At 58.7% G+C, this 47174-nt stretch carries 40 protein-coding genes and 5 tRNA genes (1 of these 45 only partly in view); 31 read left to right on the forward strand and 14 right to left on the reverse strand.

Going from position 1 to position 47174, the window contains the following annotated elements; genetic code table 11:
• The 22 genes from disA to leuB all read left to right on the forward strand — a co-directional run.
• On the forward strand, positions 1-822 hold the 3' portion of the coding sequence (gene disA, locus ACQRCA_RS02805) for a DNA integrity scanning diadenylate cyclase DisA (RefSeq protein WP_370450554.1). The gene continues 219 nt to the left of window position 1, outside the view; 822 of the gene's 1041 nt are visible here — the last part of the coding sequence; the start codon falls outside the window, past its left edge; its stop codon occupies positions 820-822.
• Positions 822-1550 carry a 2-C-methyl-D-erythritol 4-phosphate cytidylyltransferase gene (gene ispD, locus ACQRCA_RS02810; protein WP_427718350.1) on the forward strand — a complete coding sequence of 243 codons (729 nt, stop codon included), beginning with the start codon at positions 822-824 and terminating at the stop codon, positions 1548-1550. The genes disA and ispD overlap by 1 nt, the downstream gene beginning before the upstream one ends.
• Entirely contained in the window at positions 1540-2034 is a 495-nt protein-coding gene (gene ispF, locus ACQRCA_RS02815) for a 2-C-methyl-D-erythritol 2,4-cyclodiphosphate synthase (RefSeq protein ID WP_006234975.1), read from the forward strand. Before ispD ends, ispF begins: the two co-directional genes overlap by 11 nt.
• A 3-nt stretch (positions 2035-2037) precedes the next feature.
• Positions 2038-3504 carry a cysteine--tRNA ligase gene (gene cysS, locus ACQRCA_RS02820; RefSeq protein ID WP_427718353.1) on the forward strand — a complete coding sequence of 489 codons (1467 nt, stop codon included), beginning with the start codon at positions 2038-2040 and terminating at the stop codon, positions 3502-3504.
• 167 nt (positions 3505-3671) lie between these two features.
• Positions 3672-4586 carry a 23S rRNA (guanosine(2251)-2'-O)-methyltransferase RlmB gene (rlmB, locus tag ACQRCA_RS02825; protein WP_427718356.1) on the forward strand — a complete coding sequence of 305 codons (915 nt, stop codon included), beginning with the start codon at positions 3672-3674 and terminating at the stop codon, positions 4584-4586.
• Positions 4587-4589: 3 nt separating this feature from the next.
• Complete coding sequence (locus tag ACQRCA_RS02830; protein WP_427718358.1) at positions 4590-5267, forward strand: NYN domain-containing protein; 678 nt, start codon at positions 4590-4592, stop codon at positions 5265-5267.
• A 225-nt stretch (positions 5268-5492) separates the two neighbouring features.
• Positions 5493-5567: transfer RNA gene (locus ACQRCA_RS02835), tRNA-Thr, on the forward strand.
• A 966-nt stretch (positions 5568-6533) separates the two neighbouring features.
• The gene (locus ACQRCA_RS02840; RefSeq protein ID WP_427718361.1) at positions 6534-7226 is read left to right on the forward strand and encodes a hypothetical protein; all 693 of its coding nucleotides are present in this window, start codon (positions 6534-6536) and stop codon (positions 7224-7226) included.
• Between the two features lie 557 nt (positions 7227-7783).
• Positions 7784-7865, forward strand: a tRNA-Tyr gene (locus ACQRCA_RS02845).
• Positions 7866-7875: 10 nt separating this feature from the next.
• A tRNA-Thr gene (locus ACQRCA_RS02850) sits at positions 7876-7951 on the forward strand.
• Between the two features lie 3 nt (positions 7952-7954).
• A tRNA-Met gene (locus tag ACQRCA_RS02855) sits at positions 7955-8031 on the forward strand.
• 96 nt (positions 8032-8127) lie between these two features.
• Positions 8128-9318 (forward strand): elongation factor Tu, encoded by a 1191-nt coding sequence (gene tuf, locus ACQRCA_RS02860; RefSeq protein ID WP_427718364.1) that lies wholly within the window; start codon positions 8128-8130, stop codon positions 9316-9318.
• A 278-nt stretch (positions 9319-9596) separates the two neighbouring features.
• Positions 9597-9746: a 50S ribosomal protein L33 gene (rpmG, locus tag ACQRCA_RS02865; protein WP_102372646.1), complete on the forward strand. Its 150-nt coding sequence runs from the start codon at positions 9597-9599 to the stop codon at positions 9744-9746.
• 13 nt (positions 9747-9759) lie between these two features.
• A tRNA-Trp gene (locus tag ACQRCA_RS02870) sits at positions 9760-9835 on the forward strand.
• 76 nt (positions 9836-9911) lie between these two features.
• Positions 9912-10250 (forward strand): preprotein translocase subunit SecE, encoded by a 339-nt coding sequence (secE, locus tag ACQRCA_RS02875; RefSeq protein WP_427718368.1) that lies wholly within the window; start codon positions 9912-9914, stop codon positions 10248-10250.
• 3 nt (positions 10251-10253) lie between these two features.
• Positions 10254-10790 (forward strand): transcription termination/antitermination protein NusG, encoded by a 537-nt coding sequence (gene nusG, locus ACQRCA_RS02880; protein WP_427718370.1) that lies wholly within the window; start codon positions 10254-10256, stop codon positions 10788-10790.
• Positions 10791-10910: 120 nt separating this feature from the next.
• Complete coding sequence (gene rplK / locus ACQRCA_RS02885) at positions 10911-11339, forward strand: 50S ribosomal protein L11 (protein ID WP_022093893.1); 429 nt, start codon at positions 10911-10913, stop codon at positions 11337-11339.
• A gap of 116 nt (positions 11340-11455) precedes the next feature.
• Positions 11456-12163 carry a 50S ribosomal protein L1 gene (rplA, locus tag ACQRCA_RS02890; RefSeq protein WP_154514750.1) on the forward strand — a complete coding sequence of 236 codons (708 nt, stop codon included), beginning with the start codon at positions 11456-11458 and terminating at the stop codon, positions 12161-12163.
• Positions 12164-12589: 426 nt separating this feature from the next.
• A complete protein-coding gene (locus tag ACQRCA_RS02895; protein WP_427718374.1) occupies positions 12590-14125 on the forward strand; it encodes a 2-isopropylmalate synthase in 1536 nt (511 codons plus the stop codon).
• Between the two features lie 41 nt (positions 14126-14166).
• Positions 14167-15432, forward strand: coding sequence for a 3-isopropylmalate dehydratase large subunit (leuC, locus tag ACQRCA_RS02900; RefSeq protein ID WP_427718377.1), 1266 nt, complete (start codon positions 14167-14169; stop codon positions 15430-15432).
• A 251-nt stretch (positions 15433-15683) separates the two neighbouring features.
• The gene (locus ACQRCA_RS02905; protein WP_427718380.1) at positions 15684-16196 is read left to right on the forward strand and encodes a 3-isopropylmalate dehydratase small subunit; all 513 of its coding nucleotides are present in this window, start codon (positions 15684-15686) and stop codon (positions 16194-16196) included.
• A gap of 69 nt (positions 16197-16265) precedes the next feature.
• On the forward strand, positions 16266-17375 hold the full coding sequence (gene leuB / locus ACQRCA_RS02910) for a 3-isopropylmalate dehydrogenase (RefSeq protein WP_427718383.1): 1110 nt from the start codon (positions 16266-16268) through the stop codon (positions 17373-17375).
• Positions 17376-17425: 50 nt separating this feature from the next.
• Here the strand turns inward: leuB and ACQRCA_RS02915 are convergent, their stop codons facing one another.
• From ACQRCA_RS02915 to ACQRCA_RS02955, 9 genes are all read right to left on the reverse strand, one after another.
• Positions 17426-18136 (reverse strand): metallophosphoesterase family protein, encoded by a 711-nt coding sequence (locus ACQRCA_RS02915; protein WP_427718385.1) that lies wholly within the window; start codon positions 18134-18136, stop codon positions 17426-17428.
• On the reverse strand, positions 18133-20049 hold the full coding sequence (locus tag ACQRCA_RS02920) for a BMP family ABC transporter substrate-binding protein (protein ID WP_427718388.1): 1917 nt from the start codon (positions 20047-20049) through the stop codon (positions 18133-18135). Before ACQRCA_RS02920 ends, ACQRCA_RS02915 begins: the two co-directional genes overlap by 4 nt.
• Positions 20050-20165: 116 nt before the next feature.
• Positions 20166-20933, reverse strand: a complete 768-nt coding sequence (locus tag ACQRCA_RS02925) for a mechanosensitive ion channel family protein (protein ID WP_427718391.1) — start codon at positions 20931-20933, stop codon at positions 20166-20168.
• Between the two features lie 334 nt (positions 20934-21267).
• Positions 21268-22062: an ABC transporter ATP-binding protein gene (locus ACQRCA_RS02930; protein ID WP_117839998.1), complete on the reverse strand. Its 795-nt coding sequence runs from the start codon at positions 22060-22062 to the stop codon at positions 21268-21270.
• Complete coding sequence (locus ACQRCA_RS02935; protein ID WP_427718394.1) at positions 22055-22978, reverse strand: ABC transporter permease; 924 nt, start codon at positions 22976-22978, stop codon at positions 22055-22057. Before ACQRCA_RS02935 ends, ACQRCA_RS02930 begins: the two co-directional genes overlap by 8 nt.
• A gap of 203 nt (positions 22979-23181) precedes the next feature.
• Entirely contained in the window at positions 23182-24162 is a 981-nt protein-coding gene (locus ACQRCA_RS02940) for an ABC transporter substrate-binding protein (RefSeq protein WP_427718396.1), read from the reverse strand.
• A gap of 158 nt (positions 24163-24320) precedes the next feature.
• Positions 24321-25109, reverse strand: a complete 789-nt coding sequence (locus ACQRCA_RS02945) for a hypothetical protein (RefSeq protein ID WP_427718398.1) — start codon at positions 25107-25109, stop codon at positions 24321-24323.
• A gap of 250 nt (positions 25110-25359) precedes the next feature.
• Positions 25360-26763 (reverse strand): asparagine--tRNA ligase, encoded by a 1404-nt coding sequence (gene asnS, locus ACQRCA_RS02950; RefSeq protein ID WP_427718399.1) that lies wholly within the window; start codon positions 26761-26763, stop codon positions 25360-25362.
• Positions 26764-26942: 179 nt separating this feature from the next.
• Positions 26943-27506, reverse strand: a complete 564-nt coding sequence (locus ACQRCA_RS02955; protein ID WP_154514730.1) for a PTS sugar transporter subunit IIA — start codon at positions 27504-27506, stop codon at positions 26943-26945.
• A 247-nt stretch (positions 27507-27753) separates the two neighbouring features.
• On the opposite strand from ACQRCA_RS02955, the gene ACQRCA_RS02960 reads away from it, so the two are divergent.
• The 3 genes from ACQRCA_RS02960 to ACQRCA_RS02970 all read left to right on the forward strand — a co-directional run bounded on the left by ACQRCA_RS02960 (position 27754) and on the right by ACQRCA_RS02970 (position 32862).
• A complete protein-coding gene (locus ACQRCA_RS02960; protein ID WP_427718400.1) occupies positions 27754-28653 on the forward strand; it encodes an alpha/beta hydrolase in 900 nt (299 codons plus the stop codon).
• A gap of 477 nt (positions 28654-29130) precedes the next feature.
• Positions 29131-31542: a ferrous iron transport protein B gene (gene feoB, locus ACQRCA_RS02965; protein WP_427718402.1), complete on the forward strand. Its 2412-nt coding sequence runs from the start codon at positions 29131-29133 to the stop codon at positions 31540-31542.
• A gap of 123 nt (positions 31543-31665) precedes the next feature.
• Positions 31666-32862 carry an MFS transporter gene (locus ACQRCA_RS02970; protein WP_427718405.1) on the forward strand — a complete coding sequence of 399 codons (1197 nt, stop codon included), beginning with the start codon at positions 31666-31668 and terminating at the stop codon, positions 32860-32862.
• Positions 32863-33082: 220 nt separating this feature from the next.
• On the opposite strand, the gene ACQRCA_RS02975 is transcribed toward ACQRCA_RS02970, so the two are convergent.
• From ACQRCA_RS02975 to ACQRCA_RS02990, 4 genes are read right to left on the reverse strand one after another with little or no spacing between them, the layout of a single operon-like run.
• Complete coding sequence (locus ACQRCA_RS02975) at positions 33083-33451, reverse strand: DUF6985 domain-containing protein (RefSeq protein ID WP_427718407.1); 369 nt, start codon at positions 33449-33451, stop codon at positions 33083-33085.
• Positions 33444-34118, reverse strand: coding sequence for an HNH endonuclease (locus ACQRCA_RS02980; RefSeq protein ID WP_427718409.1), 675 nt, complete (start codon positions 34116-34118; stop codon positions 33444-33446). Before ACQRCA_RS02980 ends, ACQRCA_RS02975 begins: the two co-directional genes overlap by 8 nt.
• Before the next feature lie 29 nt (positions 34119-34147).
• Positions 34148-37633: an ATP-binding protein gene (locus tag ACQRCA_RS02985; protein ID WP_427718412.1), complete on the reverse strand. Its 3486-nt coding sequence runs from the start codon at positions 37631-37633 to the stop codon at positions 34148-34150.
• 9 nt (positions 37634-37642) lie between these two features.
• Positions 37643-40225 carry a dynamin family protein gene (locus ACQRCA_RS02990; RefSeq protein WP_427718415.1) on the reverse strand — a complete coding sequence of 861 codons (2583 nt, stop codon included), beginning with the start codon at positions 40223-40225 and terminating at the stop codon, positions 37643-37645.
• Positions 40226-40461: 236 nt separating this feature from the next.
• On the opposite strand from ACQRCA_RS02990, the gene ACQRCA_RS02995 reads away from it, so the two are divergent.
• Positions 40462-41838 carry an alpha-amylase family glycosyl hydrolase gene (locus ACQRCA_RS02995; protein WP_427718417.1) on the forward strand — a complete coding sequence of 459 codons (1377 nt, stop codon included), beginning with the start codon at positions 40462-40464 and terminating at the stop codon, positions 41836-41838.
• Positions 41839-41841: 3 nt separating this feature from the next.
• On the forward strand, positions 41842-42405 hold the full coding sequence (locus ACQRCA_RS03000) for a uracil-DNA glycosylase family protein (protein ID WP_427718419.1): 564 nt from the start codon (positions 41842-41844) through the stop codon (positions 42403-42405).
• A 1-nt stretch (position 42406) separates the two neighbouring features.
• Here the strand turns inward: ACQRCA_RS03000 and ACQRCA_RS03005 are convergent, their stop codons facing one another.
• Positions 42407-43066, reverse strand: a complete 660-nt coding sequence (locus ACQRCA_RS03005) for a hypothetical protein (protein WP_427718421.1) — start codon at positions 43064-43066, stop codon at positions 42407-42409.
• Between the two features lie 93 nt (positions 43067-43159).
• On the opposite strand from ACQRCA_RS03005, the gene ACQRCA_RS03010 reads away from it, so the two are divergent.
• The 4 genes from ACQRCA_RS03010 (at position 43160) to ACQRCA_RS03025 (ending at position 47025) form a co-directional block, all read left to right on the forward strand.
• Positions 43160-44296, forward strand: coding sequence for a pyridoxal phosphate-dependent aminotransferase (locus ACQRCA_RS03010; protein ID WP_427718424.1), 1137 nt, complete (start codon positions 43160-43162; stop codon positions 44294-44296).
• A 507-nt stretch (positions 44297-44803) separates the two neighbouring features.
• On the forward strand, positions 44804-45325 hold the full coding sequence (gene rplJ / locus ACQRCA_RS03015; protein ID WP_089572500.1) for a 50S ribosomal protein L10: 522 nt from the start codon (positions 44804-44806) through the stop codon (positions 45323-45325).
• A gap of 102 nt (positions 45326-45427) precedes the next feature.
• Positions 45428-45805: a 50S ribosomal protein L7/L12 gene (rplL, locus tag ACQRCA_RS03020; RefSeq protein ID WP_154514707.1), complete on the forward strand. Its 378-nt coding sequence runs from the start codon at positions 45428-45430 to the stop codon at positions 45803-45805.
• 311 nt (positions 45806-46116) lie between these two features.
• Positions 46117-47025 carry a UTP--glucose-1-phosphate uridylyltransferase gene (locus tag ACQRCA_RS03025; RefSeq protein WP_368136490.1) on the forward strand — a complete coding sequence of 303 codons (909 nt, stop codon included), beginning with the start codon at positions 46117-46119 and terminating at the stop codon, positions 47023-47025.
• The last annotated feature ends 149 nt before the right edge of the window (positions 47026-47174 follow it).

The raw sequence follows: 47174 nt of genomic DNA on the forward strand, positions 1-47174 counted from the left end.
ACCCAGATCCTGCGCGCCAATTTCCACCTCAATCCCGATCCCTCGCTCGCCACGAGCGAGACGGGCATGCGTCACCGTACTGCCGCTCGCATGTCGGTGCTCACCGACGCCATCGTGATCTCGGTCTCGGCCCGTCGTGCCGTCGTCAACGTGTATGTGCACGGCAAGAGCTATGAGATTCAGCCCGTCACCACCATCATGAGCTCGGTCAACCAGCTCGTCGCTACGCTTCAGACCACCCGTCAGTCGCTCGACCGCTCCCTGCTGCGTCTGACGGCCCTCGAGCTGGACGACTACGTCACGCTCGCCGACATCACCGGCATTTTCTCGAGTTTCGAGATCATGCAGCAGGCAAAGACCGAGCTTAAGGATTGCATTGTCAAGCTGGGCAACCAGGGCAAGCTCGTGCAGATGCAGCTCGAGCAGCTCGCCGGCTCCAGCATGGATACCGAGTACGACTTGATGATTCGCGACTACGCAAGCGATTCCTCCGAGGCAAACGCCGAGAAGATCCGTGCCGAGCTTAGCCGTATGACGCCCAAGGACTTGTCCGATCCGCAGCATGTGGCGGCGGTTCTGGGTTACGACGACCTGGACGAGGACTCCGTCATGACGCCGCTGGGCCTGCGCACGCTTTCGCGCGTGTCCGTCGTGCGCGACGGCGTGGCCGAGAAGATCGTCGACGAGTATGGCTCGCTGCAGGAGCTCATGGACGACATCAGCAAGGATCCGGAGCGCCTGGGCGACTTTGGCGTTAACAACCCTGCCATTCTTGCGGACTCCCTGTACCGCATGAAGGGCACCAAACAGGGGAACGCATAATGGCGCCCGTATGCGCCGTGGTCGTTGCCGGTGGCAGCGGCCAGCGCTTTGGTAATCCCGGTGGCAAGCAGCTCGTCAATGTAGCGGGCCGTCCGCTTATGAGCTGGTCCATCCGCGCGTTTGACCGTAGCGATAAGGTCGGCCATATCGTCGTGGTTTGCCCTGCCGAGCGTCGTGCCGAGATGCGCCGCCTGGCCATCAGCCCGTTTTCGTATAACACGCCCATCAGCTTCGCCGATGCCGGCGATACTCGCCAGGACTCCACTCGTGCCGGCGTTCATGCGGTGCCGGCAGGCTTTGAATACGTCGCCATTCACGACGGCGCTCGTCCGCTCATTACTACCGAGGTCATCGATCACGCTATCGACGTGCTCGTGAGTGACCGCTCGCTCGACGGTGTCGTGTGTGGCCAGCCCGCGATCGACACGCTCAAGATCGTCGATGGGGACAACATCGTCGAGACGCCGCCACGCGAACTCTATTGGGCCGCGCAGACGCCGCAGATCTTTAGTGTCGACGCCATGAAACGCGCCCATGCCGCGGCGATTGCCGAGGGCTTTATCGGTACGGACGATTCGTCACTGGTCGAGCGCATGGGTGGGCGCGTCCGCTGCGTCCAGAGCCCGCGCGACAACCTTAAGGTGACGGTGCCCGAGGACTTGCGTCCCGTAACCGCGATTTTGCTCGGGCGGATGGCCGAGAGAGAGGACCTTCCCCATGTTCAGTAACCTGCGCATTGGCCACGGCTACGACGTCCACCGTTTGGTGGAGGGGCGTCGATGTATCATCGGCGGGGTCGACATTCCCTACGAGCGCGGCCTGCTGGGCCACTCGGATGCCGATGTGCTCGCGCACGCGCTGGCCGACGCTATTCTGGGCGCCTGCCGCGGGGGAGACATTGGCAAGCTGTTCCCCGACACCGACCCCGCCTACGAGGGTGCCGACTCGATGGTGTTGCTTGCCCGCGTAATGGACTATGCGCGCGAGCTGGGCTTTGAGTTTGTCGATGCCGACTGCACCATTGCCTGCCAGCAGCCTAAGATCACCCCGCACCGCGATGCCATGCGTGCCAACTTGGCCCATGCCCTGGGCGTTGACGTCGAAAACGTGGGCGTCGCCGCCACCACGACCGAAAAGCTCGGTTGGGAAGGTCAAGGCGAGGGAATTGGCGCCTGGGCCGTCTGCCTGCTACAGAAAACCGTTAAGGAGTAACGAATGCGTATCTACAACAGCGCTACCCATAAAAAGGAAGAGTTCCAGCCCATCGAGCCCGGCAAGGTCCGCATGTACGTGTGCGGCCCCACGGTTTACGACAACATCCACATCGGCAACGCACGCACGTTCATCAGCTTCGATGTGATTCGACGCTGGCTCATCGCGAGCGGCTACGAGGTCACGTTCGCCCAGAACCTCACCGATGTCGACGACAAGATCATCAAGCGCGCCAACGAGCAGGGCCGTACGGCCGCCGAGGTCGCGACGGAGTTCTCGGATAAGTTTATTGGCGTCATGCGCGCTGCCAACGTGCTCGATCCCGATGTGCGCCCTCGCGCCACCAAGGAGATCGGCCCCATGATTGCCATGATCAAGGCGCTCATCGAGCAGGGCCACGCTTACGCCGCCGATAACGGCGACGTGTACTTTGCCGTGCGCAGCGATCCCAACTACGGTCAGGTCTCGGGCCGCAACATCGACGACCTTATGGTGGGTGCGCGCATCGAGGAGAACGAGGACAAGAACGACCCGCTCGACTTTGCGCTGTGGAAGGCCGCCAAGCCCGGCGAGCCCAGCTGGCCGAGCCCCTGGGGCGAGGGCCGTCCCGGTTGGCACACCGAGTGCGCCGCCATGGTGCACCGCTACCTGGGTACCCCGATCGACATTCACGGCGGTGGTTCCGACCTTGCCTTCCCGCATCACGAGAACGAGTGCGCCCAGGCTGCCTGCGCCTGGCACCAGGGCTTCTCCAACACCTGGATGCACACGGGCATGCTGCTGGTCGACGGCGAGAAGATGTCCAAGTCGCTTGGTAACTTCTTTACGCTGGCCGAGGTGCTCGAGCAGCACTCCGCTGCCGCCCTGCGCCTGCTGATGCTGCAGACGAGCTATCGCTCGCCGCTCGACTTTTCCTGGGAGCGCCTGGAGGGTGCCGAGAATTCGCTCACGCGTATCGCCGGTACGGTCGAGAACCTGCGCTGGGCCGCGAACCATGCGACGGCCGATGCCGATGCGGCTGCCGCCGAGGCGTTTGCCGCCAAGGCTGCCGAGACCCGTGCCACCTTTAAGGAGTGCATGGACGACGACTTTAACACCGCCGGTGCCATGGGTGCCGTCTTTGGTTTTGTCACCGAGTGCAATCAGTATCTGGAGCAGGCGGGCGACGCTGCCGACAAGGCCGCGGCTCTTGCTGCCGCCGATACGCTGGTCGAGCTGCTCGATACGTTTGGCGTTGAGCTTCCCGAGCCCAAGGTCGAGCTGCCGCTGGGCCTTTTGGGCGTTGCCGCCGGCTTGGTCGCCTACACTGGTGACGACGTGGACGAGGCCGCTGCCAAGATTCTCGAGGCTCGCGCCGAGGCCCGTGCCGCCAAGAACTGGGACTTGGCAGACGCCATCCGCGATCAACTCAAGGACCTGGGCCTGACGATTGAAGATACCGCCGCCGGCACCCGTATCAAATCCCTCTAACCCCTGCGGGTTTCCCAAGCACCCGACCGCCCGAGCCACGGCACCTTGCCTTTCAATCGTCGGGCATGGCCCCAAGGTCTATGCCCTCTTCTTTCAAGGCAATCTGCCGCACCTCGGGCGGTCGGTCTATTTGTTTCGTTTGATAGTTGTATTTAGGAGGCCGTCCTATGGCCGACAATCGCAAGCGTGCGCCTCGTGGCGGCAAGCAGGCCGCTTCTGGCTCGCGTCCGATTCGCCGAAATGACCGCGCTGCCGCTTCCAAGGGCCAGCGCGATCGCACCCAAGCTGCGCGTCCGCAGCGCGATCGCAAGCGCGACGCTGTCCAGGCTCCCAAGGGCGAGTTTATCGAAGGTCGTCGCGCTGCCGCCGAGGCACTACGCACCGGTTTTCCCATCAAGTGCGCACTCATTGCCGAGGGCGGGGAGCGCGATGCCGCCTTGTCTCGTCTGGTCGATGACCTCAACGCTGCGGGTGTCCGCATTAAGTACGTGCCGCGCGCGCAGCTCGATGCGCTGTCGAGCCACGGCGCTCACCAGGGCATTGCACTCGAGGTGGGCAACTTCCCTTATGCGGATGTCGCCGATATCCTCGACCGTGCAGGCGAGGGTCCGGCACTTGTCGTGGTGCTCGACCACGTGACCGACGACGGTAACTTTGGCGCCATCGTGCGCTCCGCCGAGGTTGTAGGCGCGGCGGGCGTCATTATTGCCAACAAGCGCGCTGCCGGCGTGACCGTTGGTAGCTACAAGACCTCCGCCGGCGCCGTCATGCATCTGCCTATCGCGCAGGTCCCCAATATCGCCCGTGCGCTCGACGATCTTAAGGCCGCTGGCTTTTGGGTGGGCGGCGCCTCCGAGCACGCCGAGGGCAGTTGCTGGGATGCTCCCTTCGAGGGCCGCGTGGCGCTTGTCATGGGCTCCGAGGGCGACGGCATCTCGCGCCTGGTGCTCGAGAAATGCGACTTTTTGACCAAGCTTCCTCAGCGTGGCATGACCGAGAGCCTCAACGTTGCCCAGGCAACGACAGCGCTGTGCTTTGAGTGGCTACGTCGCAACGCCGGCGAGCTCATGGGGGAGGAGTAGCGCATGTCCAAGAAGAACCGCGCCAAGTCTAAGGCCAAGCGCTTTGGCGAAGGCTCGGCCAAGCCGATTGTCTCGGCCGCGACCTATGGCGTGGGCGGCAATGCGTTTGCGCAGGCTATCGCCGACCCGGTCTCCACGGTGCACTCCAATAAGCCCGAGCTGCTGGTGGTCGACGGCTACAACGTGATCCACTGCACGCCGCGCTACGAAAAGCTCGTGTACGACCATTCCGACGATCCGTATTCCAGCGACGTTCACGATATGGCGCGCACCGCCCTTATCAACGACGTCGCCGCCTTTGCCCAGGGCCGCTACGAGGCCGTGATTGTGTTTGACGGCGCTGGCAATATCTCTAGCGAGCGCCCCAACCTGCCGGCTCGCGGCGTGCGCATCGAGTTTTCGCCGACGGGCGTTTCGGCCGATACCGTGGTACAAAAGCTCTGCATCGAGGCGCGCGAGGAAGGCCGCGCGTGCTCCGTGGTATCGAGTGACGGCACAATTCAAGCCGTCGTCATGGGCAAGGGCGTTACGCGCATCTCGAGCCGCATGCTGGTGGACGAGATCAAACAGATCGATAACGACGTCCGCGAGGCCGAGGAGGCTCCGCAGATTAAGATGACTCTGGGCAGTCGCCTGAGCCCCGATGCCCTGGCCAAGCTCAAGGCCCTGCGCGGGAGGTAGGTAAACCTTCTATGGGGAGCTGCTTTCTCGATTGATCAACCAACTGGTTTGTAATCAATGGGTTGCGGCTTGGCATCGCCAGAACGAATAGTTTTTGGTTCTGGCGAACAGATAAAACTATTCGTTCTGACGAATAGTTTTGAGATGTGGTCGGTCAAAGGGCCTGTTGCGCCTTGTCCGCAATTCCTTTATTCTTAATTAGCTTCGCGCGAAAGCGCCAAGTGTGCCAGTGTGGCGCAACGGTAGCGCAACTGATTTGTAATCAGTGGGTTGCGGGTTCGATTCCTGTCACTGGCTCCATGAGAGTTTCGGGCTCTGTTCCCTAGTGGGACAGGGTCCGTTTCTTGTGGGCAGCTAGATTCGACTGTCCGCCGTCAGTTTAAAAGCTTTCAGGTACAAGATGCCTCCGATAACGTACATGCAGGCATCAAGCGGATCTGGGGTACTAAACTCGAGCACCATGGGCGCAAGTACTTCCCAGCAGATTGAGCATCCCACCGATAATGCCAAGCTACTTGCAAAGTTGCATATCGGCGTTTTCCCGCTCACCGTTTCGCAGAGGACGTTTACGTAGGCGGGAAAAATGATTCCTCCGCACAGATCTCCGAGCTGATAATGGGCGAAGTCGTAGGGGAGGAAAAAGTCGAAGCTCGCAATGTATCTGTTAACGAGATACACGATGCCGGCAAGCAGCGGCAGAAGATTTGCGCTGGAAATAAGCGCAGATCTGAATCGTTTAGCCACAGACCGCAAACATAGTCAGGCCAAGGCAAATGCCCAAAGCAATGATGATGATCTGGCTGCAGCCGTTACCCGAAGGGACCATGACACTCTCTTTCTCGATACATTAGTAAATTAAAGTATGCCACAGCCAGCAGCGTATTTGTTGAGCAACAACCCGTGGCTGATACCGTGTTACACGGCCTTGCGTCGGCTGAGGCATCAGCCGAATGACCTGGCACCTGTCGTGATGGTGCTCGACAATGGCGTGAGCACCGTATACGCCCGTGACGGGCTATCGGTAGAACACATCATCTGGCTTCGAATAATGGGGGCGAGTGCGAGTCATTGGCGTTTCTCGAAACGCTCGTTGCGCTCGCCGATTAATAGGCAACCCGTTGGGACTCATTACGTAGCCCGATTTAAACTGCTGACTTGGGTACCGCATGCATTTCGCATAGCCGCGGGAGGCTGCGGCAACCGCCTGACGCTATTTATGAGTCATGAGCTGTTTTGGTTATGCGAGATATCGAAAGGAATTCTAGGATGTCTGTAAAACTGGAAACCGTAATAAATGCGATGGATCTTGCGGCACAGGTTCTGACCAAGGCCTCTGAAGTCATTGAGAAGGCAAAGAAGCTCGGCGTCGATCCCGATGCCGTCGGTGGTGCCGTAAAGGGTGCTGCGGATGGTGCTGCTAACGGTGCACGTGTCGTTGCCGATGGCATTGGCAAGGGGCTCGGTGTCGCGGCCGATGGCTTTGGCGCGGCAGTTGGCGCGCTGGGCGGCGCCGCGAAAGCGTTGCAGGACTCAAGAGAGGCCGCCGAGGCTCGCAAGAAGATCAACGCCGCAAGGCAGTCGATTTTCGAAAGTGCGTCGACGGTGATGCCCCTGCACAAGTTTGTCTGCCAGCAGAAAAAGGCTGCCGATGCCGCGTTTAACGGCTTTGATATGCCTGGCTGCTACCTTATCGCAAAGTATCAAAAGGGCGATCACGATAAGAACTACAGTGACTATCTGGGAATTTATGTGGGCTCAAGCGAGCACATGTCGGAGGATATCGTTTCCACGCCCACGCGCTTGGGCGATCCGGATGTCTATGCCGATTACAAGTATCATCAAAACGTGATGCTGTTCGTGTTCCCCTGCGAACTGAAAGACCTCGATGAACGTCGCGAACTCCTGCTGCGATCGTTTGAAGGCAGCAGGCTCTACAACGGATCTGAGGTACTGGCTTAAGGGCTTGATTGGGGTTGGTCGACAATCTAGATCTGTAACACGAGGACGAGCATTCAGCTCCCAGCTGTTACAGATTTAGACAGTTTGGGGGCGAGCTGAGAAGTGTCTCAATCTGTAACAACTAGGGAAGGAAAACCGTTCTTGCCGTTACAGATTTAGATAAACGGGAGACCGCCAGGGAAACATCTCGATCTGTAACAGATAGGGGAGAAAATGCTCTCTAAATGTTACAGATCGAGACAAAGGCCGGACCGGTCCCAGTCATCCTGGTTGAGCGAGGATATTCGGACGCACGAGGATCGTTATCGAAAGTCGATACCGCAAGGGTACTCCACCACACCAAAGTGTCCCCTTGGGAAATGTCGTCAGCGCAGCCAAATCCGTCGTCCTTCATATCTAAATTCAGCAAAACCGCAGGTCAAAGGTATATAGATACGCCCGGTACCGTGTATTTAGAGGTTTTCGTTGACAGCCCCCAAGGTTGCATCGTATTATCTTTTTTGTTCGCGGGGGCGGAGGCCCAAAAGACCAAAGAACCTGCGGATACTTGAACGATTGGGAGTTTGCCCGAGTGGTTAATGGGGACGGGCTGTAAACCCGTTGGCTCTGCCTACATAGGTTCGAATCCTATAGCTCCCACCCGTCAAGTGCCTGTATAGCTCAGTCGGTAGAGCACTTCGTTGGTAACGAAGAGGTCACCAGTTCAAGTCTGGTTGCAGGCTCCATCCGGCGGTGTAGCTCAGTTGGTTAGAGCACACGGTTCATACCCGTGGCGTCACTGGTTCGAATCCAGTCACCGCTACCATAGGTAACACGGTGGCTTCTCAATAGTATGTTGAGAGGCCACTATGGTATAAAGGCAAAGTCCCGTCCGGGGACGACCTGTTTAGAGGAGGGCTTTATGGCCAAAGAGAAGTTTGAGCGCACTAAGCCGCATGTTAACATCGGCACCATTGGTCACGTCGACCACGGCAAGACCACGCTGACCGCTGCCATCACCAAGGTTCTCTCCGAGACCGAGGGCTGCAAGGCTGACTTCACTGCGTTCGAGAACATCGACAAGGCTCCCGAGGAGCGCGAGCGCGGCATTACGATCTCCGTCTCCCACGTCGAGTACGAGACTGCTGCCCGCCACTACGCTCACGTTGACTGCCCGGGCCACGCTGACTACGTCAAGAACATGATCTCCGGTGCTGCTCAGATGGACGGCGCTATCCTGGTCATCGCCGCTACCGACGGCCCCATGGCTCAGACCCGCGAGCACATCCTGCTCGCCCGTCAGGTCGGCGTTCCCTACATCGTCGTCTTCCTGAACAAGTGCGACATGGTCGACGATGACGAGCTCATCGACCTCGTCGAGATGGAGACCCGTGAGCTCCTTTCCGAGTACGAATTCCCCGGCGACGACATCCCCGTCATCCGTGGTTCCGCTCTGGGCGCTCTCGAGGGCGACGCCAAGTGGATGGACGCCATTCGCGAGCTTATGAAGGCCGTCGACGAGTACATCCCGACGCCTGCTCGTGACAACGACCTCCCGTTCCTGATGGCCGTTGAGGACGTTATGACCATCTCCGGCCGTGGTACCGTTGCTACCGGCCGTGTCGAGCGCGGTGAGCTCAAGCTCAACGAGCCCGTCGAGATCGTCGGCATCAAGGATACCCAGAACACCGTCGTTACCGGTATCGAGATGTTCCGTAAGTCCATGGACTTCTGCGAGGCTGGCGACAACGTCGGTCTGCTGCTCCGCGGCATCAAGCGCGAGGACATCGAGCGCGGCCAGGTTCTCTGCAAGCCCGGTTCGGTTACCCCGCACACCAAGTTCACCGGTGAGATCTACGTTCTGACCAAGGAGGAGGGCGGCCGTCACACCCCGTTCTTCGATGGTTATCGTCCTCAGTTCTACTTCCGTACCACCGACGTTACTGGTACGGTCAAGCTCCCCGAGGGCACCGAGATGGCTATGCCTGGTGACCACATCACCATCGAGGGCGACCTCATTCACCCGATCGCTATGGAGGAGGGCCTGCGCTTCGCTATCCGCGAGGGTGGCCACACCGTCGGTTCGGGCATCGTCTCCACGATCATTGAGTAAATTAGCTCTCTGATACAGCTGACTTAGAGAACCCGGCACTTATATGGGTGCCGGGTTCTTTTCTACGTGGGTCTTTTTGCCTGATGATTACGCTTAGCTCGTTCTTAAGTTGAGCGGGAGGGATCGATTAGATCTCGTTGGCTCCATTGATGTGTTCCAAATATGAATGGATCTACCGAGAACCAATTGATGCGAGGTTTTCATTGACAGCACTTACGTAGAGCTGATAAAGTACCAACTCGTGCCCGTACGGGGCGGATATGAAAGGTTCAGGATACATGCGTACTCTAGTTACTCTTGCGTGCACTGAGTGCAAGCGCCGCAACTATACGACCACTAAGAACAAGGCGAACATGCCTGATCGTATGGAGATCAAGAAGTATTGCCCCTGGTGCCGTCACCACACGCTGCACAAAGAGACTCGCTAGTCTCTAGTCACATACGCCAGTAGTTCAATTGGTAGAGCATCGGTCTCCAAAACCGAGTGTTGAGGGTTCGAGTCCTTCCTGGCGTGCCAGTCATTATTCCGTAAGCTCCCGTTTGGGGGCTTACGGTTTACTCATGTATAAGCGCATTGCGCGGAGGTAACCCAAATGGCCAACAAGAAGAACAAGAAGAAGGCACAGCAGCAGGCGCCTGCCAACAAAGCTGTCGCCAACTCCAAGGTTGAGGCCAAGAAGGCCGTTGCCAAGAAGAGCGAGAAGGCTGCGAAGTCCAAGAAGAACGAGAAGCCCGGTTTCTTCGCCCGCACCAAGAAGTATTTTGCTTCGGTGAAGTCCGAGATGAAGCGTGTCACGTGGCCCGATAAGAAGGAGCTCGTGAACTACTCGGTCGTCGTTTGCGCTTCTCTGATCGTCGTCGGCGTCGTCATCGCTCTGCTCGATGCTGGCTTTGGCGAGGCTCTTGCTCTGTTCTCTGGATTGAGGGGCTAAACCATGTCTAAGCGTTGGTACGTCGTCCACACTTACTCTGGATACGAGAACCGCGTTAAGTCCGATCTCGAGCATCGCATCGAGACCATGGGCATGCAGGATCGTATCTTTGATATTGAGATTCCTATGGAGCGCGTCACCGAGATCAAAGAGGGTGGCAAGCGTGAGACCAAGGATTCTAAGATCTTCCCGGGTTATGTCCTGGTTCGCATGGAGATGGATGACGATGCATGGACGTGTGTTCGCAACACGCCCGGCGTCACCGGTTTCCTGGGCGGCAACGGCAAGCCCGCTCCGCTTTCCCGCGACGAGTACAATAAGATGACTCGTCGTCCCGGTAAGGGCGATTCGCCCAAGCGTACGTCGGTTGATATTGAGGTTGGTACGTCCGTCCGCGTCACCGATGGTCCGCTTACCGACTTTGATGGCAAGGTCTCCGAGGTTAACGCCGAGGCAGGCAAGCTCAAGGTCACGCTGATGATCTTTGGCCGCGAGACGCCGGTCGAGCTTGACTTTAACCAGGTCGCTGTCATCGCTTAAGTTTTCGTCCGTTCGCGCGAGCGTGCTTCTTCTGTGACTGCTCATCTCAGGAGTGCTTCTAACACGTGCGTGCTTACGATATAGCAAGTACTTCACACTCGTGATTCGAAAGGAATGACCATGGCTGAGAAGAAGGTTGCCAACGTCATTAAGCTCCAGATTCCTGCTGGTGCCGCTAACCCCGCTCCTCCCGTCGGCCCCGCCCTGGGCGCTGCTGGCGTGAACATCATGCAGTTCTGCCAGGCCTTTAACGCCGAGACGCAGGACAAGAAGGGCGATATTATCCCCGTTGAGATCTCTGTCTACGAGGATAAGTCCTTCTCCTTCATCACCAAGACTCCGCCGGCGGCTCACCTCATCAAGAAGGAGCTGAACCTCAAGTCTGGTTCCGCTAAGCCCCAGGCTGACAAGGTTGGCCAGCTCTCTCAGGAGCAGCTCACCAAGATCGCCGAGATCAAGATGCCGGACCTCAATGCCAACGACATTGACGCCGCCAAGAAGATCATCGCCGGTACCGCCCGTTCCATGGGCGTCACCATCGCTGAGTAGCGTTTTTCTAGGTAACGACGGGTGCTCCGACCAGGGCGCACGTTAAATGTGTGCAATAGGGCACACGATACGATGTGGGAGGGCTCACGCCCGTTTAACCACAGGAGGTAATGCACATGGCTAAGCATGGTAAGAGCTATAACGCCGCTGCCGAGAAGGTCGACCGCGCCACGCTCTACACCCCCCTTCAGGCTGCCAAGCTCATCAAGGAGCTCGACACCGCCAAGTTCGACGAGACCGTCGAGGCCCACTTCCGTCTGGGCATCGATACTCGTAAGGCTGACCAGAACATCCGTGGTTCCATCTCCCTGCCCCACGGCACCGGCAAGACCGTTCGTGTTGCCGTCTTCGCCGAGGGCGAGAAGGCCCGTGAGGCCGAGGCTGCCGGCGCCGACATCATCGGTTCCGACGAGCTCGTCGCCCAGATCCAGAAGGGCGAGATCAACTTCGACGCCGCTATCGCTACGCCGAACATGATGGCCAAGGTTGGCCGCATCGGTAAGATCCTTGGTCCCCGTGGCCTCATGCCGAACCCCAAGCTCGGCACCGTGACCATGGACGTCGCCAAGATGGTCTCCGAGCTCAAGGCCGGCCGCGTTGAGTATCGCGCCGACCGTTATGGCATCTGCCACGTGCCCCTGGGCAAGAAGTCCTTCTCTGAGCAGCAGCTCGTTGAGAACTACGCTGCCCTGTACACCGAGATCCTGCGCGTCAAGCCCTCTTCTGCTAAGGGCAAGTACGTCAAGTCCATCTCTGTGTCTTCCACCATGGGCCCTGGCGTCAAGGTCGATCCCGCTGTCCAGCGTGACTTCCTGGCTGAGTAACTTTTAGTTACTGCCTGAGCAAAGCAAGCATTGCTAAAGGAACCCGGTTCTGTCTCGTGCAGGACCGGGTTCCTTGCTGTTTCGGGCCAAAACCAACACGAAGGAGATAGGCGCCTTTGTGGTGGTTTTGGTTCAAAAACTCCGTTGCGCGTCGTTTTGCCTGTGTTACACTTTAGCCTAATGTAGTGAATACCCGAGGCTGAAAGGAGCCAGACATGTTCTATAACAAACAGCAGCTCCTAGGCCTAGCGCTACTAGATTGGATAGCGCGCTAGGGTTGTAATTTCGCTATAACGATTAGTTGTACCCGGGTGCGCTATCTTCCGCCGCTTTTGGGCGTGATGAGCGACACGGGTATTATTCTATCTTGAGGCACTCCATCTCTCCTGAAAGCCAACTGTATCTTTAGCCTGTCAGGAGGAAATCATGAGCCGCAAAATCGCAATCTTTGACACAACGCTTCGTGACGGGGAGCAGTCTCCCGGCGCCAGCATGAATACCGAGGAAAAGCTCGTTATTGCACGCCAGCTGGTACGTATGAATGTCGACGTGATCGAGGCTGGATTTCCTATTTCGAGCCCCGGTGATTATCGTTCCGTACAGGAGATTGGCAAGATCGCGGGTGACCGGTGCACGGTATGCGGTCTCACCCGTGCGGTCGATAAGGATATCGAAGTAGCTGCAGACGCCCTCAAGACGGCTCAGAGGCCCCGTATCCACACCGGTCTGGGTGTGAGTCCCAGCCATCTGCGTGACAAGCTCCATATGACCGAGGATGAGGCTATCGAGCGCGCTATTCACGCCGTAAAGCACGCTCGTAAGTTTGTCGACGATGTCGAGTTTTATGCCGAGGATGCGGGCCGCTCCGATCAGGAGTTCCTGGTCCGCATTATCGAGGCAGCGATTAAGGCCGGCGCTACGGTCGTGAATATTCCGGACACCACGGGCTATAACATGCCCTGGGAGTTTGGTGCTCGTATTCGCGATCTGCGCGAGCGCGTGGCCGGAATCGAGGACGTTACGATTTCGGTCCACACGCATAACGATCTGGGCATGGCCACAGCCCTTGCACTCGAGGCGGTCCGCAATGGCGCGACGCAGATCGAGTGCACCGTCAACGGCTTGGGCGAGCGCGCGGGCAACACGGCGCTCGAGGAGGTCGTCATGGCCATGAGGATGCACGAGCAGGATCTGGATGCACATACCGATATCGTGACGACCGAGCTCACGCGCGCATCCAAGCTCGTCAGTTCAATTACTGGTATTAACGTGCAGCCCAACAAGTCCATTGTGGGCGCTAATGCGTTTGCCCACAGCTCGGGCATTCACCAGGATGGCGTGCTCAAGGCGCGTGACACCTACGAGATTATCGATCCCAAGGACGTGGGTGCAGCGGGATCCGAGATTATCCTTTCGGCACGTTCGGGCCATGCGGCGCTGCGCCATCGTCTCGCCGAGCTGGGTTATACGTTTGGCGATGAGGAATTTGAGTCGATCTACCAGCGATTCTTGGAGATTGCAGATCAAAAGAAGGAGGTCTTTGACGAGGATCTGGAGTCGATGATTCAGGAGCGCCAGCGCGAGGTCAAGGCGATCTACACCCTCGACGCGCTCCAGGTTTCCTGCGGCGATCCGCTCATTCCTACGGCCACGGCAACCATCACGGACGAGGATGGCGCGACACGGGTAGTTTGCTCGACGGGTACTGGTCCGGTTGATGCAGCCTACAAGGCGGTCGACAAGGCCATCTCTGCCCATGGCGAGCTGACGGAGTTCAACGTTAAGGCCATTACGCGTGGTATCGACGCCATCGGTGAGGTGACGGTGCGCATCACCGCCGAGGACGGCAAGATCTACACCGGCCGCGGCGCGGATACCGACATTATCGTGAGCTCGGCCAAGGCTTACATCAACGCTATTAACCGCATGATTCAGACTAACCGTTCCAAGGCGGGCAAGTAACGATATTCGGCAGGGCAAAGCCCGCTTGAGAGGGGAATCACATGGCACGTCCCATGACCGTAGCAGAGAAGATTTTGGCGGCACACGCCGGGCTCGATGAGGTAAAGCCGGGCCAGCTGGTCGAATGCGACCTGGACATCGTGCTCGCCAACGATATTACCGCACCTATCGCGATCGATGTCTTTCGCGAGCTGGGTGCCACCGAGGTGTTCGATCGCGACCGCGTTTGCCTGGTGCCCGATCACTATGCGCCCAACAAGGACATCAAGAGCGCCGAGCAGACCAAGAAGATGCGAGATTTTGCGCACGAGCAGCATGTGACGCACTATTACGAGCAAGGCTGCGCGGGCATTGAGCATGCCCTGCTGCCCGAGCGCGGCGTGGTGGTCCCGGGCGATCTGATTATCGGTGCCGACTCGCATACCTGCACGTATGGCGCCTTGGGTGCGTTTTCGACCGGCGTGGGCTCAACAGACGCCGGCGTGGGCATTGCCACGGGGCGCGCATGGTTTAAGGTTCCGCCGACGATTCGCTTTGAGATTAACGGCGAGCTTGAGGACGGTGCCACCGCCAAGGACATCATCCTGCACATTATCGGCATGATCGGCGTGGACGGTGCCCTGTACCAGGCCATGGAGTTTGCCGGCAGCACCATCGAGGGCCTGTCGATGGAAGGTCGCATGACAATTTCGAACATGGCGATCGAAGCGGGCGGCAAGGCGGGCATTATCGAGGTCGATGATGTTGCCCGCGCCTGGTTCAAGGGACGCTGCGAGCGTGATTACGTTGAGTATCACGCCGATCCAGACGCCGAGTATGCCCAGGTTATTGCCATTGACGCGGCCGACATTAAGCCGTGTGTATCGTGGCCGCATCTGCCCAGCAACACCCATCCGGTGAGCGAGAGCCGTCACATCATGATCGACCAGGCGGTAATCGGCTCGTGCACCAACGGACGTATCGAGGATATGCGTGCTGCGGCCGAAGTCATGCGCGGCCATAAGGTTGCCGACGGGGTGCGTTGCATCGTGATTCCGGCGACACAGGCGGTCTTCCGCCAGTGCATGAAGGAGGGGTTGACCGACATTTTCCTAGATGCCAACTGTGTGTTCTCCACGCCCACGTGCGGTCCGTGCCTGGGTGGCTACATGGGCATCTTGGCGGCGGGGGAGCGTTGCGTTTCTACGACCAACCGCAACTTTGTCGGCCGTATGGGCGACCCCACATCCGAGGTCTATCTGGCCTCGCCGGCCGTGGCGGCTGCTTCTGCCGTGGCGGGGCATATCTGTGCGCCGTCTGACCTGTAGGGGCTACGGGGTCCTTCGACCTTTGCTCGCTACTGCGGACAGTCCTGGCACTTTTTTGTTCGCTGAAGGCGAACGCTAACTTTCCATTAGCTTTTTTGTAGCCGAAACGCGAACGAGGGATTTGATATTTGCTTGCGTCGAGTTCCGCACGAGCCGGAGAGCACTTAATGTGCTCTCCGTGCGAGCAGGACTGTCCGAGTAAGTAAGTAAATATCAAATCCCCCGCATTCCATGTTTGAACGGAGAATGATATGAACTTTGAAGGTTCGGTTTTTCGATATGGTCGTGACGTTGATACTGATGTGATTATTCCTGCTCGGTATCTGAACTCGTCCGACCATGCGCACTTGGCGGCGCATGCTATGGAGGATATTGATCCCGCGTTTGCCTCTGCCGTGAGGCCCGGTGACATCATTGTGGCTGAGGAGAACTTTGGTTGCGGTTCTTCGCGTGAGCATGCCCCGGTTGCCATTAAGGCTGCAGGGGTGTCGTGTGTTATTGCCAAGAGCTTCGCACGCATCTTCTATCGCAATGCCATTAACGTGGGCCTGCCCATTATGGAGTGCCCCGAAGTTGTCGATGCGATTTGTGCCGGCGATACCGTGAAGGTCGATACCGATGCGGGTGTCATCACCAACGAGCGTACTGGCGAGACTTTTACAGCTGAGCCGTTCCCGCCATTTATTGCCGAGATTATCGAGGCCGGCGGTTTGGTTGCGCGCACGCGTGCCAAGATTGTCGCGGCAAAGGGTCAGGAGGCGTAAGCGATTATGACGGTCAAGCTGGATAATCCGTTTGCAAACGGGCCGAGTAGCGAAAGCTGGAGCTGCAACGTGAAGAAGACCTATAAGATCTGCTGTCTTCCTGGTGACGGCATTGGGCCCGAGGTTATTGCCGAGGGTAAGAAGGTGCTGGCTGCCGTGGGCAAGCGCGCCGGCGTAGAGTTTGCCTTTGAGGATCACCTGATTGGTGGCGCGGCGATCGATGCGTGCGGCAATCCGCTGCCCGATGAAACCCTTGTGGCGGCAAAGGCGTCGGACGCCGTGCTGTTGGCATCCGTCGGTGGCCCAAAGTGGGATTCGACCGATCCGGCGGCCCCGCGCCCCGAGCAAGGCTTGCTGCGTATCCGCAAAGAACTCGGCCTCTATACCAACCTTCGCCCCGTAAAGATCTACGACGCACTTGCCAGCGCATCAACGCTTCGTCCCGAAGTCATCAAGGGCGTTGACATGGTACTCGTCCGCGAACTTACCGGTGGCATTTACTTTGGCAAGCACGAGCGCTTTTATGACGAGGGCGGTGCGGGCACCGACGGTGTGGCTGGCCAGCGCGCGGTTGACGTAATGGAGTACCGCGAGTACGAAGTTGAGCGCATCGCCCGCCAGGCGTTCGAGGCAGCTCGCAAGCGCCGCGGCAAGGTGACAAGCGTGGATAAGCGCAATGTATTGGAGACGAGCCGCATGTGGCGTGAGGTCGTGCATCGCGTGCATGACGAGGAGTATCCAGATGTAGAGCTTGAGGACCTGCTCGTCGACAACGCCGCCATGCAGCTCATTAACCGGCCGGCCGACTTTGACGTCGTAGTTACGGAGAACATGTTCGGCGACATTCTCTCCGACGAGGCGGCGCAGATTACCGGATCGCTCGGCATGCTTGCCTCGGCTTCGCTGGGCGATGGTGTGTCGCTGTTTGAGCCGAGCGCCGGCAGCGCGCCCGACATCGCGGGGCTCGGTATCGCTAACCCGCTCGCGCAGATCATGTCGGCGGCAATGCTGCTCACGTACGCGCTCGACATGGGTGAGCAGGCTGCTTGGATCGAAAATGCCGTGGCGCGTGTGCTTGATGAAGGCTGGCGTACCCGCGACATTGCCGATGCCAGTACCCCTGCCGATAAGATCCTCGGCACGACCCAGATGGGCGATAAGGTCATCGCCGCGCTGTAGCGTCGAGATGTCCGGAACCACCACAAAGGTGCTTGTCCCCTTTGTGGTGGTTACCAGGGGGTTCTGGCGGTTGAGCACTCGATTGCCTCGTGGCGCTTGAGCTCGCGGCGCATGGTTTGCGAATTGAGCCAGGCTGCCTGCCATCCACGGATGGGGTAGCGCGCCTCGTCCAGCTCAAACTGCGTATAGCCGCAGGCGTTGATAATCGTCGTCCCGCATGCGTGCTGGTGTTCGCGTTGAAAGTCGCGAACATAGCATTGGTGCACATGCCCGTGCACCATGTAGTCGGGATTCCATGTCTCGAGCGCTGTGTTAAAGCATTCGAATCCCCGATGCGGCAGATCGTCCAGATCGCCCACGCCGGCGGCGGGCGCATGGGTGAGCAAGATGTCGCAGCCGCCGACCATCCTCACTTTGCGGGACAGCTTACGCATGCGCTTGGCCATCTCGCGCTCGGTGTACATGTTAGCGCCATCTCGATAGCGCATGGAGCCGCCAAGCCCCGCAATGCGGACGCCGCGATACACGTACACGGTGTCTTCGACACAGATGCAGCCGCCCGGTGCATGACGCGCGTAGCGGTCATCGTGATTGCCACGCACGTAGATGAGCGGTCTGTTGATGACCGTGACCAAAAACTCAAGATAGTCCGGGTCCAGATCGCCAGCGGATAAAATCAAGTCGATACCCTCAAAGCGTTCCTTGCGAAAGCACTCCCATAGGCATCGTTCTTCGGTATCGGCTATGGCAAGGATTTTCATAGGGCGCGGACCTTCGGCTCATCGTCGGGCTGCGGAATGGTACCCACCACGTTGTCGGCCAGCCAGTCCATCTCGACAATCTGCGTGCTCGGCAGTGGGGGAAAGCCCTCAATCTGCACCACGCCGTCTTGGCTATGGAGCTCGCCGCCAAATGGATTGATGGAGCCCTCGACGATGCCATTGCGGAGGAGCTGAACAAGCTTGCGCGTCTGATAGGGCAGGCCCGGAGCGTAGCGAATGTCGATAACGCCCGAGCTCATGCCATACCAGTAGTTGACGGCGCGGACCTGGCTGTCGTCACTGGTCTCGTCCCAGGTGCCATGCAGCAGACTTCGCACGATAAGCTCGTAGTATCGGCCCCAGTTCCACACCGGCATGGCAATGCCGACGACCTTGCCATCGACCAGGCGGTGGAGTCCGTAGGCCGTGGGGTCTTCGAGCGACTTTGACATGTCGGCGCCGGTCATGACGCTCACGCCTTCGCGGCACATGGCCTCGGCAAGGCCTCCGGCGGGCACATCGCCCCAGGTCAGGATAATTTGCGCACGGGGGTCGAGCAGCGAGGCGCCAATCGCAAAGGCATTGATCTCGCTGAGTGCACCCGAGGCGAAGACCGACGCGTGGTAACCGATGCGGTGGTTGTCCGCCATGCTGGCGGCAAGGGCGCCCAGGAGAAACTTGGCTTCGTACATCTTGCCAAAGTAAGAACGGACGCTTTGGTGGGGAAGGCCGATGGAGCAGTTAAGGAACCGAACCCGGGGATATTCAACGGCAGCCCTGAGCGTGTATTCCATCAGGCGGTGCGAGGTCGAGAAGATGACGTTTGCTCCATGTTTGACAGCCGTTTCCACGGCGGCGTAGAACACGTCCGGATCGTGACAGTCCTCAAACGCCTCGGTGCGCACGATACCTCCAAAGTGCTCATCGAGATACTGACGCCCTTGGTCGTGCAGGCTGTCCCAGCTCGACGTCGCACAGGTGAATTCATGGATAAAGGCGATGCGCAGGGGGTTGGCCGCCGAATAGACGGTCTTGCCCATAAAGAAGTTGAGCATGCCGGAGGTGGACTTGGCGGGCAACCCCTCCTCATCGACGTTCGGCGCTTCGACAAGATCGACCTTGTCCTCGTCACTTTTCCCGGCGATGACCAGTTCGCGCCAGATCTTGCACAGGCGGTTTACGACGATATCCGTCGGCGTATCCAGCAGGCGGTCCTGGTTGTACACATTGAGGTAGACGAGCATGGCGTCGGCGGGCGTAATGTCCAGGTGGTCGCCGCCCGCGCGAAGGTAGGCGCGCTTAAAGAGTAGGAAGGTGTGGCGCAGGTAGTCGACCTTTTTCTGGGGCCATTTTTCGATAAGGTTCTGACCGAGCATCTTGGCGAGCGTTTCGTAGCTTCCTTCGCGCGAGAACTCGATCTCGTATAGGGGGCAGACGCGCCAAAACGCGCAGAACTCGCCGTACAGGCGGCTTTCGACGGAATCCCATTTGCCGGGATAGAGACGGGTGACCCTAGCCGAAACCGTCGGGGCGTCCAGGAATTTGAGGACGCTGACGCGCTTGTTGCCCTCCTGGACATAGAACCGATGCATGAACTCGGTGACGATGATGGGGTCGCGATAGCCCTCGGTTACCTGAATGTCGTAGAGGTTGGACCACTTGCGGGCGAACTCGGTGCTAAACGGCAGCAGGGGCATAAAGTTGCATGAAAAGGCGGACTGACGGCCCTTGGTAACCGTGCCGACAACCATTTCGAGCGGAATATCCCGCAGGCCGACATTCTCTCGCTGACCTAAGGGGAGCTGAGCAACCAAACTGTCGAGGTCCGTAAGGTATGGATGCTCGCTTTGGCTAATGGCGCGTCGACGTCCTTGCTCGCCGCGCTTGCGTGCTTGACGGTAGGCCTCTTCCATAGTTTGCTCCCTTAGTCGTTTAAACAACTGTATGGACTATGGTACCACGAATGAAAACCTCCCATTTCCCGATGTCCAAGAAATGGGAGGCAGTTCACTGCCCCCTTTGTGGTGCTTTAGGCGATGATGGGAGCGATAGCGCGGATGCAGGCGTCGGCAGCGGTGAGTGTGGTGCTGTCGTCACTGACGATAAAGATGATCTTGCCCTTGATGCCAAAGTCGCCGATTTCGCTAAAGAGCACGTAGGGCTCCTGGTCAAAGCCCGAGATGGGAAGCACGGCGGCCTTGGTGGCGCTGGTCAGCTCGTCTGCCAGCGCGTCAAGGGAAGCCCATTTAGACGTGTCCTTTACGGCAACGGGCACGGCCACGCGCCCAAAGGGCATCAGATGCACGAGCGTGTCCTTGGAGATGTTGGAGTTGGGCACAATGATGGTCTGCCCGTAGGCATCCTCGATGGTCGTGTGGCGCCAGGTGATGTCCTGTACCACGCCCGACACGCCGCCGACCTCGATATTGTCGCCGGGCTTGATGATGCCCATAAAGGTCACCTGCATGCCGCCGATAAGGTTCGACAGCGTGTCCTGAAAGCCGAGCGAGATGGCAATGCCGCCGACGCCAAGAGCGGCGACGAGCGCGTTTGCGTTAATGCCAAAGCAGTTGTCGAGGATAAAGCTGCCGCCAATCATCCAGATGACGGCGCGCGCGATGTTGATGAAGATACTCGATGCGGGAAGCGGGTTATCGTCGCGGTTGAGCAGGTGACGCAGCGTCTTGGAAACGACTTTGGCGGCAACGGCGGTGCCTATCGCCAAAATACCAGCCCAGATGATGTTGTGGACCCACCTCTGCTCAAAGAAATGAAGAATCGGCTCAAACAATTCCATGTAGGGAAAACCTCCTCATGATCGTTCAACCATGATACCCACCAAAAAGCCCGTCCGATCACAACGGACGGGCCGATAACTTGAGATGGGGTGTCCGCGGTGGCGTAAGCTGGGACGCCGGCGAGTACGCCGGCAAGGAGCGCGGCGGTCAAGCAAGACGAGGAAGAGATCCTCTCATGGCAGTTTCCTTAGTTCTTAACCAGTGGTCCCTGCTGACGCTGGATTATCGACATAATATGCGAAAACCGCCGCAAAGGTGTCTGTCCCTTTGCGGCGGTTTTGACGTCTGCGCAGATAAAACCGGCCAAAATAAACCTGTCCCTTTTTGGTAGGTTTAGCTCAGCAGCATGCGGTCGTTGGCGAGCTCGCCGCCCGAGACCTCCTCGAACTTCTGAAGCAAGTCGGCCACGGTGAGCGATTTCTTCTCATCGCCCGCCACGTCGTAGATTACGTGGCCCTCGTGCATCATGATCAGGCGATTGCCCAGACGGATGGCGTCGTTCATGTTATGCGTGACCATGAGCGTGGTCAGGTGGTTCTCGTCGACGATCTCCTCGGTCAGATTGAGCACCTTAGAGGCCGTCTTGGGGTCGAGTGCCGCGGTATGCTCGTCGAGCAGCAGCAGGCGCGGCTTGGTGAGCGTGGCCATGAGCAGGGTGAGTGCCTGGCGCTGGCCGCCCGAGAGCAGGCCGACCTTGGCGTTGAGGCGCGTGTCCAGACCAAGGTCCAGGCGTTTGAGCAGCTTGACGTACTCGTCCTTCTCGGCCTTGGTGACGCCCCACGAAAGGCCGCGACGCTGGCCGCGACGCTTGGCGAGTGCCAGGTTCTCGGCAATTTGCATGTCGGCTGCGGTGCCGCGCATGGGGTCCTGGAACACGCGGCCCAGGTACTTGGCACGCTGCGACTCGCTCAGACGCGAGATGTCGGTGCCGTCGAGCTCGATAACGCCCGAATCAAGCGGATACACGCCGGCGATCATGTTGAGCAGCGTGGACTTGCCGGCGCCGTTGCCGCCAATCACGGTTACAAAGTCACCGTCGTTGAGGGTAAGGTCGACGCCGGTAAGAGCGCGCTTTTCGGTGACGGTGCCCTTGTTAAAGGTCTTCTTGACGTGCGAGAGCTTAAGCATCTGCCTCATCCCCCTTCGTGTAGGAGCTGCGGAGCTTATAGCGCTCCCAAACTACGGGCACGCATAGGGCCACGGCGACAATCACGGCGGAGAGCAGCTTCATGTCGTTGGCGTCCATGCCCAGCTGCAGCACGATGGCGCGGATGAGGAAGTACACCACGGAGCCAAAGACGGCGGAGGCAAGACGGACGCTAAACTGCGTGAGACCGCCGGGCAGCAGGCGGCCGAGCACCTCGCCGATAACAATGGCGGCGAGACCGATAACGATGGCGCCGGTGCCCATGCCAATGTCGGCGTACTTCTGGCTCTGGCAGATGAGCGCGCCCGAAAGGCCAATGAGGGCGTTGGAGAGCACGAGGGCGATCATCTTAGTGGAGTTGGTGTTGACGCCCAGGGCACGGATCATGTACTCGTTGTTGCCGGTGGCGCGCAGCGCCGAGCCGATCTCGGTGCCAAAGAACCAATACAGGATGGCAACGATGGCCACGGCGAGCAAGATGCCCAGGATGATGGCAACGGTGGACTGCGGCAGGCCCGTCATATTGCTGACGGCCGAGAACACGGTGCCCTTGGCAAGGATGGGCGTGTTGGATTTGCCCATGATGCGCAGGTTGATGGACCACAGGCTGATCTGGGTGAGGATTCCGGCGAGGATCGCGGGAATCTCAAAGACGGTGGTCAGAATGCCCGTGACCGCGCCCGCAATGGCGCCGGCGCACATGCCGGCCAAAACGGCGAGCAACGGGTCGGCATTGTTGTTGACGATGAGCACGGCGCAGACGCAGCCGCCGAGGGCAAAGCTGCCGTCGCAGGTCATATCGGGGATGTCGAGCAGGCGGAACGTGATAAACACGCCAAGCACCATAATGCCCCAGAGGACACCCTGCGAAACGGCGCCCTGCAATGCAATGAGCATGCTTCATACCTCCTAGGATAGGGTGGACACGTGATTTTCCATAATAGCGGTACCAATGCATAAAAGAGCAGCGGACGGACATTTTGTTTTACCAAAAACAAGCAGGGCGAACGCCGGTCTTTAGCGTTCGCCCCAATGACTCAGATATTGAATAACACAGCTATGGCGCAAGCGCGTGCCTAGCTGCGTTACCGCGCATGGCGCTACTCGTCTAGAGCGGAAAGGTCGATGCCCAGGGCCTCGGCCATCTCGTCGTTCTTGACGACGACCAGATCCTTGCTCGAGAGGTGCTTAATCGGCATATCCTCGGGCTTGGCCTCGCCCTTCAGAATCTTAACGGCCATCTCGCCCGCGGCGTAGCCCAGGTCCTCATAGTTGATGGAAAGGGTGAACAGGCCGCCGGCCATGCACATGCCCTCCTCGCCGGTCACAAAGGGAAGCTTGTTCTCCTTGCAGATCTGACCGACCTGCGAAGCGCCCGCGGCGATGGTGTTGTCAGTGGGGGAGTAGAGCGCGTCGACCTTGCCTACGGCAGACTCGACGACGGACTGGATCTCGTTGGAGCTCGAGACGGTGAAATCGGTGTACTCCAGGCCCAGCTTGTCGAGTTCCTTCTTGGCGGCCTTGATCTGGACGTCGGAGTTGGACTCGGCGGTGCAGTAGAGCAGTCCGACCTTTTTAACGTCGGGCAGGACCTTCTGCATCATCTCGAGCTGCTCGGCGACCGGGGTGAGGTCGGAGGCGCCGGTGACGTTGGTGCCGGGCTTGTCGTTGTCCTGGACCAGGCCGGAGGCGGCGTAGTCGGTGATGGCGCAGCCCACGATGGGGATATCGGCCGTGGCGCCGGCGGCAGCCTGTGCGGCAGGCGTGGCGATGGCGTAGATCAAGTTGACGTTGTCGCCCACAAACTTGTCGGCGATGGACTTACACGTGGACTGGTCGTTCTGGGCGTTCTTCTGGTCGATCTTGACCTTGAGTCCGCTCTTCTTGATGGCCTTGACAAAGCCGTCGTTGGCGGCGTCGAGCGCGGAGTGCTCAGTGAGCTGCAAAACGCCGATGGTGTAGTCGGAACCGGCGGCTGCAGAGCCGGAACCAGAGTTGCCGCCGCATCCGGCGAGCGGGGCCAGTGCGAGCAGGCCGGCGGAGACCAGAAGGCTCCTGCGGCTGATGGTGATGTCGTTCATGTCATTACCCCCAGTATAGAAATTGCTGGAAACACTGCACTCAAACAAAGTGCAAGTGGGTCTATAGTAGCGCCGATGCCCATTTTTTCAACAACCTGTCGGGTTTTTTAATACTGAACCGGATGGACGGCGGGGGATTCGGCGGGCAACGGCAAGACTTAGGCGGCGGGCGCGGGCCGCTCCCCCTCGTCCAGCGCGGCAAAGAGCTTCTTGCCGTCGAGCAGGCGCGTACTAACGTTTCTCATGCGGCTGACCTCGATGGTGCGTAGGGTGTCGTCGGAGCCGTGCCCGTCGACGACCGTTCCCAGCAGATACGAGACGCCGTCTCGCTGTTTGATGGCAAAAGGCCGAACGGTCATCCTCGTCACTTCGATCTTGTCATGTGTCGTGACGCTTGAAATGTCAAAGCTCACCGTGGTTCCGTGGTCGATGGCCCGCTCGATGAGCTCGCAGGTATCGATGCGTTTGGCGGGCGGTCGTGTGGCCTTGGCGGGTTTACCTTCTGCGCTTGGTGCCGGCTCGGACGTATCGAGATAGCCGCGAACGTCGGCGCTTGCCATGGCGACCAGATGGCGCGCTATGCTTTTCCTGGTCGCGATGGGTGTGGAGCGGTTGCGCATGACCATGCCATGGAGTCGAATGATTTCCTCGTCGGAGAGCGGTCGGGTGAGAAGTCGGTAACCCGCGCCACGCTTGTACTCAATCTCGTATCCGGCATGTCGCAGGGCGGAAATCGCGGTATGGATACTGCGTCGCGCTGCCGAGATGGGCATGCGAGCGGGGTCGTCGGGATGGGCGAGGCGCTCGATCAGCTCATCGGGAGGAAGCGCTTTGTCCTCACCGGTATGCTCGCTTAAGAGTTGCAGGATGCGCACAGCGCGATAGGCTGCCATGGAAGCAGCACCCCTGGTCGTGGCCTCGTAGTTCTCAACAGCGGGTTTGGCCATTGCGTTCACGTCCTTTCCGATTTTGGGTGATGACGCTACGGAGCCTAGGACACGGGGTTTGCTTAGGGGCGCAGGGCGCTCTGGGTGGTCGGTAGTCGTCGGCAAGCGGCGGATCGAGTTTTCAACAGCCCTGCTCAGCTGACCAAAAACTTGACAAAAGCCTGACGGATGCTGTTGAAAAAAGCGCCCCTCGGCTTGCCGAGAGGCGCTGGTGCGACACGCTGTAACGCGCGGGACGGAGCTGTGGCGATTAGAAATCGGCGTTGCCCACGGTGCGGGGGTGCGGAAGGACGTCGCGGATGTTGCCCACACCCGTCAGGTACATGACCAAACGCTCGAAGCCCAGGCCGTAGCCGGCGTGTTTGCAGGAGCCATAGCGGCGCAGGTCAAGATAGTACTTGTACTGCTCGGGGGCCATGCCAAGGTCCTTGATGCGGGCCTCGAGCAGATCCAGGCGCTCCTCGCGCTGGGAGCCGCCGATAATCTCGCCGATACCGGGAACCAGGCAGTCGGCGGCGGCGACGGTCTTGCCGTCGTCGTTCATGCGCATGTAGAAGGCCTTGATCTCGGCCGGGTAGTCGGTCACGAAGGTCGGGCGCTTAAAGTGCTCCTCGGTCAGGAAGCGCTCGTGCTCGGTCTGCAGGTCAATGCCCCAGCTGACAGGATAGTCAAACTTGTGACCGGCGGCGACGGCCTGCTCCAGGATCTCGACGGCCTCGGTGTAGGTGACGCGGGCAAAGTCGGAGTTGGCCACGTGGTTCAGGCGCTCGATCAGGCCCTTGTCCACAAACTTGTTGAGCATGTTGAGCTCGTCGGGGCAAGTGGCCATAACGTCCTTAAGAACGTACTTGAGCATGGCCTCGGCGTTATCCATGTAGTCGTTCAGGTCGGCAAAGGCCATCTCGGGCTCGATCATCCAAAACTCGGCGGCGTGGCGCGTGGTGTTGGAGTTTTCGGCGCGGAAGGTGGGGCCAAAGGTGTACACGTCGCCAAAGGCCATGGCAAAGTTCTCGGCATTGAGCTGGCCGGACACGGTAAGGCTTGCATGCTTGCCAAAGAAGTCCTGGCTCCAGTCGACCTCTCCGGACTCGGTGAGAGGCGGATTTTTGGGGTCGAGCGTGGTCACGCGGAACATCTCGCCGGCGCCCTCGCAGTCACTCGTGGTGATGATGGGGGTGTTGACGTAGACAAAGCCCTGCTCTTGGAAGAAGCGGTGGATGGCGGCAGCCGCGACAGAGCGGATGCGGAACACGGCACGGAACAGGTTGGTGCGCGGGCGCAGGTGCTGCTGGGTGCGCAGGAACTCGACGGTTGCGCGCTTCTTCTGCAGCGGGTAGTCCGGGGCGCTCGTGCCCTCTACCTCGATGGAGGTGGCAGAAAGCTCGAAAGGCTGGGGCGCATCGGGGGTCAGCTTGACGGTGCCGGTGCAAATGAGTGCAGCCGAGACGTTTTGGTGGGCGATCTCGTCGTAGTTGCCGAGCGTCTCGCGGTTCATGACGACCTGCAGGTCGCGGAAGCAGCTGCCGTCGTTGAGCGTAACGAAGCCAAAGTTCTTCATGTCGCGGACGGACTTGACCCAGCCGGCGACAGTGACGGTCTGGCCGCCGAGCGACTCGGAATCGGCATAGAGCTGCGCGATTTTGGTGCGGTTCACGTATCCTCCCATAACGGTTGAATGATAGTTATCCATACAGTTCGATATTCTAGCAGCTCGGCTCATTTGGGCTATACAGATAAGGTATTGACGGGACGGTTTTCAAACGAAAAGCGCCCGCGGCCAGATGGTCGTGGGCGCTTGGCGTGTTGCCTATTGGCTGTACGGCGCAGGACTCGTTACTTGGTCTTAGCCACCAGCAGCGGGTCGCCCAGCTTGACGAGCGGGTTGCCGCCGATAAGCGTTCCAGACTCGCCGACATGGTCGATGCTCTTAAGACGATCGAGCTCGGAGATGATGACGGTCACGATGTCCTCGTGGCCAGCGGCCTTAATGGCATCGCGGTCGAAACTGATGAGCGGCTGGCCTGCCTTGACCACATCGCCCATCTCGACAAAGCGGGCAAAACCCTTGCCGTTCATTTGTACGGTGCCCAGGCCGACATGGATGAACACGCGAAGGCCGTCCTCGGTGATCATGCCAATAGAGTGGTTGGTGACGGTGGTGGCGCCGATGCGGCCGTTAGCGGGCGCATAGATGGTGCCGGTGATGGGCTCGATGCCGTAGCCCTGGCCGAGCATACCCGAGGCGATGGTCTCGTCGGGAATCTCGTTTAGATTGACGAGCACACCGTTAACGGGAGCGTAGATGACGCCTTCGCGGGTGGCGAAGCTTGCTGCGGGCGGTACGGACGCCTCGCCCGACGAGTTGAACGTGGACTTGAGCGAATCGAGCAGACCCATAGATGCCTCCAACGTATCAAGTGCGCATGTAGCGCACGCGTAGTTTTGCCGGAAACGTTTCGTGTGTGTTTACCGGCTCGGTCAGCGTCTCTATTTTACGCTGCTCAACGACGTCCCTGAGCTGGGATTATGTGATATATCAGTTGAAGGGAACTTATTGCGGATACGTTTCGATGCCGTGCGTCCAAGTGGGGTACGCTTGAAGGCGATACATAACGTGCGCACGAATCGCGCGAAGGGAGCATATATGATCGTCGAGAGCCATGCGCTGTGGGGCGAGGAGCCGACCGAGGAATATCCGGCGACGTTTACCTATATGGGGGCCGAACCGCTGCCCGGCAAGCCCAATGGTCGTCGCCCGGCAGTGATCATCTGCGGCGGAGGCGCGTTTACGCACATCGCTCCGCACGAGCAGGACCCGGTGGCGTTTGCCTTTTTGGATCACGGGTACCAGGCCTTTGTTCTCAACTATGTCACGAGTGGCACGGGTGACGTGAGCTTTCCGCACCCCCAGGCAGATCTTGCCAAGATGGTCGCCACGGTTCGTGCGAATGCCGACGAGTGGCATGTCGATCCCAAGCGCGTGTGCGTTGTGGGCTTTTCGGCGGGCGGCATGATTTGCGCCTCGCTGGCAACGCAGTGGAAGACCGGCCCCTTCGCGGCACTTGTCGGGGCGCGTCCGGACGACATTCGTCCCGATGCCGTGGTGCTGGGCTATCCATTGCTCGACTTTGCCTATGTCCGCGACATGCAGACGCGCGATCCGCGCATCGACTTGCGCGTGCCCAAGACAGGTGGCAAGACGGGGCGCGATTTGCTCAACGACTACCTGTCGATGGTGACCGGCGGCGAGGCGACCGACGAACACCTGGCCGACATCTGTCCCACCACGCACGTTTCGCGTCAGATGCCGCCGACCTTTGTGTGGGGCGTGTCCGATGACAAAACAGCGCCGATCGCGCAGGTCTATCCGTTTGCTCAGCGCATGGCCGAGGAGGGCGTCGCTTGCGAGATGCACGTCTTTGACCAAGGCGGTCACGGCCTTTCGCTCGGCAATGCCAATACCGCGGTCGACAACGAGGACAAGCAGGTGGCGGTTCGCCCTTGGATTCGCCTAGCCTTCCGCTTCCTGGAGCGCCATCTGTAAGAGTAAGAGGGCCAGTCCCTCCCGTCCCTCATAACTTGCGGTGAAATAGTTCCTGTTTTTGCTGGTTAAAGCCCCAAGCAGGAACTATTCCACCGCAACTTCGTTTTGATGCCCGGGCCGGAAACCGCGTCCCAGTTTTGCCCCTCAAGGTGGGATACAGTTTCCCGCAGAGGGTCGATCGGGAAACCGCATCCCGGTCTGAGCGACGATTCCGGGATGCATTTTCCGCAAGATGCTTCAACCGGAAAACGCATCATGTTTTGAAGCTTCAGAGTGGGACGCGGTTTCCCCGAGAGGCCCCATCGGGAAATCGGGGACCGGAATTCGCCTGAGTAGTGGGATGCAGTTTCCGCAGCAGACTCGTCTGGAAAACTGGGGCCCGGAATCCCCATTGCAACAATCTGTTGATTGAACGTCGCTGCATGTTCGCGCTATCATGCATGGTTAAAATTGGTTAGCCATGGCAAACGGTTAGCAATGGTGAACATAAATGCAACGCCCTGTGGGCGTCGGGGGAGGAACACGGACGTGAAGCTCGATACACTCGAGATTGGAAAGGACGCCGTTGTCGCATCGGTGGCATCGGACGATCAGGCACTCCGACAGCATATTTTGGACATGGGCTTAACGCCGGGCACCGAAGTCACCATGATGAAGTACGCCCCCATGGGCGACCCGCTCGAGATTCGCCTGCGTGGCTACGAGTTGACGCTGCGCAAAGACGATGCTGCTCGCATTGAGCTCGTGGGTATTCACGACACCGATACGAGCCCGCGCGTTAACGCCGCAATCGGCACGACGGAGCACCCGGCGCTCGGTGAGGGGACGTATTCGCCCCGCGCGGCAAAAACGGCCGTGCCCGAGGGCGCGCCGCTGCACTTTGCCCTCGCCGGCAACCAAAATTGCGGCAAGACCACGCTGTTCAACCAGCTGACGGGTTCCAACCAACATGTTGGTAACTTTCCCGGCGTGACGGTCGACCGCAAGGACGGTACTGTCCGTAACCACCCCGAGGCGAGCGTTACCGACCTGCCCGGTATTTATTCGTTGTCGCCGTACACGGGCGAGGAGATTGTCAGCCGTCAATTCATCCTTGACGAGCATCCCGACGCCATCATCGACATCATCGATGCCACCAATATCGAGCGCAACCTCTACCTGACGCTGCAGCTTATGGAGCTCGACTGCCCCATGGTCATCGCGCTCAACATGATGGACGAGGTGACGGCCAACGGCGGCGCCGTGGACGTCAACCTGCTCGAGAGCCTGTTGGGCGTGCCTGTTGTCCCCATTAGCGCTGCCCGCAACGAGGGTATCGGCGAGCTGGTGGATCACGCTCTGCATGTGGCGCGGTTCCGCGAGCGCCCGGGTCGCCTGGACTTCTGCGCGCCCGATGGCCCGGACGGCGGTGCGCTGCATCGCTGCATCCACGGCATTGCCAACCTGATCGAGGACCATGCCGTGACGGCCCGCATTCCGGTGCGTTTTGCGGCGACCAAGCTGGTTGAGGGCGACGAGCTGGTGACCGAGGCACTTCACCTGGATCGCAACGAACTTGACGCTATCGAGCACATCATTACCCAGATGGAGGGCGAGGCCGGCACCGACCGCCTGTCCGCGCTGGCCGATATGCGCTTTAGCTTTATCGGCGACGTGTGCGGGCGCTGCGTGGTGAAGCCGCACGAGAGCCGCGAGCACGTGCGCTCCGTTAAGATCGACCGCATCCTGACGGGTCGCTACACGGCCATCCCGGCGTTTCTGGTGATCATGGGCCTCGTCTTTTGGCTGACGTTTGGCGTGATCGGTGCGGCGTTGCAGGGACTTATGGAGGACGGCATCGCTGTCATCATCGCCTCGGCCGATGCGGGTCTCAAGGCGTTTGGAACCAATGACGTGGTGCGCTCGCTGGCTGTCGACGGCGTGCTTACGGGCGTGGGCAGCGTGCTGACCTTCCTGCCGATTATCGTCGTGCTCTTCTTGTTTCTCTCCATTCTGGAAGACTCCGGCTACATGGCGCGCGTGGCCTTTGTCATGGATAAGGTGCTGCGTCGCTTTGGCCTGTCGGGCCGCAGCTTTGTGCCCATGCTCGTCGGTTTTGGCTGCACCGTGCCGGCTATCATGTCGACCCGTACACTCCCATCCGAGCATGATCGCAAGATGACGGTCATGCTCACGCCGTTCATGAGCTGCTCGGCCAAGTTGCCGGTTTACGGCTTGCTGTGCGGAGCATTCTTCCCGCAGGCGACGGTCCCAGCCATGGTCTCGCTCTATCTGATTGGCATTGCGGTCGGTTGCATCGCGGCTTTGGTGCTCAACCGCACGGCATTTAAGGGCGACCCGGTGCCGTTTATCATGGAGCTTCCCAACTACCGCCTGCCGAGCATCAAGACGACGGTGATGCTGGCGTGGGATAAGGCCAAGGACTTTATTACCAAGGCCTTTACCATCATCTTTGCCGCCACCGTGGTCATCTGGTTCCTCCAGACGTTTGACATCCGCTTTAATGTGGTCGCCGATCAGTCGCAGAGTCTACTTGCCGGTCTGGGTAGCATCATCGCGCCGGCGTTGGCGCCGCTTGGCTTTGGCGACTGGCGTGCATCCACGGCGCTCGTCACCGGACTTATCGCCAAGGAGAGCGTCATCTCGACTCTCACCGTGCTTTTGGATGCAACGTCACCCGCGGCGCTGTCGACCATGTTTTCGCCGTTTACCGCCTACGTGTTCTTGGTCTTTACGCTGCTGTACCCGCCCTGCGTGGCGGCAATCGGTGCCGTCAAGAGCGAGTTGGGCGCGCGCTATGCCGTTGCCGTGTTCGCGTTTCAGGTGACGGTCGCCTGGATCGTGGCGTTTGTCGTGCATTCGGTGGGCATATTGCTGGGGTTGGCTTAGCTATTTATTGACAGCGCAACCTCTGTGTATTGAGTTGATTGCGGCCCCGCATCTGTACTGACGGATGCGGGGCTGTTGCTATATAATCGCCCACCGCCCAAGACAATCGGAGAGGTTTCCTACATGACTCAGGCAAGACAAGATGGCATCTCGCTCAAGCAGTGGCTCCCGCTTATCGGGCTTGCCTGCTGCGCGTTCGTGTTCAACACATCGGAGTTCATGCCCATCGGCCTTCTGACTGATATTGCCGTATCGTTCTCGCTCACCGAGGCCCAGGCAGGCATCATGATTTCGGTCTACGCCTGGGGCGTCATGCTGCTGTCGCTGCCGCTTATGGTGTTTGCCTCGCGCTTTGAGTTCAAGCGTATGCTGCTCGGCGTGCTCGCCGTGTTCTCTCTGGGTCAGTTCCTGTCCGCCGTGGCGCCCACCTATCCTATTTTAGTCTGTGCACGCCTGGTGGTCGCTTGCGCACATGCCGTGTTCTGGTCGGTCGCCTCGATTATGGCTTCGCGCCTGGTCGACACCCGTCACGGGGCGCTCGCCATCAGCATGATCGCCACGGGCTCGTCCATCGCGCAGATCTTTGGCCTGCCGATCGGCCGCGCCATCGGGCTGGCTGTGGGCTGGCGCATGACATTCGCTGTGGTCGGGGCCTTCTCTGCCGCCGCGGTGGTGTACCAGGCAGCGGTGTTCCCGGCCATGCCGGCGGGTGAGCGCTTTGCCGTTAAACAGCTGCCCGAGCTGCTCAAGAACCCGTTCCTCATCGCGCTCTACGCGGTCACGGTTTTTATGGCGACCGGCTATTACACAGGCTACAGCTATATCGAGCCCTTCCTGGCGCAGGTCGCGCACGTCGACGCGGGCGCCATTACCATGACGCTGACGGCGTTTGGCTGCTCCGGTCTGGTGGGCAGCTGGCTGTTTGGCCGCCTGTTCGACGGGCACCGCTTCCCGTTTTTGGCTATCACGCTCTCCGGCGTGCCAGCGGCCCTGCTGCTCATAGGTTCGGCCGCATCGTCGCTCGCAGCAGTGCTTGCCGTCTGCGTGCTGTGGGGCTGCTGCGCCACGGCCTTTAACGTGGCATTCCAGGCCGAGCTTATCAAGTACACGCCCGCGGATTCGTCGGCTGTCGCCATGTCGATCTTCTCGGGCCTGTTTAATCTGGGTATCGGCACGGGCACCGCGATCGGCGGCGCCGTGGTTTCGGGCCCCGGTATCGCCTGGATCGGCTTTGTGGGCGGGGCGATTGCCGTCGTGGGCGTCATCCTCGCCATCACGGTGATGTTCCCGGCCATACGCCGCGCAAAGCCCGTCGCCTAATCACGTTTCCTCATCAGTTGCGGTGGAATACGGACTGCTGGGCCCAATAAACCCGGCAAACAGTCCGTATTTCACCGCAACTTAGAAAGGGGCTGGGGTAGCTAATTTGGGACGGGGCTATTTTAGCTACCTCGCTGAGCATGCGTAAAAGAGGCCGAGGCCGCTCCGGTATGTGCTGGAGTGGCCTAGGTTTTCGTTTTTCTGTCTGCGTATGATCGACCTAGAGCTCGTCTTGGGGGACAACAGTCGTAAGTTGCTCGTTCTCAAATACCGCAGCAAGTCCGTGTTCGGGGTCAAAGCGATAGTTGCACATGAGCGCTGTTTTGCGAGCATCATCGCTTCGAAGTATCACGATGCTGGTCGGAATAACGTATCTAAAGATGTTTGTAATGGGGCCCTCAATCTGATCACCGTCTCTTTCGAGACAATAATCTTCGATCGCTTCCTTGCTGTCCTCAACGATATCCCAGCTTGCAAGCAGGGCGTCCTTTGCTTCCTTTTGAATGTCGAGGACGCCTTGGTCCGAGTCGCACTCGTAATAGACGGGGAGCGAGAAATCCCTGCCCCACAGATTTATGCTGTTAGTCATCGAAGCCGCCAATCTGATTCAGTATATTTTTGATTTCGCTTACGCCGCCGAGATGCCTGCATACGTCGTGAACTTCGGTCGGAACAAGGTAGCACGTTTTCATGTCATTGTGCTCGTGCCAGGTGTACCCGTTTGCCACGCGCCATTTTTTGACGTCTTTATTGGTCCAGTCTTCTTTGCCATCGCGTTGCTCAAGGTTCCAAGCTTTTGCGCATTCAATGTCTGCCTTTTCATAGTTGCCGACAATGCGCTCGCCGTTCTCGCCAATCTGCGAAAGCCTATGCTGGCTCATGCCTTGTATGGTTACTTTCGCCTCAGAGATAGGGTTGAAGTCAGGAATTCCATCCCTGTAATTGATGCCCTCAAGACCTTTGTTTCGAAGAATCTCGCAAACCCTATCGACTGTGGGAACAAACATCGACTCCCCTCGATCGCCCGACCATTTGCCATTGGGATTCTCCATGGTCGGTGTACGGTCCAGCCGTTCCTCATAAGTAGAAGGGTAGTCACACGATTCCACTGAGGATTCAATCAATTTGTCAGGATTGATGTAGTCCGCTCGGTCGATATCGCTAACTTCTGTTTTGGTTTCCTTTGATTCGGGGCCAATGAGTTTATCGGGATTGAACCCAAGTTTATCGCCTGGTTTGGGTTCGTCGATTTTCATTTGCGTGAACTCCATTAGCTTAAATGTCATTAGCTCACCTCGCTATTCTCGTTCCAGTTGTGCCAATCGGAATATGCTTGGGTATCTTGCATTTGCAGACACAAGACATCGGTCATGATGCCCTGAATGATGACCTGCCTGGTGCGGCTGTCGATATCGCGGTTGATGGAAGCCCCGAGCGCCGCTTCTGCCGCTCTTGTCAATTGCTCGGCTTCATTGCTGCTCTTGAGCTCACGTTCGACCGTTTTGACGACATCGGGGAACAGCGCGCTCATAATGGGCGCCAGCTTGGTCATGTGCGGTTCGTTGGGCGGGTTTTGAGCGGTGCGCAGAATACTGACCTTTGTGGACGCGCCGATATGGAGGCGATCGAGCCGTTCGCGAACGCTATGCAGTTCCGCCTCGGTTCCAATGCTGATGCCGTATGCCAACATGCGCGCTACGGAAAGAGCGTCATCGTGTTGGTTGTCTGTGATGTCTTCGATGGGGCGGCTGTATGTAAAGTGCTCGCCATCCTCTGCTTTGGCGATCTTGCAGAGCACCGGCTCAACCCAATCGTTTTGGTAAATGGCCGCAACGCCCTTAGGCAAGCGTGCCAGCTCGGCGATCTGTTGGTCGTTGAGGTTGGCGGCGCGACCGGCGAGTTCGCGGTCCGAAAGATCGGGCAGGCGATGGATGATCTTGGTATTTGTGTTGCGAATGGCTGCCATATCGAGAAGGCCGGGCGCCTGGTCGGCGATGATGAAGCCTTCGCCGTATGTGCGCATCTCGGCGATGGCATTTGAGATCATCTCGACGCTCTTGCCTGTCAGGTCGCCGCTCTCCGAGCCTTGGCTGCTCGACGATCGCTTAAGCAGGTTGTGCGCCTCTTCAAGCACGGTCAGATGGCGAAGCGGCTGGTTCATGCCCTTTTTCTCGGCCATGCGATGTTCTTGAAGTTTGAGTACAAGAAGACCCATGAGTAGGGATTTTGTTTCGGCGGAGCCAATGCGCGATAGATCGATGACTGTGTTGGCGTCAAAAAGCACGCTAGCATCGACTTCGTTCGACGAAAGCATCATGCCGTTGAGCCCGTTGGTGAGCGAGTTGAGACGCGTGAGCAGCGACCCCTTGTAGGCGCCTTTATTTTCGGCATCGTACTCGCTGGAGTCGAGAATCTCGCGGACGTTGCGGGCAACATCTGCAAAGCAGGGAAAGAGATCGGCTCCATACGGGTTATCAGAAGCGGCAAGATCCCATCCGCAGTCTTCGTATGACCTGGCGACAGCGTCTTTAAGGACGGCGGGCATGGCGGCGTACATGGGCCAGCAAACATTAAAGATCTCAACGAGTCGGTCGAGGTGCTCCAGCACATGGATGCCGGACGGGAAGCTAAAAGGATTGATGCGCAGGAGCGGTGTGAATTTTGGATTGGTTCCAAAGACGTTTACGTCTTCGCGGCCCCCGTACACGTCCTTGTATTCGCCCTTGGCAGGTTCAATGACAAGAAAGTTGACCTGCTGATCGAGCGCCTGATCGAGGATGCGGCAGACGGTATTGGTCTTTCCTGCGCCGGTGCTGCCCGTAACAAAGGTGTGCGAGGCAAGTGAGTCTTTTGACAGGAACGTCCTAATGCGCTCCTCGCGATGCATATGGAAAACCTTGCCTATGCAAAGGCCTTGTTGGGGCTGCGTGCCATCGAACGCTGAGACATTGCGTCCAAAAGAAGCACACTCGATAACGGGCAGCCCTGGGACGGACTTTTTGGGAAAGTTGAGCGAGTAGGCCAGCTCCTTGCCCGAAAGGGCGGTCGTTGCATCGACTGTTGCTGGGTAAACCGAAAAACTTGGATGTTGATCGAGCAGGGCGGGGGAGAGGGCAAAAGCAGGGTGGCGCAAATCGCGAAGGTAGGAACAGACTGCCACAGCGTCGGAGCTTTGCTCTCCGAGGTCTCCGCGCCAGAGGTTTACCGCAGCCTGAGACATATAGGACTCTTTGCCCTGGGTGAGGGCGAGGTAGGTGTGGGCAACGTTATTCGCGACGTTGTGGTCTTCTGACAGCACGTAGGCGCAAAAGTCCCACATGCCGAGTGCCGAGGCAAGGTCGTAGCGTTTCATTTGCAACTCGAGGATTTCGAGCGCGTGTTGGATGGAGTAATTCTTGAACGTCTGTGTGATGCCTTCGTCAGCGCCGATGGTAGCGGTGACCGTGCTTGAGCGCGCGAATGATCCGCCAAAGTTGGCGCCAAGATTTACGGCCTGCGAAACGCCGGAAGTTACGGACGCTCCCTTAGAGACAGCCTTGCCAACGCCGCTGGTAACGGCTTTGCCGAGCGAGTTTGATATGGCTTTGCCGGTAGATGAACTTGTGCCTTTAGACGTAGATGTGGAGTGTGACGAGCCCTCGGTATGGCTTGCGGATACACCGAGATTGCCGCCGCCGTATACGCCTGCGGATGCGCCTGCGCCTGCGCCTACACCTAGGCTTACGCTCCCGCTCGAGGATTCATTTCTGCCGTCGGTGACCGTATCCGTGATGCTTTCGGTCGATGTGGACGAGTCGGTTACGCTCTCGTTGCTCGATTCCGAGGTCGACTCGTTTGTCGATTCCGTTTCGTTGTAGTTTTGAGCAACAGCCTGATTGCTCCCCACCTGCCTGCCGGCACTCACGCCTGCATTGATGCCAACCGTCGCGGACGATCCGATGGAGTCGTTTTGGTGGTAGGTATAGTTGGTCGTCCATGAGGCATAGGGCGTCAGCAGTGAGTGGAGTTCGGCGAGACGGAGTTTGCGCGATTCGATATCATGGATCGGGGTTGCGAGCAGCACGATAGTGTAGTCTTCGCTCGGCCTGCCAGGCACAATGCCGTCAAGAACTTTTTCAATGGTTTGCGTGACGAACTTCTCGTTCTTTTCGGCCGGAATATTCGAAACGGCGGCAACCGAAGACGAGCGTCGATTGTCTAGACACGGAATGGGGCCGCGGTTGGCGGGTCCCACTTCGGAACCGGGGAAGTTGCCCCTCAAGGCATCCGACATGCGCCGGGAAAAATTATCGGCGTCGATGTTGTCGCGGGCATTGTCGCTGTTGACGACTGCAAGGAATACCTCGGCGCTTGCGCTGGTTCGATTAAAAACCAGCGCAATGTTGCAATCTTCGTCAGAGAGAACGTCGTACACATTTACGAGCTTCTCGAGACTGTCCTCGTTGGGGTCGACGACCCACTTCGTGATATTCATGAAGCGGATGTTGTTGTCGGCGTTAAAGCCCGTGGGGTATTCGATAGAGGGGTCAATCGGCGCGTATACATTTCGTAGCTGCGGCAGATAGGCGTTGTGAAGCTCAACGGCGGCAGTTGCCAAGAGCCGATTGGTGAGCTCGATAGCTTGCTCGTCTGCCGGATTCGGCTTTTCTGACAAGTATGCTGTTCGCTTTTTGTCTACCTCATCGAGTTGGGAGCTGCTGAGTACCGAGACGGTTGCGACCGCGTTGCCGGCTTTATCGGCAGCGCGCATAATCGCGTTTTTGATGCCCATGCGATCAGCCTATTCCTTCCAATTAATGACGCGCGCAATGTACTCTTTTCGATTATTGAGCGTCTCGAGTTTTGCTTCGAGAGCGTTGATCTCCGCGGTTTGCTTGTTGATGTCTTCGACATGGCCATGGAGCACCGGGTTGTAGTCGGTGATATTGCTCGTAATTTGGCCGAGCAGCTCGTTGAGCCATTCGGTAAAGCCGTAGGTATGCTCGCGCTCTGTTTCGGCGCGTGCTTCGCAGAAATACCGTGAGATTTCGCGGTTGAATTTGTCTTCGACTTTCCTAAGCAAAAGCTTGTCAGATTTAAAGATGACACGGTCCATGAGCTTCAGTTCGGTAAAGTCTGCCTTACTGAAAATAGGGTCTTTTGTCTTATCGAGCGCGAGGCCATGATATTTAAGAATGATATCGCCGACCTCTTGGCGCTTCTCTTCGGAAAGAGGATTGTCGCTGCTGGTGGCGATGCGATAGAGGGCATCGCGGCTACGCTCTGCGCAATCTTTCCAATAGCTTTGCGACAGCTCATCGATGGTCTGAGCTATTTGCTCGGCGCATTCGTCATAGTGATTGATGACCTCGTTAAAGAGTTGGTCGGCGGCATCTTTGTCGGCTGTTTTTTCGGCGGCCTTTGCATCAGATCTTTTGTGAAATGCATCGGTTATGTCATCGCAAAGACCCTTGCCAACGTCCGCAAGGTCACCCGTTGGACGAGGTCCACTATCCTTTTGCGCATTGACCTGGCTTCCCTTTATGGAGTCGCCGAGCCTATTGAAGAAGTTGGGTGCAATCGAATCAAACGCTTTCGCTGCCGCGATTGAGCGTTTTGAGTACTCGAGCCCCTCTCGCTTTTCCTCGGTAATGGCGTTTTGGCGTGCCTGGAGCGCATCAAGACTGGTCTCCCATTGTTTGGCCGAAACGCTCTTGTCGATTGTTTCCCTATAGCTTGCCGAAGCATCCTCCTTTGCATGCTCCTTGCAGGCTTCGAGCTGATCGATAAGAGCGCGCTTATCCTCTTCGAGTTCGGCTTCTCGTTGCGCTTTCTTTTGTTCAAGGTCGGTTTTCTTATCGGCAATCTCTTCTTCGGTTATGCCGACAATTTCTTGCAGAAGCGATTCCGACCTGCTGCATTTGTTATATGCGGAGTACCGTTCGGCAAACAGGCGTATTTCGTTTTCGATGCAAAAGAGTCCGCTATTGGCAAGAAGGAGGTCCTTGCAAGCCTCGGATTCGCGATTGGTTCTGCGCGAGATCTGTCCCGGAAGGATATCGTAACGGTAGAGCGTTTTATAGAAGCGGCTTGTCGGGTCGGTGTATTTACGCTGCTGGTCTTCGAATCTTTCGGCATAGTTGTCGCTTATAAACTCGCCGGAGTTCTTTGAGCCTAGGCCGAGGATGGAAGAAACAAAGTAGATACCTTGACCATAGAGCCTGGACGGAATGAACTGGCGCATGATGTCCGAGACCCGTTCGTCGTCAAACCCGCCTTTGGGAAGGTCGGCGGAATCCGCCTTGTTGACTACGATCATGGTAAAGCGTTCATCGATTGCGGGGATCTCCTTTATTTCGTTGGAGAGGTTCTCGTTGTCTTTCGTGTCGAGTGTGGTGTACTCGGCAACGAAAATGGGAAGACCGTTCGAGAGGCCTTCCATGGCTTGTTTGAGCACTCTGGTATGGTCATCATTCGTGGCGGAATTTGGGCCGGGGGTGTCAAAGATGACAAACTCTCTGTCATGGGGCCACGGGTCGGTATCGCTAAAGGGAACTTCGATTCTGATCAGATCGGAGATGGTCCGGTCGTCTTCATCGGCATGATATGAGTTAAGAACCTTGAGGGTGTTGTTCATATGGGCCGCCATGCCGGCTGTGGAACCGGCAACCTTGGTTGCGATTTTGTCGTAGAGGGGGTCCCCCGTAAGCTCCTTGTTTTCCATGAGGCCATCAAGATTAAAGCGCAACAAGAACCGCCTGTTGCCACAGAAGAATTGAACCATTGCGCGGTCTCGGTCTTTTGAGCGCTTGATTTGGAATATGCGTGCCGTTACGGGCCCATCGCCGCTGGGGAGGATTTCCATGCCGATAAGGGCGTTGATGAGCGTCGATTTGCCAGCGCTATAGGTGCCAAGCACGCACAGCGGGATGATGTCGCTCGAAACATCGGTGAACTTCCTAATTTGCTCAGAGACTTTTGTTCGCTCGGAGACTGCTTCGTCTACAAGCCCCTGGATTTCCCTGAAGACTTCGACAATTTCTGGCAAGACGTCTCGGGCGTTTGATAGATAACGCTCGTCTCGCATAGCCTCGTATGTGTTGGCGCGTGGCCCTTCGGTACAGATGGCGAGCAGCTCCTGCCATTCGTCATCCGCGCCTTCAAAATGCAATTCGATTTTGTCGCCGCCGCCGAACTCTTTGGCGAGGATGTCGATGATCTCTTCGGCCTTAAAGGGGAAGAATCCGTTAACGATCTTTGTGCTATGGAGCGCGCTGTTGGGATTTGTGGAGGTCGTTATTTCTTGCCAGCCGTTATCCCATCGGAAGAACCGGACAATTTTTTGATATGGATTGCTGACGATCTTGATTTTAATGTCTGCCATCGTTCAACTACCTTTGTAAGTCAGGTGTGGGAATATGCCGTCTTCATCATAGGGTAGCCACCCGTGCGGACACCTCTTTATTCGCTCAGCGGCATCTCGGCAGTACCATTTATTTCGCAAGATCCTCGCCATCACCGTGCTGTTCCCGGCCATACGCTGCGCCAAGCCCGTCCCAGATTAACTACCCTGCTGGGCATACAATGGATGTCGTTGTGTTGGCTTACCGGGAGGTTGCTATGTGGGCATACGAGACGACGTTCTATCAAATCTATTCGCTGGGCTTTTGTGGAGCTCCGCGCGAAAACGCCGCGCCCGTTGCCGAGGATGCGCTTGCCCAGGCTGCCAACGACGCGCCCAACCCCGATGCCCCCATCATGAAAATCGCCCAATGGGCCGACTACCTGCAGGAACTAGGTATTGGCGCTGTGCTCATCAACCCACCGCTCGAGTCCGATAGCCATGGCTACGACACGCGCAGCCTGCGCCACATCGACCGTCGCCTGGGTGGGGATGCCGACTTTGCCGCCGTGTGCGAGACGCTGCATGCCCACGGCATCCGCGTGGTGCTCGACGCCGTCTTCAACCACGTCGGTCGCGGCTTTTGGGCCTTCCGCGATGTGCAGGAGCGCAAGTGGGACTCGCCCTACAAGGACTGGTTCCACATCAGCTTTGACGGCGACTCGTGCTACGGCGACGGCTTTTGGTACGAGGGCTGGGAAGGCCATTTTGAGCTCGTGAAGCTCAACCTGCAAAACCCCGCCGTGGTCGATTACCTGCTCGAGTCCGTGCGCCGTTGGGCCGAGGTCTTTGGCGTCGACGGTCTGCGCCTGGACGTCGCCTATATGCTCGACCGCGACTTTATGCGCCGCCTGCACGCCTTTGCCCGTGAGCTCAAACCCGATTTTGTCCTGATCGGCGAGACGCTCCACGGCGACTACAACCAGATCGTCAACGACGAGATGCTCGACTCCTGCACCAACTACGAGTGTTACAAGGGACTGTACTCCAGCTTTAACTCGATCAACATGTTCGAGATCGCCCACTCGCTGCACCGTCAGTTTGGCGGCGACCCGTGGTGTATCTACCGCGGCAAGCACCTGCTGTCGTTTGTCGACAACCACGACGTGCCGCGCCTGGCGAGCATCCTTACCGACAAGTCGTGCCTGCGTCCCGCCTATGGCATGCTCTTTGGCATGCCGGGCATCCCGTGCATCTACTATGGCAGCGAGTGGGGAATTGCTGGCGAAAAGGGCGGCCCCGATGGCGACTGGGCGCTGCGCCCTGCGCTCGATGAGCCTGCACCCAACGAGCTGACGGCGTTCGTCACACAGCTTGCGCACCTGCGCTCGGCCGACGACGCGGCGGCACGCGCTCTCAGCTACGGCGCGTACCGCAACGTGGTGATCCAGAACAAGCAGCTGCTGTTCGAGCGCGCCTGCGACGACGCGACGGTGCTCGTGGCGGTCAATGCCGTGAACGAGCCTTATACCTTTGGAGCCGGCGAACTCAACGGTTCCTTCGTCGACCTACTTGCCGACGATGCACCCACGGTCGAGCTGACGGGTGCGCTTGAACTTGCGCCCTACGAGGTGCGCTATCTGTTGAGGGCCTAGGTCATGGCGGCGTCAGACGAGGGCTATCAACATATTGAGCATGGGTTTGAGCCCGTGTTTGACCAGCACTCGCGCGTTTTGGTGCTGGGATCGTTTCCCTCGGTGCTTTCGCGCGCCAATGCCTTTTATTACGGCAACCCTCAGAATCGCTTTTGGCGCGTGATGGCCGCGTGCCTTGGTGTGCCTGTACCACCCAACGAGGGCGACCCTTTGGTGGGCGGCGAGCCCGCGACGCTCGACGCCTCTATTGCCGCCAAGCGATCCATGCTGTTGAACGGTGGTGTGGCCCTGTGGGATGTGGTCGAGAGCTGCGACATTAAGGGGTCGAGCGACGCGAGCATCAAAAACGTTGTGCCGGCATATATCGAACGCATCACTGGAGCTGCGCCCATCGAGCGGGTGGTATGCAACGGAGGTACGGCGGGGCGCCTCTATAAGCGCTATCTACAGGAGCGGACGGGTCTGTCCGCTGTCGTGTTGCCGTCAACTAGTCCCGCTAACGCGGCCTGGCGCCTGGAGCGGCTTGTCGAGCGCTGGCGCGAGGCAGTTGACTGGACCGCACGGTAATCTAGATCCTTGATTGAGCATGGGTGCCGAGGCGTTTGATGATGGCATGCCAGATTGGTGCGGGCACGGCGGGCTTGACGCGCACCATGCCGTCGACATCGACACTATCGGCATCGCCGCCGCCAAGCAGCTGCGCATGCTCTATGGAGCAGCCCATGCGCACGGCGCCTACAAGCTTATCCATCGCTTCGGAAAATGGCCGGCGTAAGAGGCCCATACGCGGGGAGTGGCGAAGCGCCGCAATACCGCTGCCGGCGCAGATGACAACGCCACCGCACCATGGCAGGTCGCGTAGAATACATGCCCGGTACAGGTGGTCGAGGACTTCGTCCGCCTGCTTGTTGTTTTTTGACAGGGCCTGGACGACGGCGTAGACGCGTGTCTCTGTATCCCCGAAGCGATCGAGCACCTGCTCGACAGCGATCATCGCCTCATCATCAAATGCATCATCAACAGTGAACACCATGCCATCGACTACACCGGCATCATCCGCCTCCAAATCGACCGGACGGGGGAGCGCGGTGCCGGAAAGCTGAGCATAGGCGGCGATGGCATCCTGCAGGTCCCAAAGCAAAAACTCAAGATCGGCGCTCTCGGGAATACTGATATATGCAATGGTTTGCAACGTTTTTGGTACATCGCCGCGTGCAGTTGTCTCCATGCCGCCTCCTTTCCGGTTGGTTTCCGTTTAGGTTACACCGTCTGGTGGCGCGCGGGCGCGCTATCCTAGTGCAACCCTTACGAAAGGAACGCCATGCGACTGCCCATGAACACCTCGCTTGCCACGCTCAAGCCCTCCGGCATTCGCCGGATCAACGCGCTCGCCGCCCAGCATCCGGGGTGCATTGCGCTCGCGCTTGGCGAGCCCGATTTCCCCACGCCCGATGTGATTAGCGCCGAGGTGACCGCCGCGCTGGGCCGCGGTGACACGCACTATCCGCCCAACAACGGCCGTCCCGCCCTGCGCGAGGCGCTGTCTACCTACATGGGAGACGCGGGCCTTACGTTTTCGGCCGACGAGGTCATCCTGACCGACGGCGCGACCGAGGCCCTGTCGGCAACATTTATGGCCATGCTCAACCCCGGCGACGAGGTTATTATCCCCACGCCAGCCTTTGGTCTGTACGAGAGCATCGTCGTGGCCAACCATGCCAAGGCGGTCTTTTTGGATACGGAGCCCGCGCAATTTCAGATTGACGAGGACGCGCTTCGCGCCTGCGTGACGCCGGCGACTAAGGCCATCGTCATCTGCACGCCCAACAATCCTACGGGCTGTATCCTCGACGCGGCATCGCTCGACGCCGTGGCACACGTGGCAGAGCAAGCGGGCATCTACGTAATCTGCGACGACGTATATAACCGCCTGGTCTATGTGGATGGCTATGAGCGCTTTGCCCAGCGCCACCCGGAGCTACGCGAGCAGACGGTGGTCATCGAGAGCTTCTCCAAGCCATGGGCTATGACCGGCTGGCGCTTGGGCTGGCTCGCAGCTGCAGCCCCCGTCATCGCCGAGATCGCAAAAGCTCACCAATACCTAGTATCGAGCGCCGTCTCCTTCGAAATGGACGCCGCGGCCCGAGCCCTGACCGTCGACCCAACCCCCATGCTCAAAGTCTACCGAGCCCGCCGCGAACGCGTGCTCGCAGCCTTAGACACCATGGGCCTCGACGTAGTGGAACCAGCCGGCGCCTTCTACGCTTTCCCCAGTATCAAACAATTCGGCCTAACAAGCGAAGACTTCTGCATCAAAGCCATCAAAGAAGCCAACGTAGCCCTAGTCCCCGGAGACTACTTCGGCACCGAAGGCCACATCCGCTTAAGCTACTGCGTCTCCGACCAAGATCTGGACGAAGGCCTCCGCCGCCTGTCCACCTTCGTCTCGGCCCTATAACCATCAGGGACGCAACACATCAGCCCACCGACATAAGGATTGTGAGTGGGGCGCGTCGGCCAACGGCAACCCTGGCTGCCCCAAAGTCAACACAGGTCGCGCCGCCAAAGGCCAGGCGCAAGCTTTTCGTAGATTCCGCACGAGCCGAAGAGCACTAAATGTGCTCTTCGTGCGAGCCCAGGACCTGACCGAGCGAAAAGCTTGCGCCTGGCCTTTGGCGGCGCGACCGAGATGGTGGAATTGTGTGCAGCCAGGGTTGCCGTTGACCGACGCCGGGGTCCCCGCCATAATACTTTCGGTTCACGCACGAATCCGCTGCCAGAGACAGCCGGTGCAAACGGGCATTGCCCGCGAGCTCAATGGGATATCCCGCCAGCCGAGGTGGTCGAGTAGATATGTCTTCTCGCCCCCGTCGCTCATGCAGCGCGGGGGCTTTCTTTTTGGACATGCCCCCGTCACGTCCTTGTGGCGGACCGTGCCCGGAAAGAATTCGAGGAGGTGTAATTCATGCCCCAGCAGTACAAAATCGACAAGGTTGCAGAGATCGAGTCCCGTATCGCCGAGAACGCCGGTCTGTTCGTCGTCAACTACAACGGTCTGACGGTTAAGCAGGCTCAGGAGCTGCGTCATCAGCTTCGCGAGTGCGGCGCCGAGATGAAGGTCTACAAGAACAACCTGGTCAAGATCGCTCTCAAGAACCAGGAGCAGCCCGAGCTCGACGAGATCCTCGCCGGCCCCGTCGCTTATGTGTTCTACGAGACCGAGCCGGTCGAGGCCGCCAAGGCCCTTAAGGACTTCTCCGCTAAGTCCAAGGGCGTCCTTGAGATCAAGGGCGGTATCTCCGACGGCAAGGCCGTTTCCGCTGATGATGTTAAGGCTATCGCCGAGCTGCCCACCAAGGACCAGCTTCTCGGCCAGATCGCCGGTCTCATCTCCGGTTTCGCTCGCGACATCGCTGTCTGCGTCAACGGCGTTTCCTCTGGTCTCGCTCGTTCGATCCAGCAGGTCTCCGAGCAGAAGGCAGCCTAGTCGCTGTTTTCACCCGCGGCGGCAACGCCGCACCCCTGGCGCATTCGCGCCGTGTTTTAACTGATCTCCGTGCACAGACACGGAAACCGAAAGGACTTAGAAATGGCTAAGCTTACCACCGATGAGATCATCGATGCTCTTAAGGAAATGACCCTTCTCGAGGCTTCCGAGCTCGTTAAGGCTATCGAGGACACCTTCGGCGTTTCCGCCGCTGCTCCTGCCGCTGTTGTCGCCGCTCCCGCTGCTGGCGCTGCTGAGGCCGAGGAGAAGACCGAGTTTGACGTCGTGCTCGAGGGCTTCGGCGACAACAAGATCCAGGTCATCAAGGCCGTCCGTGAGCTCACCAACCTTGGCCTGAAGGAGGCCAAGGAGGTCGTCGAGAGCGCTCCCAAGGCTGTTCTCGAGGGCGCCAAGAAGGAGGACGCCGAGGCTGCCAAGGAGAAGCTCGAGGCTGCTGGCGCTGCTGTCACCCTCAAGTAATCAGGCTTTCTCGCCAGATTTCTTTGCAGACGGGGTTCGCATTGCGAGCCCCGTCTTTTTTGTTTTGGCCCCTCATTCCCATTGCTCGGCACGCAGAACACCGCCGTCTTCGCCGTGCCAATCCCGTTACCGCTGGGGCATAAAATTGCACCATTCGAGCAATAATTTGCGTTGACCTGCTGAAGAATTGCGTTTGCCTTACGGGGACGTATGTCTCCGGCGGTAAGATACTTCGGTATCGCAATTTGGTCTGCGGCCGCCGTGCCGCACGCTTGGGGCGCTTTGCGCCTGCGAAAGGATCCTTGAATAATATGAAGGCAATCATCCCCGCCGCCGGCCTTGGCACGCGTTTTCTGCCTGGCACTAAGTGCACGCCCAAAGAGATGCTGCCGGTGCTCGACAAGCCGGTTATCCAGTACGTCGTTGAGGAGGCACTCGACCCCGAGGAGGTCGACGACGCCATCATCGTTACCTCTCCCGGTAAGCCCGAGCTGCTGAGCTACTTCCAGCCCGACCGTTCGCTCGAGAACCTGCTGCGCGAGCGCGGCAAGAACGCCTATGCCGATGCCGTCGCCCACGCTGGCGGTATGCCGGTCGATTTCCGTTATCAGTACGAGCCCAAGGGCCTCGGCCATGCCATTCGCTCGGCGGCCGATGCTGTGGCGGGGGAGAACTTCCTGGTTCTTCTGGGCGACTATGTTGTGCCCAACCATGACATTTGCGACAAGATGCTTGCCGTCTCCAAGGAGCATGGCGGCGCTTCGGTTATCGCTGTTGCCGCGTGTGCTCCCGAGGAGGTCAGCCGCTATGGCGTTATCGCCGGCGAGCGCGTGGGCTCCCTCGAGGGCGCTGAGGGCGTTGGCGATGCCGAGCCTGGCGCCGTGTGGCGTATCGGCGGCTTGGTGGAGAAGCCTGCTCCCGAGGCTGCGCCTTCTAACCTTTACATCGTCGGACGCTATCTGCTGAGCCCGCTGGTCATGGAGCTGCTTGCCGACCAGCAGGCCGGCAAGGGCGGCGAGATCCAGCTGACCGACGCCATGGCCCGTTCGCTCGACCGCGAGGCCATGTACGCCGTCGTCATCGATCCTCTGTCGGGCTACGACACCGGCACGCCTTCTGGCTGGATGGCCACCAACGCCCTTATGGCCGCAAGCGATCCTCGCTTTGCCGATGCCTTCTGGGATGCCATCGACGAGCGCGGCGGCTTGATGCGCAAGTAAGCAGCGCTTACGGGTGCGGACTTCGGTCTGCACCCGTTTTTTTGCGAACTGCCGCTTAGCTCCGGAAAGTGCGACCCACAATTTGATCGAATTCTGGGATGCGCTTTCCGGCTGAGGACCCTAGCGGAAAGCGCATCCCAGAATATCGG

Source organism: Collinsella sp. SGI.095 (assembly GCF_050314535.1).
GTDB lineage: Bacteria > Actinomycetota > Coriobacteriia > Coriobacteriales > Coriobacteriaceae > Collinsella.

Bases quoted from the DNA above. Each gene is read 5' to 3' on its own strand.
- ACQRCA_RS02905 (WP_427718380.1), top strand. From the start codon at position 15,684: ATGAACTTTGAAGGTTCGGTTTTTCGATATGGTCGTGACGTTGATACT.
- ispD (WP_427718350.1), top strand. From the start codon at position 822: ATGGCGCCCGTATGCGCCGTGGTCGTTGCCGGTGGCAGCGGCCAGCGC.
- ACQRCA_RS02995 (WP_427718417.1), top strand. From the start codon at position 40,462: ATGTGGGCATACGAGACGACGTTCTATCAAATCTATTCGCTGGGCTTT.
- ACQRCA_RS02895 (WP_427718374.1), top strand. From the start codon at position 12,590: ATGAGCCGCAAAATCGCAATCTTTGACACAACGCTTCGTGACGGGGAG.
- rplA (WP_154514750.1), top strand. From the start codon at position 11,456: ATGGCTAAGCATGGTAAGAGCTATAACGCCGCTGCCGAGAAGGTCGAC.
- ACQRCA_RS03005 (WP_427718421.1), bottom strand. From the start codon at position 43,066: ATGGAGACAACTGCACGCGGCGATGTACCAAAAACGTTGCAAACCATT.
- ACQRCA_RS03025 (WP_368136490.1), top strand. From the start codon at position 46,117: ATGAAGGCAATCATCCCCGCCGCCGGCCTTGGCACGCGTTTTCTGCCT.
- ACQRCA_RS02840 (WP_427718361.1), top strand. From the start codon at position 6,534: ATGTCTGTAAAACTGGAAACCGTAATAAATGCGATGGATCTTGCGGCA.
- ispF (WP_006234975.1), top strand. From the start codon at position 1,540: ATGTTCAGTAACCTGCGCATTGGCCACGGCTACGACGTCCACCGTTTG.
- ACQRCA_RS02940 (WP_427718396.1), bottom strand. From the start codon at position 24,162: ATGAACGACATCACCATCAGCCGCAGGAGCCTTCTGGTCTCCGCCGGC.
- ACQRCA_RS02955 (WP_154514730.1), bottom strand. From the start codon at position 27,506: ATGGGTCTGCTCGATTCGCTCAAGTCCACGTTCAACTCGTCGGGCGAG.
- ACQRCA_RS02970 (WP_427718405.1), top strand. From the start codon at position 31,666: ATGACTCAGGCAAGACAAGATGGCATCTCGCTCAAGCAGTGGCTCCCG.
- ACQRCA_RS02935 (WP_427718394.1), bottom strand. From the start codon at position 22,978: ATGCTCATTGCATTGCAGGGCGCCGTTTCGCAGGGTGTCCTCTGGGGC.
- cysS (WP_427718353.1), top strand. From the start codon at position 2,038: ATGCGTATCTACAACAGCGCTACCCATAAAAAGGAAGAGTTCCAGCCC.
- feoB (WP_427718402.1), top strand. From the start codon at position 29,131: ATGGTGAACATAAATGCAACGCCCTGTGGGCGTCGGGGGAGGAACACG.
- leuC (WP_427718377.1), top strand. From the start codon at position 14,167: ATGGCACGTCCCATGACCGTAGCAGAGAAGATTTTGGCGGCACACGCC.
- ACQRCA_RS02980 (WP_427718409.1), bottom strand. From the start codon at position 34,118: ATGAAAATCGACGAACCCAAACCAGGCGATAAACTTGGGTTCAATCCC.
- ACQRCA_RS02960 (WP_427718400.1), top strand. From the start codon at position 27,754: ATGATCGTCGAGAGCCATGCGCTGTGGGGCGAGGAGCCGACCGAGGAA.
- ACQRCA_RS02830 (WP_427718358.1), top strand. From the start codon at position 4,590: ATGTCCAAGAAGAACCGCGCCAAGTCTAAGGCCAAGCGCTTTGGCGAA.
- secE (WP_427718368.1), top strand. From the start codon at position 9,912: ATGGCCAACAAGAAGAACAAGAAGAAGGCACAGCAGCAGGCGCCTGCC.
- ACQRCA_RS02925 (WP_427718391.1), bottom strand. From the start codon at position 20,933: ATGGAATTGTTTGAGCCGATTCTTCATTTCTTTGAGCAGAGGTGGGTC.
- ACQRCA_RS02990 (WP_427718415.1), bottom strand. From the start codon at position 40,225: ATGGCAGACATTAAAATCAAGATCGTCAGCAATCCATATCAAAAAATT.
- nusG (WP_427718370.1), top strand. From the start codon at position 10,254: ATGTCTAAGCGTTGGTACGTCGTCCACACTTACTCTGGATACGAGAAC.
- ACQRCA_RS03000 (WP_427718419.1), top strand. From the start codon at position 41,842: ATGGCGGCGTCAGACGAGGGCTATCAACATATTGAGCATGGGTTTGAG.
- ACQRCA_RS02975 (WP_427718407.1), bottom strand. From the start codon at position 33,451: ATGACTAACAGCATAAATCTGTGGGGCAGGGATTTCTCGCTCCCCGTC.
- ACQRCA_RS03010 (WP_427718424.1), top strand. From the start codon at position 43,160: ATGCGACTGCCCATGAACACCTCGCTTGCCACGCTCAAGCCCTCCGGC.
- rplJ (WP_089572500.1), top strand. From the start codon at position 44,804: ATGCCCCAGCAGTACAAAATCGACAAGGTTGCAGAGATCGAGTCCCGT.
- ACQRCA_RS02945 (WP_427718398.1), bottom strand. From the start codon at position 25,109: ATGGCCAAACCCGCTGTTGAGAACTACGAGGCCACGACCAGGGGTGCT.
- ACQRCA_RS02920 (WP_427718388.1), bottom strand. From the start codon at position 20,049: ATGGAAGAGGCCTACCGTCAAGCACGCAAGCGCGGCGAGCAAGGACGT.
- rpmG (WP_102372646.1), top strand. From the start codon at position 9,597: ATGCGTACTCTAGTTACTCTTGCGTGCACTGAGTGCAAGCGCCGCAAC.
- rlmB (WP_427718356.1), top strand. From the start codon at position 3,672: ATGGCCGACAATCGCAAGCGTGCGCCTCGTGGCGGCAAGCAGGCCGCT.
- rplL (WP_154514707.1), top strand. From the start codon at position 45,428: ATGGCTAAGCTTACCACCGATGAGATCATCGATGCTCTTAAGGAAATG.
- rplK (WP_022093893.1), top strand. From the start codon at position 10,911: ATGGCTGAGAAGAAGGTTGCCAACGTCATTAAGCTCCAGATTCCTGCT.
- ACQRCA_RS02915 (WP_427718385.1), bottom strand. From the start codon at position 18,136: ATGAAAATCCTTGCCATAGCCGATACCGAAGAACGATGCCTATGGGAG.
- ACQRCA_RS02985 (WP_427718412.1), bottom strand. From the start codon at position 37,633: ATGGGCATCAAAAACGCGATTATGCGCGCTGCCGATAAAGCCGGCAAC.
- ACQRCA_RS02930 (WP_117839998.1), bottom strand. From the start codon at position 22,062: ATGCTTAAGCTCTCGCACGTCAAGAAGACCTTTAACAAGGGCACCGTC.
- tuf (WP_427718364.1), top strand. From the start codon at position 8,128: ATGGCCAAAGAGAAGTTTGAGCGCACTAAGCCGCATGTTAACATCGGC.